Annotated in this window: 60 protein-coding genes and 1 pseudogene (2 of these 61 running past the window's edge); 30 read left to right on the top strand and 31 right to left on the bottom strand. The window is 39.8% G+C overall.

Annotation, left to right across the window (positions count from 1 at the left end; all coding sequences use genetic code 11):
* Together mrdA and RMZ95_RS08685 are read left to right on the top strand one after the other, a co-directional pair.
* Positions 1-311, top strand: the final stretch of a protein-coding gene (gene mrdA, locus RMZ95_RS08690) for a penicillin-binding protein 2 (protein ID WP_322685202.1). 1,528 nt of this gene lie to the left of the window's left edge; 311 of the gene's 1,839 nt are visible here — the last part of the coding sequence; its start codon lies off the left edge, out of view; it ends in the stop codon at positions 309-311.
* 17 nt (positions 312-328) lie between these two features.
* Positions 329-652, top strand: coding sequence for a hypothetical protein (locus tag RMZ95_RS08685; RefSeq protein WP_322685203.1), 324 nt, complete (start codon positions 329-331; stop codon positions 650-652).
* A gap of 56 nt (positions 653-708) precedes the next feature.
* Here RMZ95_RS08685 and RMZ95_RS08680 read toward each other — a convergent pair whose 3' ends face one another.
* Positions 709-1,512, bottom strand: coding sequence for a M15 family metallopeptidase (locus RMZ95_RS08680; protein WP_322685204.1), 804 nt, complete (start codon positions 1,510-1,512; stop codon positions 709-711).
* Positions 1,513-1,614: 102 nt separating this feature from the next.
* Between RMZ95_RS08680 and RMZ95_RS08675 the strand changes: the two genes are divergently transcribed.
* A complete protein-coding gene (locus RMZ95_RS08675; RefSeq protein WP_322685257.1) occupies positions 1,615-2,532 on the top strand; it encodes an AEC family transporter in 918 nt (305 codons plus the stop codon).
* Between the two features lie 31 nt (positions 2,533-2,563).
* Here RMZ95_RS08675 and tsaB read toward each other — a convergent pair whose 3' ends face one another.
* Complete coding sequence (tsaB, locus tag RMZ95_RS08670; RefSeq protein ID WP_322685205.1) at positions 2,564-3,220, bottom strand: tRNA (adenosine(37)-N6)-threonylcarbamoyltransferase complex dimerization subunit type 1 TsaB; 657 nt, start codon at positions 3,218-3,220, stop codon at positions 2,564-2,566.
* Between the two features lie 160 nt (positions 3,221-3,380).
* Positions 3,381-3,914 (bottom strand): 6-aminohexanoate hydrolase, encoded by a 534-nt coding sequence (locus RMZ95_RS08665; RefSeq protein WP_409882216.1) that lies wholly within the window; start codon positions 3,912-3,914, stop codon positions 3,381-3,383.
* An 11-nt stretch (positions 3,915-3,925) separates the two neighbouring features.
* Between RMZ95_RS08665 and RMZ95_RS08660 the strand changes: the two genes are divergently transcribed.
* On the top strand, positions 3,926-4,096 hold the full coding sequence (locus tag RMZ95_RS08660) for a hypothetical protein (protein WP_322672624.1): 171 nt from the start codon (positions 3,926-3,928) through the stop codon (positions 4,094-4,096).
* 32 nt (positions 4,097-4,128) lie between these two features.
* On the opposite strand, the gene RMZ95_RS08655 is transcribed toward RMZ95_RS08660, so the two are convergent.
* Positions 4,129-4,377, bottom strand: a complete 249-nt coding sequence (locus tag RMZ95_RS08655) for a Ycf34 family protein (RefSeq protein ID WP_118167283.1) — start codon at positions 4,375-4,377, stop codon at positions 4,129-4,131.
* A gap of 86 nt (positions 4,378-4,463) precedes the next feature.
* Between RMZ95_RS08655 and RMZ95_RS08650 the strand changes: the two genes are divergently transcribed.
* Complete coding sequence (locus RMZ95_RS08650; RefSeq protein ID WP_322685207.1) at positions 4,464-5,768, top strand: CCA tRNA nucleotidyltransferase; 1,305 nt, start codon at positions 4,464-4,466, stop codon at positions 5,766-5,768.
* Positions 5,769-6,268: 500 nt separating this feature from the next.
* Positions 6,269-6,652 carry a PleD family two-component system response regulator gene (locus RMZ95_RS08645; RefSeq protein WP_322685208.1) on the top strand — a complete coding sequence of 128 codons (384 nt, stop codon included), beginning with the start codon at positions 6,269-6,271 and terminating at the stop codon, positions 6,650-6,652.
* On the opposite strand, the gene RMZ95_RS08640 is transcribed toward RMZ95_RS08645, so the two are convergent.
* A complete protein-coding gene (locus tag RMZ95_RS08640; RefSeq protein ID WP_322685209.1) occupies positions 6,633-7,037 on the bottom strand; it encodes a DUF2294 domain-containing protein in 405 nt (134 codons plus the stop codon). The two genes, RMZ95_RS08645 and RMZ95_RS08640, sit on opposite strands and share 20 nt — an antisense overlap.
* A gap of 530 nt (positions 7,038-7,567) precedes the next feature.
* Complete coding sequence (locus tag RMZ95_RS08635) at positions 7,568-7,723, bottom strand: hypothetical protein (RefSeq protein WP_409882213.1); 156 nt, start codon at positions 7,721-7,723, stop codon at positions 7,568-7,570.
* 241 nt (positions 7,724-7,964) lie between these two features.
* On the opposite strand from RMZ95_RS08635, the gene RMZ95_RS08630 reads away from it, so the two are divergent.
* Both RMZ95_RS08630 and RMZ95_RS08625 read left to right on the top strand, forming a co-directional pair.
* Positions 7,965-8,447, top strand: a complete 483-nt coding sequence (locus RMZ95_RS08630; RefSeq protein ID WP_322672628.1) for a tetratricopeptide repeat protein — start codon at positions 7,965-7,967, stop codon at positions 8,445-8,447.
* Between the two features lie 550 nt (positions 8,448-8,997).
* A pseudogene (locus RMZ95_RS08625) lies at positions 8,998-9,231 on the top strand (hypothetical protein); the annotation flags it as partial.
* A gap of 25 nt (positions 9,232-9,256) precedes the next feature.
* Here the strand turns inward: RMZ95_RS08625 and RMZ95_RS08620 are convergent.
* Positions 9,257-9,478 carry an addiction module protein gene (locus tag RMZ95_RS08620; RefSeq protein WP_322685210.1) on the bottom strand — a complete coding sequence of 74 codons (222 nt, stop codon included), beginning with the start codon at positions 9,476-9,478 and terminating at the stop codon, positions 9,257-9,259.
* Between the two features lie 338 nt (positions 9,479-9,816).
* Between RMZ95_RS08620 and RMZ95_RS08615 the strand changes: the two genes are divergently transcribed.
* Positions 9,817-10,104: a hypothetical protein gene (locus RMZ95_RS08615; protein WP_322685211.1), complete on the top strand. Its 288-nt coding sequence runs from the start codon at positions 9,817-9,819 to the stop codon at positions 10,102-10,104.
* A gap of 21 nt (positions 10,105-10,125) precedes the next feature.
* Positions 10,126-10,680 (top strand): HNH endonuclease, encoded by a 555-nt coding sequence (locus RMZ95_RS08610; RefSeq protein ID WP_409882229.1) that lies wholly within the window; start codon positions 10,126-10,128, stop codon positions 10,678-10,680.
* Here the strand turns inward: RMZ95_RS08610 and RMZ95_RS08605 are convergent, their stop codons facing one another.
* From RMZ95_RS08605 to sufB, 7 genes are all read right to left on the bottom strand, one after another.
* Entirely contained in the window at positions 10,681-11,313 is a 633-nt protein-coding gene (locus RMZ95_RS08605; protein ID WP_322685258.1) for a Uma2 family endonuclease, read from the bottom strand.
* A 47-nt stretch (positions 11,314-11,360) separates the two neighbouring features.
* Positions 11,361-11,993, bottom strand: a complete 633-nt coding sequence (locus tag RMZ95_RS08600) for a Uma2 family endonuclease (RefSeq protein ID WP_322685212.1) — start codon at positions 11,991-11,993, stop codon at positions 11,361-11,363.
* A 1-nt stretch (position 11,994) separates the two neighbouring features.
* Entirely contained in the window at positions 11,995-12,603 is a 609-nt protein-coding gene (locus RMZ95_RS08595; protein ID WP_322685213.1) for a hypothetical protein, read from the bottom strand.
* 103 nt (positions 12,604-12,706) lie between these two features.
* Positions 12,707-13,969 (bottom strand): cysteine desulfurase, encoded by a 1,263-nt coding sequence (locus RMZ95_RS08590; RefSeq protein WP_322685214.1) that lies wholly within the window; start codon positions 13,967-13,969, stop codon positions 12,707-12,709.
* 39 nt (positions 13,970-14,008) lie between these two features.
* Complete coding sequence (gene sufD / locus RMZ95_RS08585; RefSeq protein ID WP_322685215.1) at positions 14,009-15,409, bottom strand: Fe-S cluster assembly protein SufD; 1,401 nt, start codon at positions 15,407-15,409, stop codon at positions 14,009-14,011.
* The gene (gene sufC, locus RMZ95_RS08580; RefSeq protein WP_322685216.1) at positions 15,409-16,197 is read right to left on the bottom strand and encodes a Fe-S cluster assembly ATPase SufC; all 789 of its coding nucleotides are present in this window, start codon (positions 16,195-16,197) and stop codon (positions 15,409-15,411) included. The genes sufD and sufC overlap by 1 nt, the downstream gene beginning before the upstream one ends.
* 89 nt (positions 16,198-16,286) lie before the next feature.
* The gene (gene sufB, locus RMZ95_RS08575) at positions 16,287-17,726 is read right to left on the bottom strand and encodes a Fe-S cluster assembly protein SufB (protein ID WP_322652385.1); all 1,440 of its coding nucleotides are present in this window, start codon (positions 17,724-17,726) and stop codon (positions 16,287-16,289) included.
* A 434-nt stretch (positions 17,727-18,160) separates the two neighbouring features.
* Here sufB and sufR point away from each other — a divergent pair, with 434 nt between their 5' ends.
* Entirely contained in the window at positions 18,161-18,844 is a 684-nt protein-coding gene (gene sufR / locus RMZ95_RS08570) for an iron-sulfur cluster biosynthesis transcriptional regulator SufR (protein WP_322685217.1), read from the top strand.
* Between the two features lie 87 nt (positions 18,845-18,931).
* The gene (locus tag RMZ95_RS08565) at positions 18,932-19,192 is read left to right on the top strand and encodes a hypothetical protein (protein ID WP_322672636.1); all 261 of its coding nucleotides are present in this window, start codon (positions 18,932-18,934) and stop codon (positions 19,190-19,192) included.
* 232 nt (positions 19,193-19,424) lie between these two features.
* Here RMZ95_RS08565 and RMZ95_RS08560 read toward each other — a convergent pair whose 3' ends face one another.
* Together RMZ95_RS08560 and RMZ95_RS08555 are read right to left on the bottom strand one after the other, a co-directional pair.
* Positions 19,425-20,057, bottom strand: a complete 633-nt coding sequence (locus RMZ95_RS08560) for a hypothetical protein (protein WP_322672637.1) — start codon at positions 20,055-20,057, stop codon at positions 19,425-19,427.
* 357 nt (positions 20,058-20,414) lie between these two features.
* On the bottom strand, positions 20,415-20,741 hold the full coding sequence (locus tag RMZ95_RS08555) for a YbjQ family protein (protein ID WP_109009512.1): 327 nt from the start codon (positions 20,739-20,741) through the stop codon (positions 20,415-20,417).
* Between the two features lie 649 nt (positions 20,742-21,390).
* Between RMZ95_RS08555 and RMZ95_RS08550 the strand changes: the two genes are divergently transcribed.
* Entirely contained in the window at positions 21,391-22,071 is a 681-nt protein-coding gene (locus RMZ95_RS08550) for a tetratricopeptide repeat protein (protein WP_322685218.1), read from the top strand.
* A gap of 2 nt (positions 22,072-22,073) precedes the next feature.
* On the opposite strand, the gene RMZ95_RS08545 is transcribed toward RMZ95_RS08550, so the two are convergent.
* The gene (locus tag RMZ95_RS08545; protein ID WP_322685219.1) at positions 22,074-22,976 is read right to left on the bottom strand and encodes an ABC transporter ATP-binding protein; all 903 of its coding nucleotides are present in this window, start codon (positions 22,974-22,976) and stop codon (positions 22,074-22,076) included.
* A gap of 252 nt (positions 22,977-23,228) precedes the next feature.
* Here RMZ95_RS08545 and RMZ95_RS08540 point away from each other — a divergent pair, with 252 nt between their 5' ends.
* The 3 genes from RMZ95_RS08540 to RMZ95_RS08530 all read left to right on the top strand — a co-directional run bounded on the left by RMZ95_RS08540 (position 23,229) and on the right by RMZ95_RS08530 (position 26,828).
* Positions 23,229-24,830, top strand: a complete 1,602-nt coding sequence (locus tag RMZ95_RS08540; RefSeq protein ID WP_322685220.1) for an alkaline phosphatase — start codon at positions 23,229-23,231, stop codon at positions 24,828-24,830.
* A 190-nt stretch (positions 24,831-25,020) separates the two neighbouring features.
* The gene (locus tag RMZ95_RS08535) at positions 25,021-26,298 is read left to right on the top strand and encodes an AAA family ATPase (protein WP_322685221.1); all 1,278 of its coding nucleotides are present in this window, start codon (positions 25,021-25,023) and stop codon (positions 26,296-26,298) included.
* Positions 26,299-26,306: 8 nt separating this feature from the next.
* Positions 26,307-26,828 carry a hypothetical protein gene (locus RMZ95_RS08530; protein ID WP_322685222.1) on the top strand — a complete coding sequence of 174 codons (522 nt, stop codon included), beginning with the start codon at positions 26,307-26,309 and terminating at the stop codon, positions 26,826-26,828.
* A gap of 54 nt (positions 26,829-26,882) precedes the next feature.
* Here RMZ95_RS08530 and RMZ95_RS08525 read toward each other — a convergent pair whose 3' ends face one another.
* Positions 26,883-28,241, bottom strand: coding sequence for a sensor histidine kinase (locus tag RMZ95_RS08525; RefSeq protein WP_322685259.1), 1,359 nt, complete (start codon positions 28,239-28,241; stop codon positions 26,883-26,885).
* A 514-nt stretch (positions 28,242-28,755) separates the two neighbouring features.
* Positions 28,756-29,358 carry a hypothetical protein gene (locus RMZ95_RS08520; protein ID WP_322685260.1) on the bottom strand — a complete coding sequence of 201 codons (603 nt, stop codon included), beginning with the start codon at positions 29,356-29,358 and terminating at the stop codon, positions 28,756-28,758.
* A 234-nt stretch (positions 29,359-29,592) separates the two neighbouring features.
* Between RMZ95_RS08520 and dacB the strand changes: the two genes are divergently transcribed.
* The gene (dacB, locus tag RMZ95_RS08515; protein ID WP_322685223.1) at positions 29,593-31,062 is read left to right on the top strand and encodes a D-alanyl-D-alanine carboxypeptidase/D-alanyl-D-alanine-endopeptidase; all 1,470 of its coding nucleotides are present in this window, start codon (positions 29,593-29,595) and stop codon (positions 31,060-31,062) included.
* Positions 31,063-31,091: 29 nt separating this feature from the next.
* On the top strand, positions 31,092-31,988 hold the full coding sequence (locus RMZ95_RS08510; protein WP_322685224.1) for an LD-carboxypeptidase: 897 nt from the start codon (positions 31,092-31,094) through the stop codon (positions 31,986-31,988).
* A 90-nt stretch (positions 31,989-32,078) separates the two neighbouring features.
* Here RMZ95_RS08510 and RMZ95_RS08505 read toward each other — a convergent pair whose 3' ends face one another.
* Positions 32,079-32,978 carry an FkbM family methyltransferase gene (locus tag RMZ95_RS08505; RefSeq protein WP_322685225.1) on the bottom strand — a complete coding sequence of 300 codons (900 nt, stop codon included), beginning with the start codon at positions 32,976-32,978 and terminating at the stop codon, positions 32,079-32,081.
* A gap of 95 nt (positions 32,979-33,073) precedes the next feature.
* Positions 33,074-34,351, bottom strand: coding sequence for a glycosyltransferase (locus RMZ95_RS08500; protein WP_322685226.1), 1,278 nt, complete (start codon positions 34,349-34,351; stop codon positions 33,074-33,076).
* 367 nt (positions 34,352-34,718) lie between these two features.
* Between RMZ95_RS08500 and RMZ95_RS08495 the strand changes: the two genes are divergently transcribed.
* Together RMZ95_RS08495 and RMZ95_RS08490 are read left to right on the top strand one after the other, a co-directional pair.
* On the top strand, positions 34,719-35,381 hold the full coding sequence (locus tag RMZ95_RS08495) for a glycosyltransferase family A protein (RefSeq protein ID WP_322685227.1): 663 nt from the start codon (positions 34,719-34,721) through the stop codon (positions 35,379-35,381).
* Positions 35,382-35,390: 9 nt separating this feature from the next.
* On the top strand, positions 35,391-36,704 hold the full coding sequence (locus RMZ95_RS08490; protein ID WP_322685228.1) for an ABC transporter substrate-binding protein: 1,314 nt from the start codon (positions 35,391-35,393) through the stop codon (positions 36,702-36,704).
* Here RMZ95_RS08490 and RMZ95_RS08485 read toward each other — a convergent pair.
* Together RMZ95_RS08485 and RMZ95_RS08480 are read right to left on the bottom strand one after the other, a co-directional pair.
* The gene (locus RMZ95_RS08485) at positions 36,701-36,973 is read right to left on the bottom strand and encodes a hypothetical protein (RefSeq protein WP_322685229.1); all 273 of its coding nucleotides are present in this window, start codon (positions 36,971-36,973) and stop codon (positions 36,701-36,703) included. The genes RMZ95_RS08490 and RMZ95_RS08485 overlap by 4 nt on opposite strands.
* A gap of 88 nt (positions 36,974-37,061) precedes the next feature.
* A complete protein-coding gene (locus tag RMZ95_RS08480; protein ID WP_322685230.1) occupies positions 37,062-37,799 on the bottom strand; it encodes a hypothetical protein in 738 nt (245 codons plus the stop codon).
* An 807-nt stretch (positions 37,800-38,606) separates the two neighbouring features.
* On the opposite strand from RMZ95_RS08480, the gene RMZ95_RS08475 reads away from it, so the two are divergent.
* The 3 genes from RMZ95_RS08475 (at position 38,607) to RMZ95_RS08465 (ending at position 41,873) form a co-directional block, all read left to right on the top strand.
* On the top strand, positions 38,607-39,290 hold the full coding sequence (locus RMZ95_RS08475; protein ID WP_322672653.1) for a PEP-CTERM sorting domain-containing protein: 684 nt from the start codon (positions 38,607-38,609) through the stop codon (positions 39,288-39,290).
* A gap of 365 nt (positions 39,291-39,655) precedes the next feature.
* Positions 39,656-40,717 carry a uroporphyrinogen decarboxylase gene (gene hemE, locus RMZ95_RS08470; protein WP_322672654.1) on the top strand — a complete coding sequence of 354 codons (1,062 nt, stop codon included), beginning with the start codon at positions 39,656-39,658 and terminating at the stop codon, positions 40,715-40,717.
* Between the two features lie 202 nt (positions 40,718-40,919).
* The gene (locus RMZ95_RS08465; RefSeq protein WP_322685231.1) at positions 40,920-41,873 is read left to right on the top strand and encodes an NAD(P)-dependent oxidoreductase; all 954 of its coding nucleotides are present in this window, start codon (positions 40,920-40,922) and stop codon (positions 41,871-41,873) included.
* Positions 41,874-41,881: 8 nt separating this feature from the next.
* Here the strand turns inward: RMZ95_RS08465 and RMZ95_RS08460 are convergent, their stop codons facing one another.
* A complete protein-coding gene (locus RMZ95_RS08460; RefSeq protein ID WP_322672656.1) occupies positions 41,882-42,595 on the bottom strand; it encodes a hypothetical protein in 714 nt (237 codons plus the stop codon).
* Between the two features lie 328 nt (positions 42,596-42,923).
* Here RMZ95_RS08460 and RMZ95_RS08455 point away from each other — a divergent pair, with 328 nt between their 5' ends.
* The 3 genes from RMZ95_RS08455 to RMZ95_RS08445 all read left to right on the top strand — a co-directional run bounded on the left by RMZ95_RS08455 (position 42,924) and on the right by RMZ95_RS08445 (position 45,389).
* On the top strand, positions 42,924-44,522 hold the full coding sequence (locus tag RMZ95_RS08455; RefSeq protein WP_322685232.1) for a B12-binding domain-containing radical SAM protein: 1,599 nt from the start codon (positions 42,924-42,926) through the stop codon (positions 44,520-44,522).
* 104 nt (positions 44,523-44,626) lie between these two features.
* On the top strand, positions 44,627-44,974 hold the full coding sequence (locus RMZ95_RS08450; protein ID WP_322672658.1) for a hypothetical protein: 348 nt from the start codon (positions 44,627-44,629) through the stop codon (positions 44,972-44,974).
* Between the two features lie 82 nt (positions 44,975-45,056).
* Entirely contained in the window at positions 45,057-45,389 is a 333-nt protein-coding gene (locus RMZ95_RS08445) for a hypothetical protein (RefSeq protein WP_322672659.1), read from the top strand.
* Positions 45,390-45,463: 74 nt separating this feature from the next.
* Here RMZ95_RS08445 and RMZ95_RS08440 read toward each other — a convergent pair whose 3' ends face one another.
* The 6 genes from RMZ95_RS08440 to RMZ95_RS08415 all read right to left on the bottom strand — a co-directional run bounded on the left by RMZ95_RS08440 (position 45,464) and on the right by RMZ95_RS08415 (position 49,803).
* Positions 45,464-46,306: a 2-isopropylmalate synthase gene (locus tag RMZ95_RS08440; protein ID WP_322685233.1), complete on the bottom strand. Its 843-nt coding sequence runs from the start codon at positions 46,304-46,306 to the stop codon at positions 45,464-45,466.
* A 39-nt stretch (positions 46,307-46,345) separates the two neighbouring features.
* The gene (locus RMZ95_RS08435) at positions 46,346-46,564 is read right to left on the bottom strand and encodes a type II toxin-antitoxin system RelE/ParE family toxin (protein ID WP_322685234.1); all 219 of its coding nucleotides are present in this window, start codon (positions 46,562-46,564) and stop codon (positions 46,346-46,348) included.
* A gap of 19 nt (positions 46,565-46,583) precedes the next feature.
* Positions 46,584-48,644 (bottom strand): ribonuclease R family protein, encoded by a 2,061-nt coding sequence (locus tag RMZ95_RS08430; protein ID WP_322685235.1) that lies wholly within the window; start codon positions 48,642-48,644, stop codon positions 46,584-46,586.
* Positions 48,645-48,789: 145 nt separating this feature from the next.
* The gene (gene rpsR, locus RMZ95_RS08425; protein ID WP_012411240.1) at positions 48,790-49,005 is read right to left on the bottom strand and encodes a 30S ribosomal protein S18; all 216 of its coding nucleotides are present in this window, start codon (positions 49,003-49,005) and stop codon (positions 48,790-48,792) included.
* Positions 49,006-49,007: 2 nt separating this feature from the next.
* Positions 49,008-49,202 carry a 50S ribosomal protein L33 gene (gene rpmG, locus RMZ95_RS08420; RefSeq protein WP_094351774.1) on the bottom strand — a complete coding sequence of 65 codons (195 nt, stop codon included), beginning with the start codon at positions 49,200-49,202 and terminating at the stop codon, positions 49,008-49,010.
* A gap of 43 nt (positions 49,203-49,245) precedes the next feature.
* On the bottom strand, positions 49,246-49,803 hold the full coding sequence (locus RMZ95_RS08415) for an RDD family protein (protein WP_322685236.1): 558 nt from the start codon (positions 49,801-49,803) through the stop codon (positions 49,246-49,248).
* A gap of 308 nt (positions 49,804-50,111) precedes the next feature.
* Between RMZ95_RS08415 and RMZ95_RS08410 the strand changes: the two genes are divergently transcribed.
* Positions 50,112-50,753, top strand: a complete 642-nt coding sequence (locus RMZ95_RS08410) for a PEP-CTERM sorting domain-containing protein (RefSeq protein WP_322685237.1) — start codon at positions 50,112-50,114, stop codon at positions 50,751-50,753.
* Positions 50,754-50,790: 37 nt separating this feature from the next.
* The gene (glp, locus tag RMZ95_RS08405; RefSeq protein WP_322685238.1) at positions 50,791-52,056 is read left to right on the top strand and encodes a gephyrin-like molybdotransferase Glp; all 1,266 of its coding nucleotides are present in this window, start codon (positions 50,791-50,793) and stop codon (positions 52,054-52,056) included.
* A 234-nt stretch (positions 52,057-52,290) separates the two neighbouring features.
* Here the strand turns inward: glp and RMZ95_RS08400 are convergent, their stop codons facing one another.
* On the bottom strand, positions 52,291-53,523 hold the full coding sequence (locus RMZ95_RS08400) for a cysteine desulfurase-like protein (RefSeq protein WP_322685239.1): 1,233 nt from the start codon (positions 53,521-53,523) through the stop codon (positions 52,291-52,293).
* A gap of 495 nt (positions 53,524-54,018) precedes the next feature.
* On the opposite strand from RMZ95_RS08400, the gene RMZ95_RS08395 reads away from it, so the two are divergent.
* Complete coding sequence (locus tag RMZ95_RS08395) at positions 54,019-54,240, top strand: DUF4327 family protein (protein WP_322685240.1); 222 nt, start codon at positions 54,019-54,021, stop codon at positions 54,238-54,240.
* A gap of 2,104 nt (positions 54,241-56,344) precedes the next feature.
* Positions 56,345-57,671, top strand: partial view of a PAS domain S-box protein gene (locus tag RMZ95_RS08390; RefSeq protein ID WP_322685241.1) — the 5' portion only. 2,573 nt of this gene lie beyond the right edge of the window; only the first 1,327 of its 3,900 coding nucleotides appear in the window; its start codon is at positions 56,345-56,347; the stop codon falls past the right edge of the window.

The raw sequence follows: 57,671 nt of genomic DNA, 5'->3' as shown, positions 1-57,671 counted from the left end.
GGAAAGTAGTAGCTGAAGGTACGGGTAAAGCTTTGAAGCAGCCAACAGTTCCCGCAGTGGCTGGTAAGAGTGGCACTGCTGAAGCGTGGAAAGGCCGTGTTAAGCAAAATCACGCTTGGTTTGGAGCGTATGCACCTGCTGAACAGCCAGAAGTTGCGATCGTAGCATTTGCTGAACATTCCGGTGGTGGTGGTGGTAGCATTGCTGCGCCCATGATCTTACAAATTATGGAGGAATACTTTCAGCGCAAGTATCCAGGTAAGTATCAAAAACCTCAGCCTGAGAACCCAGGAAATAGCAGACGAAATTAAACGTAGGGTATGGGGCATTGGGCATTGGGCATTGGGAATTAGGAAGAATTTCTGCCCCTCTGCTCCCCTGCTTTCCTGCTCCCTCATCTCCACATCGCCAAACAAAAATCATTGCAGGTTTAGGTTGGTGGGTATTTAATTATGGCGATCGCCGAGTAGTTGGTCATAATGGGTCAATTTTAGGATTTGCAAGTAACATTACCCGCTTTATTGATGACAAAATTACTGTAATGTTACTTTGCAATCTAGATAAAATTTCCCGACCAGATGCGATCGCTAAAGAAATCGCTGGATATTATTGTCCAGCCCTTAAGAAAGTAGTACTTCAGCCTCCATTATGAGAAACAGAGGTAATAATTACGAATTACGAATTACGAATTACGAATTATTTTGGCTCCTATTGTGATAACTTAGCGGGTTTCAAGTTTCTGGCTTTGTAGAACATTTCTAAACTATTGCGATCGCCTACAAAACGCCAGTGCCAAGGCTCATAACTTACACCTTGAGCATTATCTTTGGGAAATGACATTTCAAAGCCAAAACGCGCTGCATTAGCTTGCAGCCACCGATAAGCTTTGGTATTGTCAAAGTTAGTTTGAAGATTAGTTGCTGGTACCGATCCGTCTCCAACATCCACTGCATAACCCGTGTGATGTTCGCTATGACCAGGAGGGGCGCTGAGGGCGGCTCGTTCTGCTGGCGTTTGATTTCGCTGGGCACCGACAGCAAAAAACAACTGCTCTTGGTCTTTGACTGAGCGAAAGCCAGAAATTGGCACTACAATTACACCTGAACTCCGGGCTGCTGCTACCATCTCCTCAAATTTTTGGGCAGCAGTTTTTCGCATTCTAATGCCCCTATTTGCGGAGATGGTTACTAGTTCTGACTCAGGGGCTTCTGGGTATGGAAAATGCCCTAACACAGTATCGCTAGAATTATTAGATGTTGCGGTTGTCGCCGGAGCAGAAGTAGCTGGTAAAGGTTGAGAATCGGCGGTTTTTTTGGGTGCAGTCACGAAAAACCACAAACCGCTAATTAAAGATAGCAAGACAAATCCCGTTACTCCCCCAATCAAAATAATTCGGGGTTGCAACCAAATTTTAGGTGTTGCAACAGGGGTATCGCGTACAGCCACTGGAATATCATCACCAAAGTCATTCGATGAGTTTTGCGGTTTTCCAGAAAACCCTGCCTTATTCAAGGGTAAACTCCTGTTTTTGTGGAATAGCCATAACAGATTTTGCACTGGACAAAAGTAGACGTAACAGGTAGCATTTTACATCTGTGGTTCTTAGGCGCAATCTTGACAAACCTTTTAGAACTATACGTCAAGCTGGGAGGATTAGTCCTGGTAGGTTTTATCCTGGGACGCAAACTACCTGTAACAGTTCCTACACGTTTAGGACTGTTTCTTTTTTGGGTGGGAGTACCCATAAGCATAGTATCGTTTTTGCGTCAATCTAGTTTATCAGGGCAAATTTGGATTGCACCTGCGATCGCTTACCTAGCTATTTTACTAGGAGCATTTTTTGCTTGGTTAGGGATAAAAGGCCAAGCCTATTTTAAAAAGACTGTTTCCCAACCATCAACTCAGGCTAGCTTGATATTAGCCGCAATGTTGGGTAATACTGGTTATCTTGGTTTTCCCATTACCTTGGCAATGGTAGGCAAGCAATACTTTGCTTGGGCGTTATTTTACGATTTACTAGGTACATTCCCAGGAACTTATGCTCTGGGTGTGTTGCTAGCAGCTAGTTTTGGTGGTAGCGTCCAGAATCATTGGCAGATTACTAGGGCGATTTTAATTAATCCTGCTCTGTGGGGTTTCGGATTTGGCTTGCTGTTTCGGCAGGTGACAATTCCCACAGTTGCAGAATTCTGGTTAGAAAAATTTGCTTGGAGTAGTGTAGCTTTATCCCTGGTATTAATTGGAATGCGTCTGGCGTTGCTCAAATCTTGGCGTAGCTTACCACAAGTAGGGATAAGCTTAGGAATCAAAATGCTGCTAGTTCCTTTGATATTGGGTAGCATCTTACCCCTATTTGGATTAACTGGGGCGATCGCAAAGATAATCGTGCTACAAATGGCTATGCCTCCAGCTTTTGCCACACTGGTAATTGCTGAGACATTCAATCTCGATCGCGATCTGGCAGTTACAGCCTTAGCTGCTGGAGCTATAGTATTGCTGGTTACTCTCCCAATTTGGCTGTGGCTGTTTTGATTTGGGATTTATGCACTGCGATACATATCAGTTAAAGTTCTACAGGATGCTGCCCATAATATGGCAAAGCCTCTGACCAATGAGGACACTTGCCCTCTTGCCAATCGAGATTAGCTAATTCCAAAATACTTGTCACCGTTGCTGCTAACCCAGATTGGGCTTGAATTAGCTGATAATTAGTGTTCCAATTCGCTAAAGTTTCCTGCCATGCTTCTGGTGTCAACACTCTATCTGACAAACACACGTTTAGTTTAGAAGTATCTGGCTGAAACTGATAAATAGCAGCAAAAATTTGACCTCGTTGTGCTGGCATTTCCACAGCAATAGTTTTTGGATTTTGACTTTTGCTTGCTTGTGACCAAGCTACCGCAGCCAAAGTTGAAATCGCAAATACAGGAATATCTAACTGTTGCCCTAAAGTCCGAGCAGTAACAACGCCAATGCGAGTTCCCGTAAAGCCGCCGGGGCCTTTGGCAACTGCGATAAAAGACAAATCCTCCCAAGTTTGCGGTCTGATAAATTCAATTAAATATTGATGCACTAAGCTAGATAGATCGCGCCCCAGATTCCAAATTTGAAAGCGAGTTTCACCTGCAAAATTACTAATTGCCAAACCCAATTCGGGAGTGGTGGTGTGTAGTGCTAAAGCGTATTTATTTATTGCAAGGTTTTCTAGTTCCGTTGTCAAAGTTACTTAAAATATCTATTTTTATAGAGTTAACGTGATTTATTTAAGCATATAACATAGCGGTTCTTAATTGAAAAGCTACTGAGTAATAATCAGTCAAACAGTCTTGTTACAAGGTTTGTGAGAGCCAATGCTGTTGACTTTCTAATAGCGATCGCGGCTAGGATGGGGGATTTAGATTACCGCCTTGCTGTCTCAATAGATAATCCAAAACTCGGTCAATTCGCTCTAAGGCAGCACCTGTAGTCAGTTGAAACTCCTGAAACTGAGATTTTTGTTCCTCAAAATTGCGGTCAAGCTTTAGCATGAGTGCTTCTAATCGCTCAGTTCGTGCCTTTGTTTCCTCTATTTCACTGCCTGCCTTTGTAAATAGGCGTTGCGTGTGAGTGATAAAACTATCAACCCGATCGGAAAGTTGGTCAACCTTTGCCCCTACCCGATCAATACGTACCTCTAGTTGATCGAGGTGAGATTGAGTACGGTCTTGTTTTATGGTCAATTCATCAAGGTGAGATTGAGTACGGTCTTGTTTTATGGTCAATTCATCAAGGTGAGATTGAGTACGGTCTTGTTTTATGGTCAATTCATCAAGCCGCCTGTTTGCTGATTCTGCGTAGCTAGCAGTAGATACTAGCAATTGCTTAACAGTTTCGAGTTCATCTTCTACATGGTCTAGTCGCTGTGTGTTGGTCATGCTGTTTTCTCTTGGCTGACTTTTTTATCTTCTACGATCGCTTTCCTGACATCTCGTTTCTGTATCATGAATTCGCGATCGCTGATGGACAAAATCTCATTACAGCAGAAATCATGTATTTAACCATATATGTTGTAGGGGCGCAAAGTCTTGCGCCCCTACCGCGTGGTCTATTTAGCTGAAAATAGCTGTAACATACACCAATCATTTTCTATCAAGTCGGCACTAATTCACCAGGACGCAATTTCGACCACTTACCTGTTTCCCGTTTAAAGCTCAGACAACCAACAACATCCCATTCCATTTCAATCACATCATCTTTTGTCCGAATGTTGACATTGATAGAAGGTTCATTCGGATCAAAATTTGGTGTTTCAGTCAAGTGAGGCTGTTGGTGCTGCCCTTCTACGGCATGATAGGTAACACAGCTGTCTACATAGTGGCAGTTCACGCAAATACACATAATAGAACCAACTCCAGGGGCCTTTATTGTTAATCTAACTTAAGCCCAACTGTTATTCATGAGTTGCTGGGTTGATTTTTATTACAATGCACGAATCAATTCCTTCTACCCTCGCTCCCGAAAATTGGCCTTTTAGCTTGGAATTCTTGCCACAACCCGCTTACATGGTAGGTGGTGCTGTCCGAGATGCGATCCTGGGCAGAACTCGTGAATATCTGGATCTAGATTTTGTTATACCATTTAAGGCGGTAAAGGTAGCCAGAGCGATCGCTCATCATTACAAAGCTGGTTTTGTGTTACTCGATGCCGAACGACAAATTGCGCGTGTGGTTTTTCCCCACGCTACAGCTGACTTTGCCCAACAGGAAGGAAATAGTTTAGAAGTTGATTTGCACAGACGGGACTTTACGGTAAATGCGATCGCTTATAATCCCCATACACAAGAAATTATCGATCCTCTGCAAGGTTATCTAGACTTACAACAGGGCATTTTGCGAATGGTATCACCTGCGAACCTAGAAGATGACCCTTTGCGGTTAATGCGAGGTTATCGCCAAGCCGCCCAACTAGGTTTTACTATTGAGCCAGCTACCCAAGCCGCAATTCGTTCTTTGGCATCACATCTTAGCAAAGTTGCAGCCGAAAGAGTTAGGGTAGAAATTGGCTATCTATTGGCAAATTCTCAAGGTACTCCTTGGATTACAATGGCTTGGGAAGATGGTTTACTTGCCCCTTTCTTCAAAAATGCCACCCGTGAAAGCTTGCTCAAACTAGCAGCAGTTGACACAGCTGCCGCCTTACTCACAGAAAATTGGCAACAACTAGGCGTACAACTGCAAGAATATGTCCGCGATAGTATTAAAACTACTTGGCTAGGTATTGCCAAACTTGCTTGTCTCGTCAACCCAGATCCAGAATTAGCAGAAATAGAGCTACAGGAACTAACTTATAGTCGTGCCGAAATCCGAGGTGTAACTACTGCTTTGAAACTGTTACCGCAATTTCAAGTAGTTGATATGTCGTTGCGAGAACAATACTTTTTGTTTCATGATGCAGATATTGTGTTCCCGACTACGGTAGTGCTAGCTGTAGCAATTAATAATTTGCTAGAGGCAATATCTGGCGACAAGCCACTACAGACAGCAGTGGAAACTAAAGCAATGGGCTACCAAATCTTAGCACCTTTGATCGACCGCTACCTTAACCCTGATGATGCGATCGCTCATCCCACTCCTTTAGTAAGCGGGAAGGAGTTGATTACAACATTAGATATTCCAGCTTCGCCAATTATCGGTCAACTGCTAACTGAAATTGGCGTAGCACAAGCTGAAGGGAAACTTTCAACTCCAACAGAGGCGATCGCTTATGCACGTCAGTTCCTTGATGGTTAAATATACTTAATTAATTTGAGGCTCAAAGGTTGACTCAATCAAAGTTTCAAAATCTTGCTTCGATTATTGTTTTCCAAGAGTGACAAAACAGGGTTAAAATACCGATCTTTAGAGCTAATTTGTTAACTCAAGTAAAGAACTTGTTTAATAAAGGTTTCAGTAATTTCAGTCAATACAGCACTTATTCGCTGAAACTCAGACCTAGCAAGGATTTGAGTACTCTTCAGATTCTCTTTACGAATCAGCTCTTATGGTCAATCCTTGCAATTACATACATCAATTATGCTAATATTTGCTTGATGTTATGACTGCTTTACGATGTTATTTCCTAATTAGCACTGATGGACAACCGAATGAACCATATATTAAGCTATTGATTTTTATACTTTAGTTGGTCGTTCGTACATTCAATTAAACACTTGCTATAAACAAAGACTTTCAGGTTTTCCTGATGGGTGGAGTTTTGATGAATAGCTTTTCTTGGACAGGACTAACTGCTTATGAATGAACAGCCTTTAATTTTGGTTGTAGAACAGAGTTTACATGATTTAGAGCTACTTAATTCTCATCTAGGAATATTAAATTTTTCATGTATTTGTACTAAACAAGGGGTGAGGGCTGTGATGTTGGCACAAACTCATCAACCAAATTTAATTCTGCTAGATATGAAGCTATCTAATTTGAGTGCGAACCGAGTCATTGACAATCTCAAAGATGACTTAAAAACTGCTACCATTCCAATCATTGCAGTCACACCTATAACAACAGTACAAAACGAGCGCTTCACAATGCTCACAGCCTTTGATGATTGCATTACTAAACCCTATGATTTTAATCAATTAGAAGTGGTAATCAGTCGCCACATCAGTCAGCTAAATTCCTAATATTTATCTTGGGAATAGGTTCGGGATTACGAAGTTCGGGTAATTCTTTGAGAATTACAACAATCCCAGTACGACCTGTTATTAAATTTGTATTTGTCATCAGGTAAAGGACAGGTTGACCAATAATTTCTTCAATCAAATTTTTTAAATCTGGTTTAATTATTTTTTCTAAATATAATCGTACTTGTTCAGCTAAAGTATCATAACCTCCTTTCAGTAAAGTTTGTTCAGCTTGAGTAACCGAGTTTTCTATAGAAATTACGATTTCAGTATCGAAAAAATGACAAATGATTTGGCTAGGAGATTTTCCTAATCTATGATTATATAATTTGATGATTTGCTTTGATATTTCTGTTTCTAATTGTGCGATAGTCGGTTGTATCATTAGTACCTACTATGTAATATTTATCGTTTTAATCGAAAAATTAATTAAATTATCCAATATTATAGATGATTATGGAATAACTCAGAAAAATAATCACCATTTTATATAAAGTTACTGTATCAATGTGATGTATTTAGTATGTATTTATTTAAGAATATTGCCATATTTAATGAAGTAAAATTTGTTAACTTACGATTTGTGCAGTGTTAGGTTAATAACTGGATTTGAGCGTCATTCGATTGAGCTAATCAGCTTATTTTGTGTTATATAAGCTTAGGTGTAGCCCACCGTGCCTGTATCTCATAACCCAGTACTTAATTAGCGATGTTTATCCAAATGGTCATCAATGACAGAGGCATATAATATTACATCGGAATGTAATGTATATCACAAGACTCTCTATACCTTCCGGGGCAGCTAGTAAGCAGATAAATTTAGGTTCTATTAAAGAGTATATTAGCTACTAAGATAATTTGTGAAAAACTAATACAACATATTCGGCATTAATTTTTAGAAGCTCATCACATTCTTTACGGGCAAAGCAACTGTGATTGTGTAATTTCATAGCGCTTAGTAATTCCTGGTAAATACCAAACTGGCTCAACTGCGGCTTTGGTAATAACCAAATTACCGCCTGGTTTCATAATCTTGCCATCTACCTGCAAACAACCTTTATCTAACTGCATATTGCAGTTCTAGTATATTGATGTCGCCAAAGAAAGCTGCTAGCTACCTAAGTCAGTTTTTATTTTTATGACTCTAAATATCTAGTATGGTATTAGTCATATTGTTGAACACAATAAATCACACATAAATTTCATAATTAGCAATTAATCAAGATTAATTTAAAGATGACTTTAAAAATGATTTAATCGATGTATTTTGTGAGAAAGTTAATACAAAGGTATATTCACTGATCTCAAATTCATGGATTCTTTATTTATCAATTCCTTACTTGAAGAGTTGAAAAACCCGGATGCCACAGTGCGCGACAAGGCAACCAGAAAAATCTGGCGGATCTGGTTTCAGCAAAAGGGAATCTATGGGCTGGAAATAATTGACCGCAGTCAAAAGTTACTGGATGCAGGTGAAATTGCTGAAGCTGAAATAGCGCTGACAGCATTAATTAAAGACCAGCCAGATTTTGCCGAAGCTTGGAATCGTCGAGCTTTTCTCTATTACAGTATTGGCGATTATCAAAAATCTCTGGCTGATTGTCAGATGGTTGTACAGATAAATCCAATACATTTTGGGGCGCTTCATGGTATGGGCTTATGCTATGCAGCAATAGGAGAGTATAGTCAAGCTATCCGAGCTTTTCAACGTGCTTTAGAAATTCAGCCCTATTCCCTAGTGAATCAAAAGTTGATTCTAGAATGTACATTTAGATTCAGCTACAACGGCAGATAGGAGAGAGCATCATACTGTCTTACGAATCTGTTATCATCCTCATCAACAACAATTCATCGCCTTAGTCGCCATAGTTTTATTCAATACCCTTCTAGCTGAATTAATAGCAGCGTTATTGCTGCTTGTACTAACAGTAATCAACTGTCAACTAACAATTCTCGGTTGAATAAAGTTAACTTTAGTACAAACTAGATAGCACAAGCAGAACATGGTGGATTTTACCAAACGATGTCTACGACAGTCTACGCCTATGTCACTGGTCAAAGACTACAGTTTAAGATGTAACTATCAAGGAGGAGTGGTCTTTAGGCGCTCAGTGGTAATTAATTGTTGATGGGGATACGGTAGATTTCTTTATGAGTTATGGTATGAATGCGTGAATGCCATAGCCACAGTTATAGCAATTTTCAAGAAAGACCCCTGGTGTCTTATTGCACATCCCAACACAGCAATTCAAATTCTTACCGAGCTTATCTTTTGCTCTGTTAAGCTAAAGGTTTTTCTAACTATAGCAATCCTAAATGAGTTGTCAAAATCAAGAGACTAAGAGGATATAGAGGTTTTGTATTATGTTGTTTACAATCGCCAACGCCGGAGAAAACCAGCTTTAGAAGTTTATCGCTTTGTAAATAGTGAATATGTATTGCAACCAGGAAATTTCGTTTGATTATCAGAGATAGGTTTACCAATTGGTTATGAATGGGGAACCTATCAGGGAATTACGCGGGATTGGTTGTATTGGTATGACAAAGAAGGAGTCAAATATTTAACACCAGAAGAACGAGCGATCGCTTTGATTAACTAATAGTTCATTCAGATAAACCTAGTCTTTCCTTGACGGATTGCCAGGTTAAACCTTGGTTTGGGCTTTGGCGATGTATTTCTAAGCGTCTATCTAATTCTTGTTTTTGCTCATAGTTGAGAATAACTTCATCGGGTGTAGTCAGAATGCTGTCCCATAAGTCCTCGGCAAGCTGTATACGTTCAGATACACTTAGTTCGCAAATATCGACTTTTAATATGGGGTGCATGGTTTTTGTTAGTGTAGTTCCTTAGTTGCTTAATATAATACTATTTTAGATTATAAATTATTTATCTTATTCACAATAAAGTAAAGCATCAAGGTTACCTGATTTTAGAAATATTCTAGCAGCTAGTCCCAGTTTGCTCAGAGCCATCCTAGCTTGCTATATAAATATTTATTTTGCGTAAATTAGCATTGCCGCAATCATCTTTATATGCTATTAGAGATTTGACTGAGTTTTCAGATGTAAAATGTATCTCTCTTTATTTTTAGTTAGCTTTTGATTTGCTTAGGAATGCTACGTCGACACCTCAAGTTTTTTATAATTTTTGACTAATAGAGCAGATGATGAAAATTACTTCCAATAAAATTTTATATATAAATCTTTGTCCAGATAATAAATGGCGTAAGGATTGCATTTATACAGATAATACTATTCGTTTAGGACACATAGAAGTATCTCATCAACTTTGTCTTGAGTGTAAGTCAAAGAATAAATGGAGTGAAATTGAAGAAGAATTAAAGAAATATTTCACTAAAAATAAAGTGGTTAAACGTTGTAAGCAAATTAAAAATTTTTATGTATCTGATGAAAATACTTTATGGATAACTATTTTTGAAAAAAAGTTGTGATGGTGTTTTGCAAATACTGATATAACTGAACGAAGTGATAGCACAAAAGAACGTACTGTTATAAACAGATGGAGTTGTAATAATATTTTAGGTGAACCTTTAGAATTAGAATGTCTTAATGAAAAAATACAAAAAAGTTGCTTTCCTCCAGCTATTTATGAATTTAAACATCCTCAAGAAATACTAAAAGCAATTAATACAATAGAATACCAACAAATAGAAAATAATTTTCTTGAAGATTACCCCGAATTTAAGAATGAGATAGAAGAAGTTTTTATAAAAAGAATAAAAAGGGTTCAAAAAATAGTATCAACAACTAAAAATAAATACAATAATTGCTGCCAATTTGAAAATTGTGGATTTACATTTTTAGAAAACAATGGAGGTTTTTATTCGGAAGCACACCATTTAACTCTTTTATCTCAAGAAGGTTCACAAGACGAAAATAACGTTGTTATTTTATGTCCCAATCATCATAGAATGCTACATTATGCCCAAGTAGAAATTAAAGACAAAGAGAATAATAAACGTCTTGTAAAAATTAATGGGAAAAACTATTTTATAATTTATAAATAACTATACTATTTTATTTTTAACCCAAATACGAAAGGATTTGAGTAAAGCAATTTCCCCTAGACTTTTACTCTGCTCACTAAATCTGCTTATCTCACTCACTGATACTATTGGAAAGGCAATACTAAACTTACACTCGACATATTGCCCTTCTATCAACTGATAAAACTTTAAATTTTGTCCATCATATCTCCAAAGTTCAGTTACACCCAAGGCTGAATAAATACCCAATTTGTTAACTGAACTACTGGTAATATCAATCTCAATTGCTAAATCAGGCGGCGGCTCTGTTTCTAAATTTAGCGTTACTCTACCTCTAACTCTTGATTCATTTTGTATATAGTAGCAAGCATCTGGTTCTATTCCTCGCTTTGATATTTTCCGCTTCAGTGTTGTAGAACCCGCACTTATAATTTCTATTCCCAATTCTTCAGCTAAAACTAAAATGAAGCGACCAAATTGAATTTTAGGATTTTCGTGTTCAAAAAGTGGGGTCATAATTTCTAACACACCACAGTCATAAGCAAACCGAGAACCTCTATTTTCACCTGTATCTCTCAACAAGGCTTCAAAGGTTTCCCAGCTAATGTTCTGTAGCACTGTTCTTTGTTCACCAACCGTTGACTTGACAAGCATAGATTCAAAAAATAAGCCAGTAATTATATTTGTCAATTAAGTACACTTTACCCTATCTTGCCCTGCACCCAAGCACGGAAGGATTGCACCAAATCAATTTCATCCATAGTTTTACTTTGCTGGATAAATCTATTCATTTCATTAACAGAAATTAAAGGAAAAGCAATACTCGACTTAATTTCAATATATTCGCTTGCTACTAGTTGATAAAATTTTAAAACTTCTCCATTATATGTCCATAATTCTCCTACACCTAAAGCCGCATAAATATTAAGCTTATTAACAGAACTGCTAGTAATATCAATTTCAATTGCTAAATCCGGTGCTGGGTCTGTTGTTAAATCTAATTCTTGTTTACCTCTAATTGCTGGCTCATTTTGAATATAATAGCAAGTATCGGGTTCTATTCCCTTTGTTATTGATTTACGTTTCAATGTTGTAGAACCAGCACTTCTAATTTTAATTTTTAACTCCACTGCTAAAGCGAATATCAATCGGTCAAACTGAATTTTAGGATTTTCGTGTTCAAAAAGTGGAGTCATGATTTCTAAAACACCGCAGTCATAAGCAAACCGAGAACCTCTATCTTCACCTGTATCTCTCAGCAAGGCTTCAAAGGTTTCCCAGCTAACGTTTTGTAGCACTGTTCTTTGTTCAGCAGGCGTTGACTTGACAAGCATATTAAAATACTTCTTCTGTCAGGATGTTAGATAAAATCCCGATAATTTTACCTATGTCATTAATATAATACTCGCTCAAGTCAATTTCAATCACTTGCCCAATGAGCTTCAAAAACTTCCAGTTAGTTCCAGTGGTGACAGTTCCATAAATTGCCTGAATATTATTACCCTCACGTTCATTAAACAATTTAGCTGCTAACATCTCTGCTACACACTGACCTAATCCGGCATTGATATTTTCTTTTTTAGCTTCTACAATTGTGACAACTGGTGCATTCAGAATTAGTAACTCTGGTGAACGACTAATAATAAAATCGCAATTTCCATTTAAACCTTGTGCTGAATCAACAGTAAAGTCGATACCAGAAAATAAACTTATTTGATTATTTAAATATTTTCTTACAGCAATTAGAATAGGCGCAATAATCATCTCTGAACGGGATTTTTCAGTATTACTAGCAAGAGCTAAAGGTATATTTTCCCGCAATACTTCTGCAAGTAATGGTGGACACTCTACTTCTTGTACAGATGGAAATATATCAATTTTATCAGAAATAGTTAAACCAAAAGTTTTTCTAACTCTGTCTAAAGTAAAGTCACTGTATGACACTTTACTTGCTCCTGTAAATAATCCAGATAATTAAATTGTGCCAACTATTAGCAAGATATGTTGCTGATATTTGGCACAATCACTATCTGAATATTTTGTAACTTTAAGCAAGTAAACCTGCAAAAAATTCCAGGGTTTCTTTCAGTGCTTTGATGAAAATATCAATTTCTTCGCAGGTGTTGTAGAAAGATAGACTTGCTCGTGCGGTTGCAGCAAGACCTAAGTAACGGTGTAATGGTTGTGTGCAGTGATGTCCAGAACGGATGGCAACGCCTTCTTGATCTAATAATGTAGATAAGTCGTTGGCGTGGACTTCCCCGGCTGTAAACGACGCAAGAGCGGCTCTCCCTTCACCTTTAGCATTTGGTTTGGGGCCGTAAATTCTAATTTGGGGAATTTGCTCTAATTGTTGGAACAAATAAGCGGTTAATTCTGCTTCGTAGGCGTGGATTTTATCCATGCCGATAGTGCTAAGATAATCGATCGCAGCACCAAGTGCGATCGCTTCTCCAATTGCAGGTGTACCGGCTTCAAATTTATGTGGTAATTCTGCATAAGTTGAATGGTCTAAGTACACCTCTGCAATCATCTCGCCACCACCAAAAAATGGTGGCATTGATTCTAACAATTCCAACTTGCCATACAGAAATCCTATCCCGGTTGGAGCGCACATTTTATGACCGGAAGCTACCAACCAATCACAATCTATCTTCTGCACATCTACAGGATAGTGGGGAACACTTTGGCAAGCATCAACTAAGAATTTAGCACCGTATTGGTGAGCGATCGCAGCAATTTCTTCTACTGGATTAATGCAACCCAAAGTATTAGAAATATGCACCACCGACACCAGCTTAGTTTTCTCAGAAATCAGCTTTTTAAACTGCTCCAAATCAAAAGTTTCTTCTGGTGTTAATTCGACAAACTTCAGTACTGCACCCGTTTTTTGTGCGACCAATTGCCAAGGCACAATATTACTGTGGTGTTCCATCACCGATAGAATAATTTCATCCCCAGGCTGCAAATTATTCATTCCCCAACTGTAAGCTACTAGGTTAATCGCCTCACTTGCATTGCGGGTGTAGACGATTTCCTGACGGGATGCAGCATTGATGAATTTGGCAACTTTATCTCTAGCACCTTCATAAGCATCAGTAGCTTTAGCACTTAGAGAATGGGCACCTCGATGTACGTTAGCATTATATTGCTCGTAATAATCCCGCAGGGTATTTAATACGAATAAAGGCTTTTGCGAAGTCGCAGCATTATCGAGATAAACCAGGGGTTTCTCGTTGACTTCCTGATGCAATATCGGGAAGTCAGCGCGAACTTTATCAGCAAGGGTTTTGGTAGGAGTAAAAGTCATTGGTAGATTAGTTATTAGTCATTAGTCATTTGTCATTTGTCATTCGTCATTCGTCAGAGACTTAAGATTATTGACTGTGTTTAACAAGATTTCTCGTAGAGAAGGAACTGGTATTTTGTTGATGATTTCGGCAGCAAAGGCGTTGATTAACAACTTACGAGCATCGTTTTCATTAATTCCCCGGCTTTGGAGATAGAATATTTCGTCATCTTCCAATTGGCTAACGGTAGCACCGTGAGCGCATTTGACATTATCGGCAGTAATTTCCAGTTGGGGTTTGGTATCAACTCTGGCTTTCGATGATAGTAGCAAATTGCGATTCAACTGGGATGCATTTGTTAACTGCGCTGGTTTGGGTACAAAAACTTTACCATTGAACACCGCATGAGCGCGATCGCCTACAATACATTTATGCAATTGGTCACTTGTACCGTGAGGATAGTTGAGTGCGATCGCACTGTGAGTATCAGACAACTGCTTACCATAAATTATCGTCAACCCATTGAGAGTAGTTTGTGTCTGCTCACCAGTTTGCAAAATTTCTAAATTGTGCCGCGACAACTTTGCACCTAAAGTTATGGCATGACAAGTATATCGACTATCACGAGCTTGTGCGATCGCAGTTTTCCCAATATGAAAAGCCTCTGCACCTTCTTGCTCAACTCTAGTGTGACTTACTTCCGCATTGTCACCAACCCAAATTTCCGTAACCGCGTTAGTAAAATAGACTCCTTCTTGCTTGGCGCTCTTGGCGTCTTCTCTACGAGACGCTGCGCGATGGCGGTTCGTATACTCTTCAACCAACGTCACCTGCGAACCACTTTCCGCCACCACCAAACAACGCGGCTGCGAAATCGTCGCAGCCTCCCCCGCAACCGAAATAAACACCAAATGAATTGGCGTTTCAACTACCACATTCTTCTTCACCCACACCACAGCTGCATCAGTTATCCCAGCCGTATTGAGAGCAGTAAAAACTTCTTGCGCTCCTTCAGCTTGAGCTAAATACTGCCGTACCCCTTCCTGCTCAACCGCAGACAAACCAGCCAAATTACTCACCACAATTCCAGATGGGAAATCTGAAACTGCGGATAACTCCGGCGCAAAAATGCCATTCACAAATACCAAACGGCTATTAGCCGCTTCTGGCAAAATATCAAATTCTAAAGACGCAAAATTTCCCGCCTCTACATTAAATTGCACCTTTCGTAGAGATGACAAATCAGTAAATCGCCATTCTTCCTCGCGGGTAGTCGGGATAGTCGAATGGCGTACCCAATTAGCAGCACTTTGGCGTAATTCCTGCAACCAACCTTCTGTTTTCGTTGCTGTTACTTGATTTAACAACTCAGTCAGATAATCATCTCTATCTAACAAAGTCGATGTCAAGCTGACTACATTTGAATTAGGTATTGGACTAGGAGATACTTGAATACTCATTACACACCCACCTCAGCAGCAAATTCTTCCAGCACCCAGTCATAACCGCGAGACTCTAATTCTAGTGCCAGTTCCTTACCGCCACTCGTGATAATTCGCCCCTGTGCCATCACATGCACAAAATCAGGCACAATATAATCGAGTAATCGTTGGTAGTGAGTAATCAAAATTGTAGAATTTTCTGGAGTTGCCAGTTGATTTACCCCATTCGCCACAATTCTGAGCGCGTCAATATCCAGACCTGAATCAGTTTCATCCAAAATTCCTAACTTTGGTTCCAGCAACGCCATTTGCAGAATTTCATTCCGCTTCTTCTCACCACCAGAAAACCCTTCATTCAAACTCCGACTGAGAAAGCTGGAATTCATCTTCACCACATCCAGCTTTTCCTCAATCAAATCGTCAAAATCAAAAGCGTCTATTTCCTCTAAACCTTGCGCCTTCCGCCGGGAATTGTACGCCACCCGCAAGAAATCCAAATTGCTCACACCTGGAATTTCTAACGGATACTGAAACGCCAAAAATACACCACTTCTTGCGCGTTCTTCCGGTTCCAATTCCAGCAGATTTTGCCCCTGGAAAATCACTTCACCGCCAGTCACCTCATACGCCGGATGCCCAGCCAACACCTTAGAAAAGGTACTTTTACCAGAACCATTTGGCCCCATGATCGCATGAATTTCACCCGATCGCACCTCCAGATTCACACCCTTCAAAATTGGTGTCCCATCAACATTAGCCGTCAGATTCCGTACCGACAGCACAACTTCACTATTTTCAATAATCATCTTCTCTCCCTTCTCTGCGCCTCTGCGGTTCGTTATTCCAAAAGATAAACACAGAACGCCGATGTCCCTGTGTTTATCCTTGCTTCCATTTATCCAACACTGCCTTCCAACTTCAAACTCAACAACTTATCAGCTTCCACAGCAAACTCCATCGGTAGCTGATTAAAAACATCCTTACAGAAGCCGCTAACCATCATCGAAATGGCATCTTCTGCTGAAATACCCCGTTGAGCAAAGTAGAAAAGTTGATCTTCCCCAATCTTAGAAGTAGAAGCTTCATGCTCCACCTTCCCAGTATTATTTTGCACTTGGATATAAGGGAAAGTATTAGCATGAGCATTATCCCCAATCAGCATCGAGTCGCACTGGGAATAATTTCTCGCGCCTTTAGCCGTCGGATTAACTTTCACTAAACCCCGATAGCTATTACTAGAATTACCTGCGGAGATTCCTTTAGAAATAATTGTACTGCGGGTATTTTTACCTACGTGAATCATCTTTGTACCCGTATCAGCTTGCTGCATATTATTTGTCAGCGCCACCGAGTAAAACTCACCCACAGAGTTATCACCCACCAAAACACAGCTAGGATATTTCCAAGTAATTGCCGAACCTGTTTCTACTTGAGTCCAGGAAATCTTGGAATTAACGCCCTGACACAAACCGCGTTTGGTGACAAAGTTGTAAATACCGCCTTTACCATTGGCATCTCCAGCGTACCAATTTTGGACGGTGGAATATTTAATTTCCGCGTTATCCAGAGCGACAAGTTCCACAACGGCGGCGTGCAACTGGTTGCTGTCATACATTGGTGCGGTGCAACCTTCAAGGTAAGAAACATAACTACCTTCTTCAGCGACAATCAAAGTCCGCTCAAATTGTCCCGTGTCACCAGAGTTGATGCGGAAGTAGGTAGACAGTTCCATTGGGCATTTCACGCCTTTAGGAATGTATACGAAGGAACCATCGCTAAATACGGCGGCATTTAAAGCGGCAAAGTAGTTGTCAGCTACAGGAACAACGCTACCCAAGTATTTTTGGATCAGTTCTGGGTGTTCTTGCAACGCTTCCGAAATCGAGCAGAAAATAACCCCGTCTTCCGCTAGCTTTTCTTTAAATGTAGTGGCGACAGAGACGCTATCGAAAATCGCATCAACGGCGACGTTTGCCAGTCGCTTCTGTTCAGATAGGGAAATGCCTAACTTCTCGAAAGTTTCTAAAAGGGTTGGATCGACTTCATCCAAACTGTTGAGCTTTTCTTTCTTGCGTTTTGGCGCTGAGTAATAAATGATATCCTGATAATTTATTGGCGGGTACTTGACATTCGGCCAAGTTGGTTCCGTCATTTTTTGCCACTGGCGATAAGCTCTGAGGCGAAAGTCCAGCATGAATTGCGGCTCGTTCTTCTTAGAGGAGATCAAGCGGATAACGTCCTCGTCTAGTCCACGCGGAATAGTGTCGGCCTCAATATCGGTGACAAAGCCGTACTTGTAGGGTTGGTTGACTAAGGTTTTGACAGTGGCACTCATCAGTAATAATCTCTCGTGTTCGGAACTTGAATCTCTCTATAGGGATGGGAGACGGTTTTCTTTAGCCGATTCCCATCTACCGTTACGGAATGGTTACACGGCTGCTAGAATAGTGGTGGAGAGTAAAACAACAGCTATGTTGTTTAATCTATCTTCATTTTACGCTAAATTAACAACAACAATGTTGTCAAAGTCAAACAATTTTGGATTTTAGATTTGCAATTTTAGATTGAAAGAGACCACAAAGGTGCTTGGCTCAAGGATTTTAGATTGACGATCGCGTAGCGGGCTATATACCAGAAAACTTTTTTAATCCAAAATCGTTCGACTGAGCGAAGTCGAAGTCCAAAATCCAAAATCCAAAATCGGCACGGTCAAATTTTCAAAGAAATTAATTTTTGGGGCGTTCGCTGAACGTCTCGCACTACATGAAGATGGCGACTACCCACCAGTCCTCAACCAAGCAAGATATCCTAGAGTATCTGCACAAACACGAAAAAGCAACGGCTTTGGAGCTAGCTGAAGTTTTAGACGTTACCCCTCAAGCTATTCGTCGCCATCTCAAAGATTTGGAGACGGAGGAGCTAGTTTTGTATTCGACATCAGTGCAGGCGGCGGGGATGGGGCGTCCGCAGCATCTTTATCAACTGAGTCGTCAAGGACGCGATCGCTTGCATCGAACAATGAGCGATCGCTTTGGTGATGCAAGCGGAAATTTTGCGGTTTCGCTGCTAGACACCTTAGCCGAAACGGTAGGACACGATCAATTTAAGTCGATTTTAGAGAAACAGTGGCAGCGCAAAGCTAAAGAATACCGCGATCGCGTTGGTAACGGTTCGCTGCGAGAACGTGTAGCCAACTTAGTAAAGTTGAGAAAAGCGGAAGGCTTCATGGCAGAGTATCACCCGGTTGATGTGAATGACTGCCTTGAGAGCGATCGCTTTATCTTAATGGAGCATAACTGCGCCATTTCCAACGTTGCCGAGTCTTTCCCCAGCATCTGTGGTCACGAATTAGAAATGTTTGCAGCCGTCTTACCAGATTGTAACGTAGAGCGCACCCACTGGATTATTGATGGCGAACATCGTTGTGGTTATTTAGTACAAATTCGTCATTAGTCATTAGTCCTTTGTCATTTGTCATTTGTCATTTTTTTAATAACTAATACCTAACTAACTTTGAGATAGCATTTCATTTTTTCATTTATGGATGTATCACCACAGCAACCATCAACACAATTTTTAACCCTGGAAGAGTCAGCAAAAGTAGATGCGGCGTTGTTGTCTTCCCCAGAAAAGTTTTTAACAAGATTGACAATTTCATCACTGAAGCTTTTGAAGCATATTGCCCAAGAGTACGGTGTTGCTATTGAAGATTTGACAGCGCAGCAAGTAATTGCCTGGTTTGAAAAAGATGGAAAAATTCGTCGTGAGCAGGGAATTGAAGGTTCATATCTGAAATGGTGATCTGCGGTAGTAAAGTTTGCATTTTATGTTCAGTTAAGAAAATTGTAGGTTGGGTAGAACGAAGTAAAACTCAACAAAGTTAAGGAAATGTTGGGTTTCGTTCCTCAATCCAACCTACGTATAAGTTGAGTTTTAGGTTTAACAACTGTATTGTGCTATAAACAAAAAGCACCTTTTTAAAGGTGCTTTTTGTTTATAAATAACATTTGATTTTTCAAACAATTATTTAAGTTTAAGTATTGTAAGTGTTAGTCCGAGGACTACGAGCGCCAGTTACGGCTCCAATCATTGAGGCTATTAAACCCAACAAAGAACCAAACACAAACCACCACAATCCCGAACGTAAATTAGCTGCCGTTTCACGAGCTTGTTGGGCACTTATGTTTGCTTGTGGTACATTAACACCACCTTGCTGTTGTACCTGGTTTATGACTTCTCCTGCGTTAGAAGCAGCAACACCAAAAGCACCAGATACTCCACTTGCTAAAAGCCATGAGCTAACTGCCAAAGTCGTTGCCCAAAGAATTGCACCGTTCAGAAGCGCTGTATTGCGGTTCATGGGCCCACAAGCACGGGCTGTAACCCAACCACCAGTAAATAGGGAAATTAGTAAAGCGATAGTTGACCAAAGCCCCGCATTACCCGCAGCGTTAGGGGCAATTGTTCTGGGCGCACCTGAACCTTCAACTGTGCCTGCTGCAAACGCACCAATGATAGCGCTCAAAATTAATTGGGTAGCTAAGGAAACCAACAAACCAGAGATAATCGGCCCCCAGCGAACAAGATCGTGATATTCGGCTACTCGGCCCGCTACCGCAGGCTCAGTATGAATAGCGTCATTACCTGTCCGATTTACGTATGACATAGCTTATGTTCTCCAGTGCTGTTTCAGCAAACTTGCTGCTTAGGTATATTCATGTTTATGCTTAAAATTAAATAACTAAACGAGCTGTTTTAATCTCTATCGATAGAAAGATTTAATAGGTGTATCTTTAGTGAGAAAAATAGATTTGCTTTCACAATTTTTAATATAATTTAGTAATTATTTATGCATTAAGAATTTTTTCTAAATTTTCAAATAAAAATTATTAACTTAAAATGCAAATATTAGCTAGCTATCATCTATTAGATAGCTATCATAGAGCAGCTTTAGCTATGTATGAACTAGACTTAATCTAATTAAAACTTTGTAATGATTGTCAAAAATAAAAATCATCAAAAACTAACGCATCTTCACAGCAGTGCCTGTGGCAGTAATCAGCAAAAGCACTCCTGACTGGTCAATATTTATTGTGCCGGTATCAATTTCAATCCCGATTACAGCATTTGCTCCTAAACGTTGTGCGCGTTGTTCTAATTCTTCTAGTGCCTTGCGTTGACCCTGCTCAAATAAACGCTCGTAGCTACCAGTGCGTCCACCGATAATATCTCGAATACCAGCCAAAAAATCCCGCAAGAAATTGCTACCGTAGACGACTTCTGCTGTCACAATGCCTAAATATGATTCAATCACGGCTCCTTGAATGACATCAGTGGTAGTTATAATCATAAATTAACCTCCTATATGGGATATATCTTAATATTTATTATTAAAGTATTTTGAGAAATACTTTAATAATTGTAACTATTCTTACAGAAGACAAGTGTGATAAACATCCTCTCATACAATTTTAGATTGCACTTTGGGGTTAGTGTTGTCCTAAACAGGTTAATCCTACATTTGACAGTTTAAATTTATCTTATCTTTGAATGACCAAAAAAGGATGTAAATGCCTAAATTAAAACTTCTCAAAGGGTAGTATCAAGGATTAAAAATGTCAGAAAATTGGATACAGAGTCAGCAAGCTTTTAAATGAAATAAAAATAGGAATAAATGTCAAAGCCTATAAGCTTGCTGTATCAGAATTTAGGATTAAGTCAAATTCCTGGTGAGTTGTTCTGGGTAATACGTATAACTACTGATTAAAAAATGTGTAGTTTTGCTATAGTACTGGTTTATATGTAGGGTATCTTCACCTGCTTTCGATCGCTTGCACTTCATCCTTCAGTAAAAACTCTGTTATGTAGTGCTAAATGTAAACGAAAAGAAAATGAACTATTAACATCTGAATCACTACGAATAAATACAGTTTTCAAAAACCCATATTTTTGTTTTAATGTACAAGAAAAAAGTCCTCTAAAATTTCAGGAAATTTACTGTGTACAAACCAACATCATTCGTGTTTAGTGTGGTGTTACTAGGATGTTTTGCTTTCACCATACCTTCAGTAGCTCAAGCTCAGGTATTAGTGGCGCAAGCCAAAAACCCAGAATTAAAGCAATTACTGGAGGAAGGACGGAGGTTAGTCAATGCTGGGGATTATGGTGGTGCGATCGCTGTTTATCAGCAAGCAGCTAGTTTAGATCCGAAGAATGCTAAAATCCATTCAGGTATTGGGTATTTATACGCTCAACAGGGAAATTACCAGGCAGCATTAACAGCTTATCGTAAAGCGATTGGTATCAACCCTAACAATAGTGATTTTTACTACGCTGTAGGTTACATCAAAGCCAATTTGGGCGACACGCGTGGGGCAAAGGAAGGTTATCGTCGTGCCATACAACTGAACCGTAACAACGTCAACGCCTATTTAGGATTGGCTGTAACCCAATCGCGTATGGGAGACTATAATGCTGCTACCTGGGCATACCAACAAGCAATCGACTTGGATAAAAACAACGCCCAGACTTATGAGTTGATGGGTTCGATGTATAAACAGCGACGACAAGCCAAACAAGCAAACAGCTTGCTTCAGAAAGCCCGTGACTTGTACAAACGACGCAATGACTCAGATGGCGTAGAAAGGGTAGAAGCCATGCTGCGGCAGTTAGGAGGATGAGGTTAATCTAACTGGCGTCCCGTTAATTCCACAAAAATATCTTCTAGATTAGAGGGACGCACCATCATTCCAGTTTTATCTGGCTGTTCATTCAAATAGATATTTGCTGCTTCCAAGGATGGGAAAAACAGATATTCCCAATTACGAGCGCTATCACTTCCCACATTAGATACACCTAATTGTTTCATCACCAAACCTTCACCGTGAGCAGAGCGCAGTTGTTGTAAAGTTCCCAAAGAAATCAGCTTACCGCTATCCATAATACCGATGCGTCCTGGCTTGGTAGAACCAAAGGCATCGCATAAAAATTCGACCTCATCCATATAATGGGTCGTCAGTAGCATCGTCATCCCTTGTTTATTTAAATCCCGAATAATTTCCCAGAGGCGTCGCCTAGTCTGAGGGTCTAGTCCTACCGTTGGTTCATCTAAAAACAAAATTTGCGGTTGATGCAATAAGGCTCTCGCAATCTGCAACCGTCGTTTCATACCCCCAGACAGGGTTTTTACCAAATCATCACGTTTTTCTGCTAGCTCAACATACTCTAGCCATTGATTAATCAATTTTTGTCGCTGCGGGTTACTAATGTGATGTAGTCTCCCGTGCAGTTCCATATTTTCCCAGACGGTTAAATCGTTATCCACACTGACTTGTTGCAAGACAACGCCAATACTCTGTTTTGCCAACGTTGCTTGGCGTGTCACATCATATCCACCTACTTCTATCCATCCTTGGGACGGTTTCGTGAGTGTAGTCAGCATCCGAATTGTGGTTGATTTACCCGCACCGTTCGGGCCAAGTAAAGCAAATATCTCCCCCGCTTCAATTTGGAATGATAGGTCATTGACTACAGGTACATTGTTGTAAAACTTGTAGACATTTTCTAGAAAGACAGCAGCAGTCACGTCGCTTCGCTCCGAATTAAAAATTAAAAATTAATCAATTGATAAATAAATTTAGTTGCTCTGTATCCTTTTCTGTTCGATCATGGATAAATTTGCTTACAGTAGTTCTTAAATCAAGACTACCACTCAGATTACATCAAACTAAATATATTTTATTAACCCTTAGATAACTCAATCTTTACTTGTTGACATAACAAGGTGTGGTAAACACTTATCCTGTAATACTTTAGTTTAAGGTTGCTGTTATTTAGTATGGAATCTCATCACCCATTGAAGCTAAATCGGCGTCAGTTTTTGCTACATTCAGCTATCACTGCTGGTGGAATTATTTCCACAAATTTTGTAGCTAAATCACCAGTTTTTGGCGAAGCACCTGCAATTATCACCTCTGATAGAATGCGTCCTGGCATACCTTATGGTGTAGCAAGTGGAGATATATCTAACGATAGCATCGTGATTTGGAGTCGGAGCGATCGCCCTGCCAAAATGATTGTAGAATATTCTACCAGCGAATCTTTTCGCAATGTGCAGCGACTTGTGGGGCCTAATGCTTTAAAGAATAGCGACTTTACAGCACGACTTTATCTGAAGAATCTACCACCAGACCAAAAATTATTTTATCGGGTGATTTTCCAAGATTTAGATTATCAACGTACTTGCAGCGCTCCTTTTTATGGTACTTTCCGAACACCCCCCAAATCTGGGCGAGATGTATTCTTTGTGTGGGGTGGCGACACCGCCGGTCAAGGATGGGGAATTAATCCTGAGTTTGGTGGAATGAAAATTTACGAAACTATGCGCCAACTTCATCCCGACTTTTTCATTCATTCTGGCGATAATATTTATGCTGATGGGCCTATCCAATCAGAAGTAACTTTAGACGACGGCACAATTTGGAAAAACATCACTACACCAGAAAAATCAAAAGTAGCAGAAACTCTCACAGAATATCGTGGTAACTATATCTACAATTTGCTAGATAAAAATATCAAGCGTTTCAATGCTGAAGTTCCCATATTGGCACAGTGGGACGACCACGAAACAAGAAACAATTGGTATCCTGGGCAAATTATCCTCAACGATGACCGTTATACAGTTAAGGATGTTAACTTGTTAGCCGAAAGGGCAAGACAAGCATTTTTAGAATATCTGCCTATTGGATATGAAAGCAATAATCCAGATAAAGCGAAAATTTATCGCTCTTTCAACTATGGCCCATTGTTAGACATTTTCATGCTGGATGAGCGCACCTACCGGGGGCCAAATTCCCCCAATAATCAGCCAGTACCAAGTAAAAAAACAGACTTTTTGAGCAAAACCCAAGTGGAATGGTTGAAAAGGCAACTGCTGTCATCAAAAGCAACATGGAAAGTGATTGCTAGTGATATGCCTTTGGGACTGATAGTTAAAGACGGTAGCACTGATTTTGAAGCTTGGGCAAATGGAAATGACCCAGCTTTAGGAAGAGAATTAGAACTTGCCGATTTACTACGATTTATCAAAAACAAAAATATCCAGAATGTTGTTTGGTTAACTGCTGATGTACATTACGCAGCAGCCCACTATTATAACCCCGCTAAAGCTCAGTTTACCGACTTTAAGCCTTTTTGGGAGTTTGTTGCTGGGCCGCTTAACTCTGGCACATTTGGGCCAAACGAGTTAGAAAATACTTTTGGCCCACAATTAATATTTCAAAGTCTTCCTCCAGGTACAAAAGCAAATCGACCGCCAAGTGAAGGTTTGCAATTCTTTGGAGGAGTCAAAATTAATGGAAATACAAAGGTAATGACGGTAACATTGCGTAACTTGGCTGGAAAGACTGTTTACAGTGTAGATTTACCGCCAGAAAAATAAATCGCCAAAATCACAATGAGATGTAGCCAGTTAGATAGAGTAATTACGCAATTTTTTACTTTGTCTGCTGGCTTTGCTGTTTTTTGGGTGGGATGTTGAAGGATGAAAAATTTGTGCGATGCCTGCGGTGGGCTTTGCCAACGCCACTGTTAGGAGCTAAATTTAAGTAAGTAGAGTTTTGGAGTTGATCGTGCTTAAGCAACTCATTTTAGAAAACTGGAAAAGTTTCCGTTATGCCGAGCTTCCACTTGACCCATTGACTGTTCTGATTGGTACAAATGCGAGTGGTAAATCTAATGTAGTTGAAGCTTTGGAGTTTTTACAAAGAATCGCTAGAGGTGAGAATATTGAAGCAGCTTTAGCCGGAGATAAAATACTTTCATCTATTCGTGGTGGTGTAGAGTGGGCTGCATTTAAACCAGAAAAAGGATTTACATTAAAAGCGTTGGTTGCAGGCGAAGATGAACAAACTGATTATTTATATGTTATAAAAATTCAAACGATACCTGAAACTAGAGTTATAGAAGAATATATCGAACCTCAAATATTAAGTAAAAGCTTTGCAAATAATTATTCAAATAAAATTAGCACTAAAAGTTTACATTTTCAAACTAGAAGTGGATTAAAAGAATTGAACCCTCCTATTAATATAGATGAAATGGTAAACTTTAGAAAATATTTAGACATAAACAATATTTCTACAGATATATCCATTTCAAATGAAGAATTTCCAAGCATATACAATGAATATATAACTTTAAATAAAAAAATTAAAGATTGTGTAATTTCTAAGTTAGAAAACATATTAATTCTCAATCCCGTACCTTCAAAAATGCGTGATTACTCCCGCCTATCTGACGATTTTGAAAGTGATGCATCTAATATTGCGGGTGTGCTAGCAACATTACCTGATGAACGGAAAACAGAAGTAGAATCAACGCTATCTAACTACGTCAAAGATTTACCAGAACGTGATATTCAAAAAGTATGGGCAGAAAAAGTGGGTAGATTTGGCACTGATGCAATGCTCTATTGTCAAGAAAAATGGAAACCTGATCAAGATCCAACGCCGATTGATGCTCGAACTATGTCTGATGGAACTTTACGTTTTCTAGCAATTATCACAGCACTACTTACTCGGCCAGAAGGTAGTCAAATAGTAATTGAAGAAATAGATAACGGGCTTCATCCCTCGCGTGCAGGATTGTTGGTAAGAATACTGCGAGAGATTGGTCAGAAAAGAAAAATTGATATATTACTTACCACTCATAACCCAGCTTTACTTGATGCTTTAGGCCCAGAGATAGTTCCTTTTGTGGTTGTCGCACACCGCGATAAAGAAACTGGAGAAAGTAAGCTTACTCTTTTAGAAGATATTGATAATTTTTCTAAGCTCTTTGCATCATATTCTTTGGGTGATATGACAACTAAGGGTGCAATTGAAAGAAGCCTTTCTCATAATGAATAACTACTAATATGATAAAGGTGCTACTAATCGATACATCGCTTTTATGCGTTTGGTTACAAGTTCCAGGTAGAGAAACTGCTGGTAATAATGAATGGAATTTTGAGCGCGTAAATCAGAAAATTCAGGCAGAAATCGCCAATTCAACAACACTGGTACTTCCTTTAGCGAGTGTTATAGAAACAGGTAATCACATTGCACAAGCTAAAATAAAGACGATAAATAAGTTTCCAACAGCTCAAAAATTTGCAGAAATCATAACTTATGCTGCTGATGAAACGACACCTTGGGCGGCTTTTAGTGAGCAGATTGTGCTTTGGGAGGCAGCAGCACTAAAAAGTTTAGCGGCTCAATTTCCCATTCAGGCTGTGCAAGAGACTTCTATGGGTGATGCTAGTATTGTCATCTTGGGTTGGCACTATCACCAAAAGGGTTTCCATGTAGAATTTTTAACTGATGATGACAAGTTAAAATCTCAAGAACCACCGCCACCGCAGCCACCTACACGGCGAAGCAGTCGAACAAAAAGGTAAAATATTCTTGAGCGATTAGTATTTACCCAAAATAGAGATTTTTTAACTAACTTGTCAGGAATTAAGTTCGACAGGAATTGTAATAATAAACTCGGTTCCTTCTTTTATGTTAGATATACATTGCAGTTGACCACAATGTTTTTCTACAACAATTTGATAGCTGATAGATAGCCCTAACCCAGTGCCTTTACCGACGGGTTTTGTGGTGAAGAAGGGGTCAAATAATCGCTTTTGTATATCCTTGGGAATTCCAGTACCATTATCGGCAATGCGAATAACTACTTGCCGATTGTCTGTGACTTCAGTACGAATACGAATTAAAGGTGATTTTAGAGTTGAATCAGCTGATTCAAAACTCTCAAATATAGCATCAATTGCATTTGATAGAATATTCATAAATACTTGATTGATTAACCCAGCATAGCATTCTACTAGAGGGAGATTTCCATATTCTTTATCAATAGTAATTATCTGACCTGTTTGCTGATTTATAAGACGGCTTTGTAATATTATTAGAGTACTATCAATCCCTTCATGAATATCAACTATCTTTTTATCAGATTCATCGAGGCGAGAGAAATTGCGTAATGAAAGAACTATCTCTTGGATACGCTCAGTACCAAACTTCATAGAATCAAGAAGCTTGAGGAAATCAGCAGTTAAAAATTCTAGTTCCATTTCTGCGATCGCAGCTTTAATTTCTGCTACTGGTGCAGGATAATGGTGTTGGTATAAGCTAATTAATTGTAGTAAATTTTGAGTGTAGTTGAGTGCATAAACAATGTTGCCAGCGATAAAGTTCACAGGGTTATTGATTTCGTGTGCAATGCCAGCAACAAGTTGTCCTAAAGCAGCCATTTTTTCATTTTGAATTAATCGCGCATAGTTATTCTTCAGGGTACGAAAACCTACTTTAGCAATTCTAGATTGTTCTTCTACTTTCTCTAATTGAGCTAATGTTAAAATATGAATTTGGGAATAAGCTAAAAGTAAATGATGGAAATCGAGTAGCTTAAAACTACCTAACTGAGTTTCTATTAAAATCGGTTCATATACAAATTGAGGTTCTCGCTGCAAAGCTAGCTTATTTGCTTCTACAATGAGCGTATCCTCAGAAATTATACACACATCTGGCTGAAGAAAGTTAATCAGATTGATCGCAGGTCGTTTAGAAAATAGTGGAAAACTATAGGGACGACTCATGTGTTCAAAAAATCTTTGTCGAGAAATCATCCCCAGATAATCATGATTTTTCACCAGAATAATACCTGGTAGTAAAGGCTCTTGCTTAAAGAGTGTATTCAAATCATTTGCTGGACTATCTGCTTCGACGTAAACAGACCAAAGTGGTAATTCTTGCAAAGTAGACTCTAATTGCAAGTTCAAATTATTAGCATTTGTCATGCTATGCATTGCCAACATAGTTTAATTCCTTAACCTTGAGTTAACATTTCTGATAACACCCCGAATCAGCATTGCGATAATTGCAAAGTTAATCAAACTTATATTTCCCTGATTACTGCTGAAAATTACAGTTATGCTGCAAAACTGCTGATGTTAGTGCATCCGGTTCTTTTCTATGCTGGAGAATTGATACTAATTAGAATCTTTTGTTACCTACTCGCTAACCTTGTGACGTTAAAATTATTATTTATTTAAACTTATTTTGGAATACGCTTTTAGCAAGAGTTAATAAAGGAACTTCAAACACAGTTATAAACTACACTAAAACTGCATCAATAGCAGTCAGCGAAATTGCTCTTGGAGTGAAAGAGAAAGTAATTAAAAAGGGTTTTAAAAATTTGGTTATCTTTCAGACTGCTGCTTACAGTTACAGGCTACTGTTTAGAGAAGTAAAGCATTATCTTGTACAATCAACGACAAATAGCTCCCCTAGATGGGGAGTTATTTGATATCAGTTAGTTAGCTAAGATGAAATTGGTACATTTTTAAATGCGGCTGTATCTGGCACAAAAATGTCTAAATTATTGATACCATCGGGAACTCTTAGCCAGATATAAGCATCTGCGGAGGCTTGTGGACGTACTTGGAACAAAGAAACGCTTCCTGTTGAGCGATTAAGAGCAACTCCTTTGTAGGTTACGCTAGTGTCAGGATTGCGGGCTGTTGTACTAGCCACCGAGATAATATCGCTACCAACAACTCCGTCTGTGGCAAGGCGACGAATCCGCATTTGCAGATTTACCACATCACGGTTTCCAGTTTCTGGATCTTTAATTCGTTTTGCTGAAAGTAACTCAACTTCTGCCTTTTTGCCAAAAGCAGGCTGCACAAATTGGCCAGGGCTAATAATTGCTGAAGTTGTAGCACTAGCTGGCGATGGTGAGACTGTTGCTTGTGGAGAAATTGTAGCTGTAGGACTTGGGACTTGAGTGGGAATGGTGTTACTGGCTGTACTAGTAGCATTTAGTGTTTGCCGTAACGTAAAAACTTCATAAGCTACATAGCCGCTACATCCCAAAGCCAAAGTAGAGAGTAATACAGCTACACCAGATAAAAATGTACTCACACCATTGCCTCGATTTCGTATTTCTGTATATGCAGGTTGACTTGGGTTTCGATTTTGTAGTCCCATAAATTATGTTAGTGCGTAGGCGCAGCCCGTCGTAGACATCGCCTATGTATGAAACATGTGAACATCTTCCCTATACTAATTAAGTAACTTTACTGAGCCAATTCTTCTCTCTCCGGAAAGAAATTGTTTGCAAAGTAAAAATATCTGTCTTTGGGATAAGGAAAATTGGTGAGACTTAAGACTTTAAATCAACCACTGGGTGTTTTATTAATATTTTTGACTAGCCAGATAGGATTGAGTTCTATTGCGAAAGCACAAACCCCAGTTGCACCAACAACTACCACAAAATCAATTTGCTCTAGCCAACTGGCAACAGCGATAGATGCTGTAATCAATCGTCCCTTATTTAGTCGGGGACGCTGGGGAATTTTGATACAACCTCTGTCAACGGGGCCAACTCTTTACAGTCGAGATGCTCAAAAATATTTTACTCCTGCATCTAACCTCAAATTGCTGACGACAGCAGCCGCCTTGCAGGAATTGGGTGCTAATTTTCGGATTCGCACCTCTATTTATCAGAATGGCAATGGTGTTTTACGTGTTGTCGGCAGGGGAGATCCTAGTTTAAGTGATGCTGAACTGCAAAAATTGGCACAGCAGTTAAAACAGAAAGGTATTACTCAAATTCAGCAGTTAAGTGCTGATGATAGTTATATTCAAGGTGATATTGTTAACCCCACCTGGCAATGGGAAGATGTGCAGTCAAGTGATGGCGTACCAGTCAGCAGCTTTATTCTGAATAAAAATATTTTTAGCTTTAAACTTGTACCACAGGCTGTAGGTAAATCTTTGCAAGTGCTGTGGCTCGATCCTGGCGAAGCAAAACAGTGGCAGATAATTAATCAGTCAGTAACCGTTCCTCAAAATCAACCGAGCTATGTCAATGTTACCCGCGAATTATCAGGAACAGTATTACGAATTCAAGGACAACTGACAACGAATTCTGAAGAATCTTTAATAGATTTCCCTGTAGTTGACCCTAATTATTACTTCTTACGACGTTTTCGTACTGTCTTAGCAACAGAAAAAATTAACTTGGGACAAACATTAGTAGTAAATGGTGGTGTGAATCAAAGGGAAATAGCATTTGTAGAGTCGCCACCTTTAGCTGAATTATTAGCAGAAACTAATTTAAATAGTAATAATCTTTATGCGGAAGCATTGCTGAGAGCATTAGCTGTGAAAAAGACTAGACTGAAAAATCAGACTAGTGCTGATGTCGGTTTAGAAGTTGTCAAAGCAAGTTTAACTAAATTGGGGGTCGATCCAGCTAATTATATTTTGGTCGATGGTTCAGGTTTATCACGTCGTGACTTAGTGACACCAGAAGCTTTTGTCCAAACTCTGCGGGGAATGGCAAAAACCCCAACAGCGTATATATATCGCGCATCTTTACCAGTGGCTGGTAAAAGTGGAACTCTGAAAGGCCGCTTTCAAGGTACACCTGCTGAGGGCATTGTGCAAGCAAAAACAGGTACGTTAACGGGTGTAGTTTCTCTATCTGGATATATGAATGCACCGAAATATGAGCCGCTAGTTTTTAGTATTATCGTCAATCAGTCAAATCAGTCTGCAACAGTTATACGGCAGGCAATTGATGAGGTTGTTGTGTTGTTAACACAGTTGCAGCATTGTTAATATTATACTTTTCACTCCTAACTTGTTTCATGCCAGCCAAAATCTTACCACCGCCCTTAAAACCTGGAGACTTACTACGAGTAATTGCCCCTAGTGGTGCTTTGCGAGAATTTGAGGAATTTAAACAGAGTCTAGAAATTTGGCGATCGCGCGGCTACCAACTAGAAATCAGTCCCCAGATAGATGACAAATGGGGTTATCTAGCTGGAACAGACGAAACCCGTCGTCAACAGCTAGCAGCAGCATGGCAAGATCCTGATTGTCGTGGTATTCTCTGTGCCAGAGGTGGTTTTGGCAGCACCCGCATCTTAGAAAATTGGAATTGGCCAAACTCAGGACTTCCCAAGTGGCTCATAGGCTTTTCTGATATCACAGCTTTATTATGGAGTCTTTATACAGCAGGAATTTCTGGCGTTCATGGCCCTGTAATGACAACTTTGGCAGATGAGTCAGATTGGTCTATTAAACGATTATTTGATTGGGTAGAAGCTAGTTCTTTTACCCCTCTCAAAGGTTGCGGTTGGGGTGGTGGTGTAGTGAATGGTACTTTATTACCAGGGAATCTGACGGTGGCTACTCACCTTTTAGGTACACCAATCTTGCCACATCTGGATGGTGTAATTCTGGCGTTGGAGGATGTTACCGAAGCACCTTATCGCATCGATAGGATGCTGACGCAGTGGCGTTTGAGCGGTACTTTGTCTCAAGTCTGCGGTATTGCTTTAGGCAGTTTTACTCGCTGTGAAGCGCCACCAACTATATCTAGTTTTAGTGTAGAAGAAGTATTGCGCGATCGCTTGGGCGATTTAGGGATTCCCATTGTCTCCGATTTGCCTTTTGGCCACGATAATCCCAATGCAGCCTTACCAGTGGGAGTAGAGGTAACTTTAGATGGGGATGCCGGAATATTAGCTATTAACCAATAAACACAGAGACATCTCTGCTACTTACTCTTTCCGTTTTTCTTCCTGATTATACTTTCCCCATAGCAACAAAAGAGAGATCAATAGCGGAAGCTAGACCTTTCCAGCATCGACACTGGAATGACGTGCATGAGTATCATACCAGCCGGGAACGGTCGCCTTTGTCAACAGCTTCAAGAAGCTATGAGTTAACGCTCGTATCGTAGAAGATCCTTGAAACTTCCATTGATTCATTATTCCGTCATCACCTATCAGATAGTATCCGAGGAAAATAACACGGTATTGGCGGAGAATTTCACGTTTCGACTTCCATCTACCGCCAAGTTCTGAGCCAAATAATCCTGACGATCCGAACTCAAAAGGCTGATCTACGTAGCTGCCTTCTTTTGCTGGATAAGGCGGAGATTGAGAGTAAGGTATAGCTGACTGTTCTACGGCCTGAAAGGAGTCGTAGCCCAGTTCAACAAGTGCATCGATTTCACGCTTAATATTCGTGAAGCGAGTTTTGTCTGATTCGATAGAGATATAGTCTGGCCTCTCTCGAAATAGCTTCAGCACATTCACACAAACCATATCAACACCTTCAATGTCAATTTTCATATAGTATGGGATGCCATGCTGTTGCAGTATGCTTGCAAAATCAATTACGTTGACTTCGAGCAGCTTGCTTGAAGTACGAAGTCGGGCATTGCGTTCAGCCCAATCAACACAAATAGTTCCCCAAACAGAGTCATCGAGATTTTTATAGAATTGGACTTTTTGCCCTGTCTCTATCGAATTTAGGTTCGTTATAGCACCTTCTACGACTGTTACTTGTCCGCGATCGATGTATTCCTTAAGTCGGTTTCGACAAAGCCGTGCTAGGTCAGGGTCTGCCTCAAATGCTGTCACGCGGAATCCTTTTTGCAGGTAGAATATGGTGTCTTCTCCCTTGTGCATCCCAATGTCATAGATCAGGTCTTTGCACTTTGGCGTATCGTAAAGTTTGTTCATTGACATTCCTCGCTTCTTGGGTGTGTGGCTAAGTATTTATCTTGTGTTTTGCGGTTAAGTGAGGAGATTAATTGCATTTTTTACTCATACTGAACCTAATTAATCACCGGCTTATTTGTCGATATTGCCTGCTCAATAATATCAACGGCACGGGGAACTCCTCCTGCTTGGCCAATTGCAGTTTTTAACCTCAGGGCATTTTGTTTGTAAGATTCTTGCGTCAGTACTTTTTGAATCACCTTACGTAACTTAGTAGTACTCAAGCGTGATAATGGAATAAATTCACCCACACCAGTCCAAGCAATACGTGTTGCTACTCCGGGATGGTCATTGGCTATGGGAATAGCAACTGAAGGTACACCATTAGATAGTGATTCCAACACAGTATTCACTCCAGCATGGCTAATAGTCAGGCTAGCTTTTTGCAGCAATTCTAGTTGTGGCGCATATTTGACAACCAAGGGTTCTCCTGGCAAGTTGGGTAGTGCATCGGGTTCAAGTCCACCACCAAGAGAAATAACCAGTTGGGCATCTAAACCAATATAAGCCTCAGCAATGTGATAGAAAATATGCCGTAGTCGATTTTGTAACGTCCCCAATGAAGCATAAATTAGGGGTTGACCATTCAACTTATCAAAAGGAAAATCCACTGGTTTCCTGCCTGACGAGTCTGAGTGAGGGCCTGTAAAGTGAAGTAAATTAGACAATTCGCGTCTTGGGTATTCAAACTCTGCGGGTTGTTGACTAATAATCGCTAACTTGGAAAGAGAATAATAGTCATTGATATGAGAGCAAGGAGGCAAATTCCACTGACGGCGATATTGGGAGATTATATCTCGAATGGATTTCGAGAACGCCATTAAAACAGCATAACCAGCACGGTTACGTAGCTGCGCCCAAGAGTGTGGGTTATATTTCCAGGTTGTGAAGAATGGAGGAATAGAATCTTCAAAACCGTTTACTAATGCAGAGCAAACTGTAACAAATGGGATGTGAAGAAAGTCTGCTAAAGTGCTTCCTCCAAATATACATTCATCGAATATTAGCGCTTCAATACCAGCTTCTTTAATAACTAGTGGCGCATCTTGCAGAAATAAAGCTGTTGTTTTTAGAGATAAATTGATAGTGTAATGCAATGCTGCTAACCCATTGAGTTCTCCTAACCGCTCATGTAATTTTGCCATTGATCCCGTAGGATATTCAAAAGCAGATATAGAGCGAAATTCTAAGCCAGCAGCCTTGGCATTAGATTCAGCATCAGGCATCCCCAAAACTGTGACGCGATGACCACGCTTTAATAGTTCACGCCCTAAAGCTGTCATTGTGTTGAGGTGTCCAGTTGCGGTAGGGCAGATAGTACCGAAATGAGTCATTATAATCTACAAGCTCCATAAATTATATTTCTGGTATATTTCTGGGCTAACCACGCCACCAGCACTTCTGACTCTGAAATGGAAAAATTCTTGTAGATGTTGCTTAAAGCTCAATGAATTTTGCATATAGCTGCCTAAAAAAGACAAGGTAACTAATGTTACCATAAGCACTTTTGTCTAAACTAGATTAAACTTCATTATGATACTATGCAAACGATGTTATTCTACTCAAATAGAGCTTTACCTTTGCAGCTATGACTTTTGAAAATTATTATCAGCTTGTATTTACTATTTATGGGTAGTTTTTCATGCTTGAAAACCAAAAATCTAAAGTATAATTTTTTACGCAAAATACTTAAATTTAATTATGTTTAGTGTAATTTTTGACTTAATTCCAGAAATATCAATTGTCATATGTACTTACAATAGAGATAAATACTTAAATAATGGAATTAATAGTGTTATAAATCAAACTTTCAAAGATTGGGAACTCATCATTGTTGATGATGGTAGCCAAGACAATACTTTTGAAGTTGTCAATAATTATGTGCAAAAATTCAATAATATTAGGTACTTGAAACATCAAAATAAAAAACAATGTTACGCTAAAAATGCCGGAATTCAGGCATCATTTGGCAAATATATCACATTCCTCGACAGCGATGATACTTACCAACCAAATCATCTGGAGTCACGCATTGAATATATGAAACTCCATCCAGAAGTTGATTTGATTCAAGGCGGGTTTGCCACTGAAGAAGAAATTTGGGTAGCTGATTATTATCAACCTGATAAAAAAATTAATCTTCGAGAATGCGTTTTGGGGCCAACTTTTTTGGGGAAGAGACACGTATTTTTTGAATTGCAGGGATTTAAGCACATGGCTTATGGAGAGGATACAGACCTGTGGGAACGGGCAGAAAAAATCTTCAGGACTCAACAAATAACAGAACCACAAACCTATCTTTATACCAGAGCCGAAACTAGTGTCAGTAAAGCTTTTTCAGAAAATGTTACTTCGCCTAGCTAACTCTTTGGTATGAACATTAATATTCACCCATCTCAAATCAGAAAATTTTTTCGCTATTTCCTCAGTTCTGCTTGGCAGTTTTTATTGATGATAATTCTGCTGAGTGGATGTCTCATATTTTTATCTAGTTGTCAGGGTCAAATACAAAATAACGATAAAGTCATTCATTTGACACTATGGCAATCAATTAATCCTCCTGCCAATCGAGATGTTTTTCAGAAACTGGTAGATAAATTTAATCACACTCATGCTGATATCCAAGTAGAATCTATTTACGCCGAAGGACTGCCGAAAGTGTTAACGGCAGTTGTGGGTAATGCGCCTCCAGATATTCTGTTATTCAGCCCGCAAAGTACAGGTCAGTTTGTAGAATTAGGCGCAATTCGACCTTTAGAAGATTGGCTAGAAAAATTGCCTTTGAAGTCAGAAATTATCCCCAATCTACTTGAAGAATCTAGATTAGATGGTCACATTTGGTCAGTTCCCCTGTACACCAGCAATATCGGCATTTTTTATCGACCGAAGCTTTTCCAAGCTGCGGGAATCACAGAAACACCTAAGACTTGGAAAGAATTAAGGTTAGTTGCTAAAAAGTTGACTATTGACCGCAATGGCGACCATCGACCCGAACAGTACGGAATATTACTACCTTTAGGAAAGGGAGAATGGACTGTTTTTAGTTGGTTCCCCTTTTTATTAAGTGCTGGGGGTGAGGTAGTAACAAATAACCGTCCGAACTTGACGAATCAAGGAGCTATTAGTGCTTTAAAATTCTGGCAAGATTTAATGAAAGATGGTTCAGCAATGCTTTCTTCTCCAGAACGGGGTTATGAAGAGGATGCCTTTATAGCGGGTCGCGTTGCTATGCAAATTACTGGCCCTTGGACTTATATTACGAAATCTAATGTTGATTACGACGCATTTCCCATACCTACAAATGTTGGTCGAGCTACGGTGACAGGTGGCGGAAATCTTTATGTGATGAAGACTACACCAGCCAGAGAGCAAGCTGCACTCAAGTTTTTAGAATATGTTTTGAGTGAAGAATTCCAAAAAGAATGGAGTATCGGTACCGGTTTTTTACCAGTTAATCTTAAAGCTGCACAAAGTGAAGCTTATCAGCAATTCCTCAACCAAAAATCTTGGTTAAAAGTGTTTATGGAACAAATTTCTCTGGCTGGCGCTCGACCGATTATTGCCAGATATAGCCGTCTTTCTGACAGTCTTGGTCGAGCTATCGAAGCTACATTGCTGGGTGAATCTCCCGACAAAGCTCTGAAAATAGCACAAGAGCGTTTAGAAACTATTTGGGATAACAATTAAATGAGTTGTTCGCTAATATTAATGGGGTACTCAATGTTTAGTTGAGTTTGCGTTTGGTTGCAAATTTCCAACAAAATAGGAGCAATTAAAACTTCACGTTTTGCAGCTTCCCTGATAGGATTTACGCGCATGATATTGCGTCGTAAGTAACGCTGTAAAAATTCTAAATAGTCAATAAAGAACTGAATATTGTGGTAGTTGTAGCGATGCGCGTTCGTAACTACATCCCAGTTCCGCCAAGATATCTGCTGGAGTATATGGTAATTCAAAATACTTACTAAATGTATAACTTTGACCGGGTTGGAGAATGCGCGGGCGAGTCATAAATATTAAGGTTATAGAATATATCGATAAAAGTCAGGAAGAAACTCCAGTTTTGGGATGTAAATTTCTTTTTAATGTACACAAACCAATTGCTGGTATGGCTCCTAAAATCGCTGCTGTCAGTCCTTGTCCACTCCAATATAGTATGGGAGTACGGTAGGTTTCTGGAATCAAATTTTGCACAATAAAAAGCAACCAAACCAAAATAGTAATCCAGAAAAAAGAGATTGAGGGTAAAAAATTCCACCACCAAATGCCTGCTGTATATCGCCTCAACACCAGCCATTGGCAAATCCCTAGCCAAATTCCAGAAATTATATATGCGATCGCAGACAAAAATCCAAAAATCAAAGTATCTTCAGAAGATGATGAGGCAATGGTTGAAATGTAGTTAATCCAGGCTGTAGAAACGCCGTTGGCAATTAGCCAACCGACACTAGTAGCAAATAGCCACTGCCAACCCGGTAAATATCGGTAAAGCACAAGAGCTTGGTCAGCAGCGAAAATCACGGCAAATACAACGTTACTAAGACTTCTAACCAAAATGCTCCATGTTTGTGGTTGATTAGCAACGTTAGATGAGAGACTTTGGAGAATAATTTTCTCTAAAGCGATACTGGCAACGCCACCGACAACCCATCCAATGAGGGTCATTACGGTAAACTGAATAAAGAACCTCTGTCGCTGCGATCGCGGAATCAAATACTTTCCTGGATTAGGCTCATTATTAGCAGATGCAACACGATCGGAACTGTTAGAGTCAGTTTGCATAAGAAGTTAGGGGAGTGAGGGAAAAGGGAGATCGCAAAGATAGGGAAGCAGGGGGAGAATTAACTAATGCCCTGTTTGGCCAATCCTCAATTAAATATTGATTCTTGTTTTACTCTATTTCTCAATCACAGTCTTTATTTTCCATTCCCCACTCGCCACTCCCCACTTCCCCAAGGCGAGAATCTTATGTCAATAATAACGGTCTATTCTCAATAGAATCTCATTAACCTATTCTTACTGCTAAAGATTTAGGGGTAGCTCACAATACGGTTCGGATAAGCTCTTGAGACCGGGGAGGCTGGCGTTGCAGAGGAGGAAAAAAGTTAATTCTTCCTCCCCTGCCTCTCTTCTCCCCCTGCCTCAAAAGCTTACCTCAACAGATAAATTTGTTAACCGAACCGTATTGGGGTAGCCCATCGTAGACATCGCTTTGAGCCTGAGAAACTAAACCAAATGATAAATAGTGATTTTTTGTTAGTTCTTAACCTTGTTTGCGATCGAGAGTAATTTAGATGTGTTTGTACTGCCTACTACAATTGCACAATAACCTTCACTTAATCTTTAAAAATATTTTAGTATATACACCGTATCTTTTGCGAGTTATAAAAATCAAAATAGGATTACAAAGTATCAAGCTCAACTTATATATCCGAGCTTGTTTTACCCAACAGAAGTCATATATAAAGGCCTAATAATCTTTGTGATTTTTTCTAATTTGTTGGAGTAATGAAACCAGTTTTTCATAGCTAGGTTTCAAGAAAAGTTCAATTTTAATTATCTTCGTCTTTTTCAAGGTTTATTACTAGAATGTTGAAAAAAATTTCCTTGGCTTTACTCGGAATGACTGCTGTAGTCATGAGTGCGAATCCAGCTAGTGCGGTAACTCTGCAAGTCAATAGTGGCCCGTTTTCTAGCTACGCTGATGCCAAAACTGTCACCTTTGACGACGGCACAGCAAACGATCCTAATGGATTTGTTACTTACTCTAATATTACTAGTAACATTGTTCAAGGTAGCGTATCTAGTCAATACGCCTCACCTTATGGGGATAACACCAAATTTCTAACAATTGCTCCAGTAGGTAGTAATGTTGCAGGCGACAGTGGTTTGGTCAATATTAAGTTCAAAGAAGCTGTTAATTACTTCGGTTTTTATGCAGGTTCATTAGATGATTATAACTTTGTTGACATTTACAAAGGCGATCAGTTATTAAAGACTTTTAGTGGTGCAGATGTGCCAACTGCTATAGCTAATGGTAGTTGGACTAGCTCTCAAGCTAATATGTTTATCAATCTTGTAGCTGATACAGGAGAAACATTTGACCGAGTTGTGATGCGCTCAAATGGCGTTGCCTTTGAAACAGATAACCACGCCTATAGACTAGCCAGCGTTCCTGAACCTAATGCAATATTAGGTGTGTTAGCAATAGGTGCTTGTGGTATGATGTCGGTCTTCAAACGCTCACAAAAGAAAGTGGCACTGAAAGGATAAATTTATCCAGATTCCTGTTGAAAAACCTTAAGGATGTGTCTCTATCTATATATGGCATAGAGACACATTTTTATTTGTTATGCAGTTTTCCTCATCCGTTCCCTCGATCCAGAAGTGAAAAATGTATTTCTACTTAGGACTCAAAGCAATAATTTCATGGGATAAGCCAAAAAAAAACAATAAATTGTAGCGCTTGCTGGCATTAATACTGTAGTCAAGCCAACCGAGCGCTTATATCCAATAATCAAAATATTATAAAATATTACTATTATGCCCTGCTATTCACCTTTTCCTGAAAACCTGCTGGAAAAGCGTAATCCCAGAATGATAAGCTAAACAGTGGCATAAATAGGATGAAGTAATAAATGGGTGTTTATTCAACGACTCCTCATCTCTTACGGGCTGCTCGTGGTGAAGTAGTAGATCGTCCCCCTGTATGGATGATGCGACAAGCGGGACGATATATGAAAGCATATCGAGACTTAAGAGAAAAGTATCCTTCGTTTCGCGATCGCTCCGAAATTCCAGATGTAGCAATTGAAGTTTCCTTGCAACCCTGGAGAGCTTTCCAACCAGACGGAGTAATTTTATTTTCTGATATTGTCACCCCATTACCTGGTTTGGGCATTGACATGGATATTGCCGAAGGTAAAGGGCCAATCATTCACTCGCCCCTCCGCACTCAAGAACAAATTGAACGTCTGCATCCTTTAGAACCAGAAGCAGCTCTACCATTTATCAAGACAATATTGCAAGCGCTACGTTCGGAAGTAGGCGACAAATCAACGGTGTTAGGCTTTGTGGGTGCGCCGTGGACATTAGCAGCTTATGCAGTTGAAGGAAAAGGTTCTAAAACCTACTCCATCATCAAAAACATGGCATTTTCAGACCCGGTGATACTGCATCAATTATTAGCTAAATTAGCAGATGCGATCGCCATCTATGCCCGCTACCAAATTGACTCTGGCGCTCAAGTTGTGCAAATGTTCGATTCTTGGGCGGGTCAATTGAGTCCTCAAGATTATGATACTTTTGCTCTGCCCTATCAGCAGCGAGTTTTCCAGCAAGTCAAGCAAACCCATCCCGATACACCTTTGATTTTGCTAGTTAGCGGTAGTGCGGGTGTGTTGGAAAGAATGGGACAATCTGGCGCTGATATTGTCAGTGTAGACTGGGCAGTGGATATGGCAGATGCAAGAGCCAGATTGGGTAAGCAAATGAAAGTTCAAGGAAATCTTGACCCAGGCGTGTTATTCGGCTCTAAACAGTTTATTCGCGATCGCATCCTCGATACGGTTCGCAAAGCCGGTAATTGGGGTCATATTCTCAATCTTGGTCACGGTGTTTTACCAGAAACTCCAGAAGAAAATGTCGCTTTCTTTTTTGAAACTGCAAAGGAATTGAATCTTGCAGGAGTTAAGGGTTAGGAGTTATGAGTTATGAGTTATGAGTTATGAGTTATGAGTTATGAGTTATGAGTTGCAAGTTATGAGTTGCGAGGTACAAAGTTATCTTTTATTCTTAACTCCTCACTTCTTACTCCTAACTTTATAAATAACTCCTGATAGGGAACTTTTAACTTAATTCTTAACTCTTAACTCCTAACTCCTAACTTATTAAAATCTTATTATGAGCCAGAAACGGATTTTAGTGACTGGTGCAAGTGGTTGTGTAGGTCATTATTTAACAGAAGCCTTAATTAAAGAAACAAATCACGAACTGTATCTATTAGTTAGGAACCCAAGCAAACTGCAAGTTGATACCAAGGCACGTTCAGGTATCAACGTTTTACAAGGTGATATGCAAAATATTCGCCAGTTTGCCGATTTGCTATCCACAATTGATACAGCCGTACTCACAGCCACAGCTTGGGGTGGCGAGCAAACATTTGATATTAATGTCGTCAAGACTATAGAGTTACTCGAACTGCTAGATCCAGAACGTTGTCAACAGGTAATTTATTTTTCGACAGCTAGCGTTTTGGATCGCTACAATCAACCATTAAAAGAAGCCGGGGAAATTGGGACAGATTATATCCGTTCTAAATATGAGTGCTTAGAGAAAAAAGAAAAATTAGCGATCGCACCCAAAATTACCACAGTTTTTCCCACTGTAGTATTTGGCGGTGATGCGAATAAACCTGATTCTGCTGTCACATCTGGTATTGCAGAAGTGACAAAATATATCAATTTGATTCGCTTTTTAGAAGCAGATGGCAGTTTTCACTTTATCCACGGACGAGACATTGCCACTGTTGTGCGATATCTGATCGATCGTCCTGCTAAAGATAATCAACCACGTAGGCTTGTTTTAGGTCAAGCACCATTAACTGCTAATCAAGCAGTGGAAGAAGTTTGTGCTTATCTGGGCAAAAAGATTTACTTTCGCATTCCCATATCTATAGCATTGGCTAATTTGATTATTGTTCTGTTCCGCATTCGCATGGCCGCTTGGGATCGGTTTTGTATGAACTATCGACATTTTACTTATGAAAAATTCATCAATCCCGATAGTTTCGGCTTGCCAAATTATTGTGCAACCATGAGTGATGTTTTGAAAATTAGCGGTGTTAAACGTGTATGAAATATCTATTATTTGCTAATGATAGCGGTCATTTCTTGCGAAGATAAGCCGACACAAGCTGCCAATTCTTCCAATGTCAATCGTTCGCGTGTGTTTGCTTCTAACAAAGACGTTGCAGCTGCAACGTAATCAGGATTAGCAAGATGATTGACATTCTTAGGAAAACTTGTTTGGGAATAAAGATTGGCAATGTCAGAACTTCCAGTAATTTTTTGTATTTGATAAGTGGCAATTAAAGCTGCTTGACGGGCTTGGAGATAGGCAACATAATATTGCACGATAGCTAATCTTTTTTGCTGTCTAGCTTCCTTCCAACGAGCTTGCAAAACAGGAAGCTGCCCAAAAGTACTAATGAATTTAATCGGGTCAACTGTAACGGTTAAGGAAAAACTGTTTGAGCGCTCAGATGGGGAATCCGGTGATGTTGAGATCGTACTTAGAGCCGGAGATAATTCGATAGCTAAGACATCTCTAAAAGCATTCAATCCCATTGCAGCTTTTGTTTCCAGCACTTGGGCTGAGTTGCGTTCAGCAATAGCTACTAATCGATCGATGATTTTGAGATCCTGCTGTGTAATCTCAGTTTGAAGGAGATTACGTTGATTACTAGAACTAGATTTATCTTCGGATGCAACCACAGGAAATGTAGTACTGACAAATGTAACGGCAAGGAGAATCCTGAAACTTTGTGCAAAAGCTTTTGAGAGCCATTGTGCGATCATCTGATTGATTTATTCGGAAGCCTACACTTGTTTTCTAATTTGCTTCTCTTTTCACGATACAGCTAAATGACAATAATTCTTATATATGTGGGAGTCTTTTTAAGGAAATCCTAGTAAACTGTGGCGAAAGTTTACCTACCTTTAACCAGTTGCTCAGAGCAACTTGTCTGGTTAATTGAGATGGTGGTTGGATTTACGCTGTGCTGTACTAGTCGTCCATTTGAGTTAAAAATATGAATGGTAAAATAAAACAACTTTAATAAAAAGTCAATAACTCTTTATTTTCGTTAGAGTGGGATAACAATCAAAGTGTGAGGATTGATACTACATGCGAATCTTGTTAGTGTATCCAATATTTCCCAAAACCTTTTGGTCTTATGAAAAAATCCTAGAGTTAGTCGATCGCAAGGTTTTATTACCACCTCTGGGTTTAGTAACAGTAGCCGCGATTTTGCCCCAAGAATGGGAATTCAAGCTGGTCGATCGCAACATCCGTGCAGCAACAGAAGCAGAATGGGCATGGGCAGATATAGTAATCCTCTCTGCGATGATTGTCCAGAAGCAAGATTTACTTGAACAAATCCAGGAAGCAAAAAAACGTGGCAAGTTAGTCGCAGTTGGCGGCCCCTACCCCACCTCTGTACCTCACGAAGTTGAAAATGTTGGCGCAGATTTTCTGATTCTGGATGAAGGGGAAATCACGCTGCCCATGTTTATTGAGGCAATAAAAAGGGGAGACACATCTGGCACTTTCCGCGCCACAGAAAAGCCTGATGTCACCAGCACACCAATACCCCGCTTTGACTTATTAGAATTGAATGCTTACGACATGATGTCGGTGCAATTTTCGCGCGGGTGTCCCTTCCAGTGCGAATTTTGCGACATTATTGTTCTCTACGGGCGCAAACCACGCACCAAAACCCCAGCCCAACTTTTAGCAGAGTTAGATTACCTCTATGAATTGGGTTGGCGGCGGGGTGTGTTCATGGTGGATGACAACTTTATTGGCAACAAGCGAAATGTAAAGTTGTTGCTGAAAGAGTTAAAAGTCTGGATGGCAGAACACAAATATCCCTTCCGATTTGATACGGAAGCTTCAGTTGACTTAGCACAAGATCCAGAAATGTTGGAGTTGATGGTTGAGTGCGGTTTCTCGGCGGTGTTTTTGGGAATCGAAACACCGGATGAGGATAGTTTGCAAATGACTAAGAAGTTTCAAAATACTCGTAGTTCTCTAACTGAGGCAGTGCAAACTATTACTAAAGCGGGATTGCGCCCAATGGCTGGGTTTATTATCGGGTTTGATGGCGAAAAAGCAGGCGCAGGCGATCGCATCGTCCGTTTTGCGGAACAAGCAGCAATTCCCTCAACTACCTTTGCCATGTTGCAAGCGTTACCTAACACTGCACTTTGGCATCGCCTGAAAAAAGAAGGAAGATTACGGGAAAATCAAGATGGCAACATCAACCAAACAACATTAATGAACTTCCTGCCTACCCGTCCCCTGGAAGAACTAGCCAGAGAATATATTGAGGCATTCTGTACTTTATACGACCCAGTACAATATTTGGATCGTACCTATCGCTGCTTCTTGATGATGGGCTTGCCGAGTTGGAAAGCGCCAGCGAAAATGCCAGAGTGGGTAGTTATAAAAGCGTTGCTGATTGTGATTTGGCGACAAGGAATCAAACGGGAAACCCGTTGGAAATTCTGGCATCATTTATTTAGCATTCTCAAACGTAACCCTGGAGTTATTGAACATTACATCGCCGTTTGTGCCCACAACGAGCATTTTCTAGAGTATCGCCAAATTGTCCGCGATCAAATTGAAAGTCAGCTAGCTGAATATTTAGCACAAGGTGTAGAAAAACCTTATGTGCTAGTGAAGGAAAAAGCTGAGGAAAAAGCTGAAGCAGTAGTTAGTTAAATGTAGTAACGGTTAATAGGTAAAAGTGAAAAAATTACTTATTAGCCGTTATTAAAACCAGTATGCTATTCAAAGTATGATAGTCATAAATTGACACTTACTGAATGGCAAAAACACCAATCGCACTCTATCGGCAAGGTAATGCTAATTCTCCTAGAATGGAGAATGTTAGACCTAATAAAGATATTGCCACCTATAATAAAGATGGTCAAGTCTGGGTCATGACTACTTTACCAGACGGGACATCGCCCGGAGGAGTATCAACATTTACCACTCAAGGATATGGCAAAAACTGGTGGAAATTAGAATCCAATACTGAAATTCCAGAGCAAATAGAATTGGTAAATGACCACGATAACCACTGGTTATGGAAACCTTCTAGAGCGATGTTGATAGATGAATACAAAGCAGCCTTGAAATTGGTAGATGAATTATTTTATAAAATAAGTTAATGCTAACAAAATTATAAATTTTTTATTTTGAATTTAGTTGAATTTTTTGTGACATAAAGCTATTTTATGTAGGTAAATTACAATGAATCTGTCGTTTAAGGACATAAAGTTTATCATTGAAGCCATCGATGGCCTGATTGAGAAATATCAAGAACGACTCAATCAAATCGAAGATATCGATGAGGACGAAGCTTCCGATCTTGGTAATGATACTATGTTTTTAGAGTCACTTCGTAGAAAACTAGTGAATAGTTTGAATAACAGTACTAATACCAATATCTTGGTAGGTAATGAAGTTGTCCAACCATCATCTCATGCTATAAGACAAGCTTCAAGAGGAGCAGAGGCAGTAGACCCAGGTAATGAAGTTGTCCAACCATCATCTCATCCTATGCCAGAAAAGCCGCGATCATAGCAAAGATAAACATCAATAATTCTTAATTCAGTCAAGTGGTGCATTAGCCTTTGGCGTAACACACCCTATAAAAACTATTTTGCTTTTGCAATCCCAGTTATTTCAAAAATTAGCTCTGCTGCTTTACTGATTAACGAAGTGTTAATTTCAAGTTGATACTTGTCTTGTTTTAAAACCTCTGTTACAACTTTCGCTAAATCTGCATTACCTTTCCTCGCACCCAAACCATTAATTGCACATTCAATTTGCCTCGCGCCGCAACTTAAAGCAATGAGTGAATTATCTATCGACATGCCCAAATCATCATGACAGTGTACTGAAACTACAACTTCGTTAATATTGGGCACTCGATTAAAAATCATTTGCAGAAGTTGCAAAAACTCTTCTGGCGATGCCAAACCTAAGCTATCAGGAATACTAACAGTAGTAGCACCACTATTGATTGCAGTTTCAATAGATTTACACAAAAAATCTGGCTCACTTCTGGGGGCATCAAAAGCGCTCCATTCTACATCATCACAGTAATTGCGTGCGAGAGAAACACTCTCTTTGATTGTTGCTAATACTTCTTCTTTGGTTAATTTAGACTGGTTTTTAATATTTACTGGAGTATAAGTGTGAATTCTGCCTCTGATTGCTGGTTTAATTGCTTCAGCAAGAGTGATTATTTCATTTGAATTTGAACTAGCTAGCCCACAAATAATAGAATTTTTAATTATTTTAGAAATATTAAAGACTTCATCAAAATCTTTTTGAGAACTTCCTGGATAACCAACTTCAATAATATCTACTCCCATTTCTTCGAGTAATTGGGAGATAATAATTTTTTGTTGCAAATTCATCTTTACACCAGGCGTCAATTCTCCATCACGCATGGTGGTATCAAAAATAATTACTTTGTGATTATTTTCTGACATATTGGCTAGAGATAGCGATCGCTTACATCAAATGCAATATTAAGGAATATCCTCACTTAAGAAAACTGTCTCTAAATCGCGATAACCACTGACAATACGTACAACTTCCACACCGCCATCAATAGGGCGATAAAATATTAAATAATCTTCTACTGGAAAACTCCGTAACCCGCGGGCAAAATTATCGAAACTTTGCCCGATATTAGGAAAATCAGCCGATGATAATACTAGGCGATTATTACTAATGACAAATGACAAATGACAAATGACAAATTAGTTAATTCGCCGCTGTCTGAGCTTCTTGATAAATTATTTCTTGAAACTGGATTATATCTTTTTGTGGATCGGCGTGGCTAACTTTCACCACTATCTGTTCGCCCAACTTCACAGAACGTTTGAAAGCCATTGGCAACTGCAAGCCCAAATCTTCTAATAAAATTAGGGCTAAGTTGCTGTCTTCTCGCAACCACATCAACACTGTCACATCCCAAGTTTCCTCTGGATGACGGCGTAAATACTCTAAAGCATAATATCTATTAGTTTGTCGTTCCACCATCGTCACCTCTTGGGTGATGCTGCTGACAGTCATCATCACTTCTTTAAGTTGATCTGCGGAAAATGGCAGAACTTCACCCCGCAAATGGGCTTTAATTTGAAAGTGGGTGAGTAAGTCACTGTAGCGGCGGATGGGAGAGGTTGCTTGAGTGTAAGTATCCAAGCCCAAACCGGCATGACGCAAAGGTGTAATGCTCATTTCACTCTTGGGCATACAACGGCGCATGGCGCAAGCGCGAACGAATCCGGCTGGAAGTAGCAGCAATTCCTCATCTGGAGGTAATTCTGGTTGCGGTTGACCGCGAAAGGGCAAAGGTATGTTATGAGTTTTACCATAACGAGCGGCAACTTCACCGGCAACAATCATCATTTCTGCTACCAGTTGCCGTGATGGGGAATCGTCCAAAATATCAATGTGGATTTCCTCGCCTTTGACTTTGATCGTCGCTTCGGGCATAGTGATGCTAATTGCTCCTTGAGCGTAACGCCAAGCTTTGCGTTTTTGTGCCCAAGTTGCGATCGCAGCAATTTCTGGTTCTGCTTGTACCCGTAATTGCAGCATTTCATCTACATCTTCGTAGGTGAGGCGATAAGTCGGCTTAATTAAGCTGGTATGAATGCTGTAATCTTCTACTCCCCCAGTTGTACCTAAAATAATCCCGAAACTCAGGGCGCAACAAACCTTTCCCTGGATCAGACTCATTGGCCCAGTTGCCAATACCTCTGGGAACATGGGAATCATTCCCGTCGGTAAATAGACTGTACTACCGCGCTTTCTGGCTTCCAAATCTAATTCATCTTCCGGTACTAACCATCTAGTAGGATCGGCAATATGCACCCACAGGCGTTCCCGTCCATCGGGTAGTACTTCCCAACTTAGACCATCGTCGATCTCTGTGGTAGTTTCATCATCAATGGTGTAAACCTTCAGGTGAGTCAGATCAAGGCGGTTTGTATCTGAGTCTATCGGCGGGAAATCCAAACGCTGTTGCGCCACTTCTAATACCTTATGAGGAAATTGAATCGGAATTGAAGAACGCCGCAGGAACAAGTTTTCATTAGGACTCCAGCAACCCAAATCAACTAATAGTTGAAAGGCTCCTTGGGGTGTCGTGGGCCGTCCCAGCATGGTCATAGTTTCTAATACTGGAGCGCTGGGCGGATAAGCGCGAGCCAACGAGTCATAATTAACCCCCGTCCGCACGGTGTCAGCTATTAGCGCTGCATATTTTTCTAGTCCTTCTAAACGCTGGCGATCGTGGCGCTGCCATTCTACTGCTTCACCTTTGAGCGCCTGCTCTACACGAGTTAAAAATTCCTGCTGTCCTTTAGCTTTTAGTGCCTCTACTTCCAGTTGGTGCTTGCGTTCTGCCACTTGAGCAGCAGTTCTCGGCTCGTAAGCGTCTCCTTTTTGCTTGAAATAAAGTTTGTCGTCTGATAACAAGCAATAGGCGGCGTAACAAGCAGGCGCGGCTGATTCTGAAAATAGCAGATTCGCCATTTGGTCTGGGGTAACTGTTTCCCCATCTTCAACCAGTAATTCCCAAGCCACTTCTAAACTAGATGGGTCTAAATAAGGCTCGATCTGCTGCAAAAAGCTGGCAATTTCAGAAGCCTTGTAAGTCTCTTTGGTAACTGTATAGGTTATTTGTCTAGGCGCGAGGCTGTGGGATTGACCGCGTTCGTCTACCACAAACCAGCGGGTTTTACCGTCTGGACGTTCTACGATGCCCAGACGGCGATCGCCTTGAACCCTAAATTCAACTAGCGTCCCCTTCTCCACAACTCTCGCACTCTAATTTGGTGAACAGTTTAAATAGTTAGGAGTGAGTAGTTAAGAGTGAGCAGTGAGGAGTGAAAAGTTAATTGATAACTCATAACTCATAACTCATAACTCATAACTCATAACTTCTGACTCATCACTCTTTTTAGCCTTCTGCATTGATAAATGGCAACAAAGCCACAATCCGCGAACGTTTAATTGCTAATGTCAACTCTCGCTGTTGCTGAGACGTAAGCCCAGTAATCCGACGTGGCAGTATCTTTCCCCGCTCGGTGACAAACTTACGCAATAAATCAACATCTTTATAATCAATTGGTTCTCCTGGCTTGATCGGAGAAAGGCGACGACGGAAATAACTCATCTCTACTTAATTTCCTTGTGAACGGTATGTTTGTTGCAGTGGGTGCAGAACTTTTTCAGTTCTAGCCTGTTGGTGGTGTTGCGGCGATTCTTGGTACTGGTATAACGGTTAACACCAGCAGAACGCTTATCTGAATTTGTCCGGCACTCAGTACACTCTAGTGTGATAATAATGCGGGCACCTTTACTCTTAGCCATAATCTTACAAACAGTGAAGCCTGAAGAGAATTAACACAAATGACTATCTTCTCACATTCCGCCGTATATTTTCAACTAATCTTTTAATTTTTATATCGAGCGAGTAGCCACGACGCGACGAAACAATGAAAGTTCCACAATAGCGATCGTGTAAAGCCTGCCGCATCTGGGTATCAGAGAAAGCAGTCCCACAATCAATTGCTAGGGGAATTACTAGCAGTATAGCAGTGGGATTGGCTCTAATATTGCTCAGGGCAATTGACACTAACAAAGCACCCAAGCCGATAATCGCCTCTCGCTTCACTAGTGAGAGCAAATCGGGAATTCTGCCCACTACTTCCCCATCTTCGACTTCCAATACCTTTAAATCGAACGCCCAACGCCCTAAACTTTGCCCTTGATTGTTGTATACCACCACTACTCGCAAAACCAGCCAAAGTATTACAAAAACTAAGATTTCAAGAAATTGAATCCCGATATCGCCGCCTCCCAGCAGGGAACTGACTAACCAGACACCAAGGAAATCAAGTCCCAATGCCATACCTCGCCGCCCAATCTCAGCTTTGGGATAGTGTTTTTGGGGAAGTCGTTCGATAGTCATACAAAATAAGTATTTTATTTAGGGGTTGGGAAGTAGCGATCGCTCCTGTTTTTAATATTAAGATGATGACTTGGCTAGTTGCTGCGCTGTCAAAGAACAAAAACCAGCTAACAAAAATTTGTACAACTACCAACTGCACGACTCAAAAATAGGATTAAGTACTTAAGTTAACTTTAATACTTTATTGTACTTAGTTGGCATATCATAGAGTAGCCGCTATAGGTCATGGATGCAACATACAGTAGGGTTGTACATCTATATTGTATTGTTGTAGAAACTTCATTTTAATTAATTTGGAAGTTGTATTTATGACACATCTGTTTACTAAAACAGCTATTAGTCTGGTGACGACTACTACTTTAGCGTTAGCGATCGCCATAACCACCAACAACCTGGCTCATGCTGCTGAGTTTAACTTTAACTGGAAAGGAGACACAGGTTATTCAGCGAAAGGTTCATTTAACTACGATACAACAACTGCTCCCAGCATCATTTCTGAAGCTGGTTTGGGAGCTACGAAGAACTTGCAATCTCTCTCAATTTCCTTTTTTGATCCCTTGAGTAATCTGATAAATAGTTTCACTCCAGTGCTTGGTGGGGTATCTAACTACGGCTTTTTAAGATTCAACTTTGATAGCATTACCGAGCAAATCTTTGGCCCTTTTGATGTTGGCAAGGATGATGAGTTTCCTGGCGACACATGGCTTAATAATAATCTCGCGCTTATAGATGAAGGTTTTAGTGATGAGGTTCTAACAAAAGAATTTGGTTTTAATAATAGAGATGCAGCAGGCACAAAGCAAATCCTAGATTTAAGCAACAATTCGGTTCAGGTATCCAAAGTTCCCGAAGGAAGCATAATTATCGGTTTACTAGCAGTGTGTAGTTTAGGATTTACTCTCAAGCAGAAATCAATCCAAAATCCAAAATCTAAAATTGGTCAGTGTTAGTTTACAGGGATAAAGAAAAAAGTCGGAGGCGATCGCTATGTTATCAGTCAGCGATGCACAAGCAATTATTTTAAATTTGGTGCAGCCGTTGGATCGTCAACGGGATACAGAAGTTGTAGATTTATTGACAGCAGATAGTCGCATTTTGGCAACTCCTGTCACCAGTCCGCTAGATTTTCCCCATTGGGATAATTCGGCAATGGATGGCTACGCAGTCCGCTACGAAGATGTACAGGACTCTAACGCCGAACAACCAGCTATTTTAGAAATTGTTGAAGAAATTCCGGCTGGGTATCAGCCCAAGTCTACGATTCAACCAGGGCAAACCGCACGAATTTTTACAGGTGCGGTAATCCCAGCAGGTGCGGATACTGTAGTCATGCAAGAGAAAACACGCCGCGAGGAAAACCGCGTATTTATACTGGATGCACCAAAATCGCAAGAATTTGTTAGACACAAAGCATCTTTTTATCAAGCTGGAACAGAACTACTACCAGCAGGAATTAAGTTAAATGCCTCAGAAATTGCCGTATTGGCAGCAGCACAGTGTCCGCAATTAACTGTTTACCGCCGTCCACGTGTGGCAATTTTTTCCACTGGTGATGAGCTGGTGACAGCTGATAAACCGTTGCAATCGGGGCAAATTGTGGATTCTAATCAGTATGCACTGGCAGCATTGGTGAGACAAAGTGGCGCAGAACCGTTAATTTTAGGCATTGTGAAAGACGATCCAGTTGCTTTGGAGAAAGTTATTACTCACGCTGTGGCGATCGCTGATATAGTTCTTTCTTCTGGTGGCGTCTCAGTGGGAGATTATGACTATGTTGACAAAATTCTAGAGTCACTAAAAGCAAAAATCCACATTTGGGCTGTGCAAATTAGTCCAGGAAAACCCCTGACTGTCGCCACTTTCCCCAGTAGAGACGCGATTAATCGTGTCTCTACCCACTCAACACTATACTTTGGTTTACCAGGAAACCCTGCTGCTGTGTTGGTGACATTTTGGCGATTTGTGCTACCAGCAATCAAGAAACTTTCGGGAATAACTGAAAGTTGGGAACCAGTATTTTTGAAAGTGCGATCGCATGATGAATTGCGATCGAACGGCAAACGTGAAACTTACCTTTGGGGTAAATTGCATTTAATTGATGGAGTTTATGAATTTCACAAAGCTGGTGGTAGTCACAGTTCCGGCAATTTAATTAATTTAGCTCAAACCAATGCCTTAGCTGTTCTCCCAGTGGGTAAAACATTGATTTCGCCACAAGAAGAAGTGCAAGTTTTGCAGCTTAGTAATTCGTAATTCGTAATTCGTAATTCGTAATTAAAAACAGTTGCATAAAGGGATTTAAACACTATGTGAAAGAAAACCACGTATAGACAAGCGCGTAGCATCTTTGTAGGAGAGGGAGAATTCAACTTCAATTGCTTGGCTTTAAGACAAGTAGGGAGAGCAGGAGATGAAAAAAAGGTTTAACCCAAGCATCTTGAATTAAACCCAATAATTACGAATTACGAATTACGAATTACGAATTAGTTAAAATATCTGCTCCAAAGCCTCAATCAAGCTGTTAACTTCTTCAAGGGTGTTGTAATGCACCATACTCACTCGGACTATTCCACCTTGAGACGCTAAACCCAGGTATTCAATCAGCCGTTTAGCATAAAAGTCTCCGTAGCGAATCCCAATATAATGTTGGTCAACTTTTGCCGGAATAGTTGAGCTATTTATTCCATCAACGACAAAAGATATAGTTGGTACACGGGTTTGGCGGTCAGCCTTTGCTTGACCAATCACTCGCACATTCGGCTTACTGTTGAGGTAATTTAGGAGGCGATCGCTAATATGTTCTTCATGTATGCTAATTAAATCAAATGCTTGCACCATTTGATTTCTCAAATCAGGTGCAGTTTCATTCCCATAGTGCAGTTGTGCTAATTCACTTAAATAATCACATAAACCTAACATTCCATAACTTAATTCAAAATTGACATTCCCTAATTGAAATTTATAAGGTATATCTGTCTGGTCAATAAAATAATGGTTCAGACCAGGCAATCTTAATAAATGTTCTTCTTTGCCATAAAGTAAGGCATGGTGCGGCCCATAGACTTTATAAAAACTCAAAGTATAGAAATCAACATCTAAATCTTGGACATCAACTAATCTGTGAGGTGCATAAGCTACACCATCTACACAAATCATAGCGTTGCGATCGTGTACAAATGCAGCAATTTCTTTGATCGGGTTGATGGTTCCCAGAACATTAGAAGCATGAGTCAAGGCTACCAGTTTTGTGCGCTGACTCATCAATGGTTCTAAATCTGCTAAATGAAGTTCTAAAGTATCTGGGCGAACTTTCCACACTTTAACTTTTATTCCTTGTTTTTCAAGAGCGACCCAAGCACCAATATTAGCCTCATGATCGCAATTAGTAACAATTACTTCATCACCAGATGTGAAGGTTTTACCCAGACAAATTGAAAGAACTTTCAACATCATTGTAGTCGATGGCCCCATGACTACTTCTTTATAAGAATTGGCATTAATGAAAGTAGCCATTTCCCTAGTTGCTAAAGCCAATCGTTCTCCAGCCAGTTGAGAGATTCCATAAGAAGCTCCCAACTGGACATCAGAACTTAAGAGAAATTCGCTAATTCTATCTACTACTTTTTTCAGGGTTTGTGACCCACCAGCATTATCAAAAAAAGTCCACTCCCCAGCTAGAGCCGGAAAATATTGACGAACTTTATCAAGATTCAGGAGCATAATATAAGTTTTCTAGAGAATGTTCTTTACCCTAGCCTACCTTCTGACAAGTCGCCCAGAGAACATCTACATTAGACTTCTTGCATAAATCAAAAATAAAGAACCCCACCCCGCATTTGAGTAAAGCAAACGCTCCCCTATGCTTTGGGGAGAAGTTGGGAGTGAGGTGTTAGACTTTTGCAAGAGACTCCACCTGCTTTCATAACGGGAAGGTTAAGAGCGAACAAGTCAGTCGGGACGACCAACGTAGTGACAACCCTTATAAATGGGAAAGTGGTTGGGTGTTTGTGTATCTCATGTTAGCGTAGCCTCTGCCTCCAACACACTGTTCGCGATCGCACGAGAAGTTGAAATCTCCTGTATTTAATTTCCAGCAACTATTAATGTCTTGATTCTTCACAATTCTCGCCAATTTTATTTGATAAGTTTAAGGGAGAGTCAAAGCAACTATTGTTTTGAGTCTTAATTCCTTGATTGAAAATAAAGGAACGACTTATGAATACTACGGTAAAATATGACATCCAAGTTATCAAACAAGAAGCACTTAAACTTGTTCAAAAGAGACTTGTTAACCGTCAACAGCCAATTTATACTCTCTGTAAATATATTCCTCATCGTGACTGGATTAATTTTGAACTTGAGTTAGAAAAAAATGAATTTTTACTCAGAGATAGAATTATCGATTTACTGAATCATGAATCTTGGGAAGATGATTGAGGCTACATAAGGCTAAACCCTATTAGCTGCATCCCATAAAATCAAAATTACAAATTCATTTTTCAACATGAAAAACTCCCAAATTAATCGGGGGCTATAAGCAAGAGATTATTAAAGTAAGCAATAAATCTTGATGGATAGCTTTGCTTTGAAAAGATAAGAGAACCATTGCTAGCGTCATAATTCTCTGTTAAATAAGTTGGCACAATAAAAACAAACTGTGTGAAGAAAAGTAAACAAGATTTAAACCCTTTTTCTACCTTCTTTATCTCAACAATAATTATTTACACCGAGCTACGGTGTACACACAAGTTTTTGAGAGTTGTCCTACAAACTTATACCAATTTGAAAAATGATTGCGACAGATGGAAAACTGAAACACTTATCTAATGGATGTTTCACAATCTAAAATCTAAAATCGTTCGACTGAGCGTAGCCGAAGTCTAAAATCCAAAATGGTATTACCATTGTCCTCTCGTTTGCCTACTCTGCATAGGAATGGTTAATTAGGGGTTGCTACCTCCAGTCAGACATAGCTTAACCTCAGAAGCAACCTCACCTCTTTGGCTGTGGGTTTGAGAAATTTTTCTGTTTTCTTTCTATAAATGTGTCAATTAATACCTAAAAAATAGGCTATAGTCTCACATTCTTGAGCAATTAATTACTGAAATCAAGAAAAGCAATTAGACTAATCGGTTTCAGTAAATTGGATTAGGTAGATAACTCTTCTAGCCCAATCCATTCGGTAATCGATTGCCATTGGCTTGCGTAAACAATAGTACTTCTACGTTTTTCTTTCTGAGGCTTTCTAGGTAGTTTTCCCATGACAACATCAGCGAACGAACTGGATTCGTTCCGATTATGCCTATTATAAATAGGCATTTCCTGCCAGCAGTGACGACAAAACCAGTAAGTCTCTGCACCGCGTACATGTTCTAAAAGTAAACTTGAGCAGCAAGGACAGTAATTCATATTTTTCTCAAATCCTGTTCATAAAAGTGTTATTGCGATTCAGGGCAGCTATTTGAGAAGCCCGTAGATATTAAAAAGAAACTGTCTATATTTTGACTATAGTCTTTAAATATGAGGAAGTTGTGAGGATAGTCAAAATACTTAATGTTTTAGAAAAAGTTATACACAATTGTTAAGTAATACTTTCAGGCTAATTTAGCGGTTTTTTCACAAGTTCCTCAAATTATCTTCGTATAAATTCTTATAACTATAAATGTGGGGCTTCAGAGCGGCGTTACTGCTAGCGTGCCACCTACTTATGAATAGAATAAAGAATAAACCAGTCAAATTCTTTTCCCTTCTGATTTATTGGCAGTTGATGCTGAGTTCGCAAAGTTCCAGTAGGGAAGATTACAAGTTGGGTATTGCTCGCTCAATGCAGTGGCTCTTGAAGTTGCGAAACTTTCCCACATGACTGTCTCCTCTATGTTAAAGTGTTCCAAAAAATAAACGATCCAAAACCTGTCATTGTGAGCGTAACGTAGTGAAGCGAAGCAATCTCAAGTACTTTGCGATTGCTTCATTCTGCTTTGCTCCTGCAATGACAATTGGGCATTTTTTTAATTGGAGTACTTTTAGGGAAACCGTCTCCGGCAATGGCTCATTTTTTGTATTGTTTATTAAAAGTATTGCTGGAGTTTATTAAGAAAGCCGAAATTCTGAACCTCTGTCAATGTTTGAGATCAAGGGTTTAATATTTGCACTCATCAATTAATTTCAAATATTTCACAGTAATAAGACTATCAAAACTATCAATTAAGGTAATATCTTAAGATAGCAAATCATCTATCTATAAATTTGACAATAGAATGAGTTTGACGACTCTAAAATTTTATTTACTTTCTAATTTAGTTACTAACTTGTATTGTATGTATCAGGCATTCTAATAGTTAAAGCCTGTATTTATCAATACAATTAATTTATAGTTGCTTTATAGTTAATTTATGATTACATTTAGCCGCCTGCTAGTTGCTTGATAATTATTACGCCACAATAATTTCTGATGTTCAACAGCTGACTTCTTTTGCTTGTTGTTGACTTCTGCTAATTTGTCCTGAATATCAAAAAGCTTATTAGGATTGATAAATTAACTATGCAATTTAACGATCGACTGATTAACTTACCTAGTTTAAATCATGTTATAAATTATTCACCATTAAAGATTAACCCTGATAGTTTTGTAATCGAAGCTATTTTATTGATGAGTCAACAAGGATGTATTAATTATGCATCTAGCAACTTAAATTATTCGCTGAACTTAACTCTTGGGAATCAACCAATATCCGGTTGTGTCTTGGTTATGGATGGAGGAAAATTATTAGGCATTTTTACTGAAAAAGATGTAGTTAGACTTATAGCTTCGAGAATAGATTTATCTGGGGTGACAATGGCTGAAGTGATGACGCAGCCAGTAATTACCCTTAGACAATCAGATTCTCAGGATATTTTCATCGCTTTATCTTTATTGCGTGAGTATCAGACTGGCTATTTGCCCGTTTTAGACGATCGCGGACAATTGGTAGGAGTGATTAACGAGACTAGCTTGCTACAAGCCTTTGACTTGGTAAAAATGGTAGGGGTCGTTGAAGGCTTGCAGCAATATTTACAAAAACCCAGAGATGAATTTAGCCAGGTTAATCAGTACACAGAGATACAGCAAGTGTGCTGCCAGACTCAAAATAACTTAAAGCTATGGGTTGAGGCACAATCGGCTGAAATTATGCAAGTTAATCAGGAGCTTCAGCAAGCCCTCGAAGAACTCCAGGTTATGGAAGAAGAACTGCGCGAACAAAATGAAGAGTTGGCCGTTGCCCGCGAGCTAGTAGAATTGGAGCGTCAACGTTACCAGAATTTGTTTGAGTTCGCTCCAGATGCTTATTTGGTAACTGATACAGCAGGTATTATCCAAGAGGCTAACCGAGCAGCAGCAATCTTGCTGGCTGTACGCCAAAAATATTTGGTAAACAAACCATTAATTTTATTTATTCCTTACCAAGACCGCCAAACTTTTAACACTCGACTAATTAATAAACAGCAGGAACAGAAGTGGGAAGCTTACTTAAAACCACGGGGAGGTAGAGCTTTTCCGGCTAGTATTAAAGCCGCCGCCATGTACGATTCAAAGGGTAAGCAAGTTGGCTGGCGCTGGTTATTCAGCGATATTAGCGAACGCCACCAGGCAAAGGAATCACTGCGCCAAGCTTACGAGGAATTAGAACAACGAGTGGCAAAACGGACAGCAGAACTTGTGATGTCCAATGTGCTGTTGCAGCAAGAAATTGCCGTTAGCGAAGCTGCCCGAAGGGATCGCCAACGCGCAGAAGTTGCATTACACCAGAGTGAAAATCTCTATCGCCAACTCGTGGAAAGCCAAACTGACATAATTATCCGCATTGATTTGCAAGGGCAGATTACCTTTG

Source organism: Nostoc sp. DedQUE07, assembly GCF_034530975.2.
In the GTDB taxonomy this organism is placed as follows: Bacteria; Cyanobacteriota; Cyanobacteriia; order Cyanobacteriales; family Nostocaceae; genus Nostoc.
This window is presented reverse-complemented; position numbering and strand designations above follow the sequence as displayed.

Bases quoted from the DNA above. Each gene is read 5' to 3' on its own strand.
- RMZ95_RS08560 (WP_322672637.1), bottom strand. From the start codon at position 20,057: ATGTCATACGTAAATCGGACAGGTAATGACGCTATTCATACTGAGCCT.
- RMZ95_RS08605 (WP_322685258.1), bottom strand. From the start codon at position 11,313: ATGCTTGTCAAGTCAACGGTTGGTGAACAAAGAACAGTGCTACAGAAC.
- RMZ95_RS08440 (WP_322685233.1), bottom strand. From the start codon at position 46,306: ATGTCAGAAAATAATCACAAAGTAATTATTTTTGATACCACCATGCGT.
- RMZ95_RS08505 (WP_322685225.1), bottom strand. From the start codon at position 32,978: ATGAACAAACTTTACGATACGCCAAAGTGCAAAGACCTGATCTATGAC.
- RMZ95_RS08480 (WP_322685230.1), bottom strand. From the start codon at position 37,799: ATGCAAACTGACTCTAACAGTTCCGATCGTGTTGCATCTGCTAATAAT.
- RMZ95_RS08395 (WP_322685240.1), top strand. From the start codon at position 54,019: ATGAATACTACGGTAAAATATGACATCCAAGTTATCAAACAAGAAGCA.
- RMZ95_RS08450 (WP_322672658.1), top strand. From the start codon at position 44,627: ATGGCAAAAACACCAATCGCACTCTATCGGCAAGGTAATGCTAATTCT.
- RMZ95_RS08565 (WP_322672636.1), top strand. From the start codon at position 18,932: ATGGATGTATCACCACAGCAACCATCAACACAATTTTTAACCCTGGAA.
- RMZ95_RS08640 (WP_322685209.1), bottom strand. From the start codon at position 7,037: ATGATACAACCGACTATCGCACAATTAGAAACAGAAATATCAAAGCAA.
- RMZ95_RS08590 (WP_322685214.1), bottom strand. From the start codon at position 13,969: ATGACTTTTACTCCTACCAAAACCCTTGCTGATAAAGTTCGCGCTGAC.
- RMZ95_RS08530 (WP_322685222.1), top strand. From the start codon at position 26,307: ATGATAAAGGTGCTACTAATCGATACATCGCTTTTATGCGTTTGGTTA.
- RMZ95_RS08460 (WP_322672656.1), bottom strand. From the start codon at position 42,595: ATGATCGCACAATGGCTCTCAAAAGCTTTTGCACAAAGTTTCAGGATT.
- RMZ95_RS08630 (WP_322672628.1), top strand. From the start codon at position 7,965: ATGGATTCTTTATTTATCAATTCCTTACTTGAAGAGTTGAAAAACCCG.
- sufD (WP_322685215.1), bottom strand. From the start codon at position 15,409: ATGAGTATTCAAGTATCTCCTAGTCCAATACCTAATTCAAATGTAGTC.
- RMZ95_RS08620 (WP_322685210.1), bottom strand. From the start codon at position 9,478: ATGCACCCCATATTAAAAGTCGATATTTGCGAACTAAGTGTATCTGAA.
- RMZ95_RS08650 (WP_322685207.1), top strand. From the start codon at position 4,464: ATGCACGAATCAATTCCTTCTACCCTCGCTCCCGAAAATTGGCCTTTT.
- RMZ95_RS08655 (WP_118167283.1), bottom strand. From the start codon at position 4,377: ATGTGTATTTGCGTGAACTGCCACTATGTAGACAGCTGTGTTACCTAT.
- RMZ95_RS08540 (WP_322685220.1), top strand. From the start codon at position 23,229: ATGGAATCTCATCACCCATTGAAGCTAAATCGGCGTCAGTTTTTGCTA.
- RMZ95_RS08615 (WP_322685211.1), top strand. From the start codon at position 9,817: ATGATGAAAATTACTTCCAATAAAATTTTATATATAAATCTTTGTCCA.
- RMZ95_RS08665 (WP_409882216.1), bottom strand. From the start codon at position 3,914: ATGACCAACACACAGCGACTAGACCATGTAGAAGATGAACTCGAAACT.
- RMZ95_RS08600 (WP_322685212.1), bottom strand. From the start codon at position 11,993: ATGCTTGTCAAGTCAACGCCTGCTGAACAAAGAACAGTGCTACAAAAC.
- rpmG (WP_094351774.1), bottom strand. From the start codon at position 49,202: ATGGCTAAGAGTAAAGGTGCCCGCATTATTATCACACTAGAGTGTACT.
- RMZ95_RS08410 (WP_322685237.1), top strand. From the start codon at position 50,112: ATGACACATCTGTTTACTAAAACAGCTATTAGTCTGGTGACGACTACT.
- RMZ95_RS08495 (WP_322685227.1), top strand. From the start codon at position 34,719: ATGTTTAGTGTAATTTTTGACTTAATTCCAGAAATATCAATTGTCATA.
- RMZ95_RS08645 (WP_322685208.1), top strand. From the start codon at position 6,269: ATGAATGAACAGCCTTTAATTTTGGTTGTAGAACAGAGTTTACATGAT.
- RMZ95_RS08525 (WP_322685259.1), bottom strand. From the start codon at position 28,241: ATGCATAGCATGACAAATGCTAATAATTTGAACTTGCAATTAGAGTCT.
- RMZ95_RS08400 (WP_322685239.1), bottom strand. From the start codon at position 53,523: ATGCTCCTGAATCTTGATAAAGTTCGTCAATATTTTCCGGCTCTAGCT.
- RMZ95_RS08455 (WP_322685232.1), top strand. From the start codon at position 42,924: ATGCGAATCTTGTTAGTGTATCCAATATTTCCCAAAACCTTTTGGTCT.
- RMZ95_RS08500 (WP_322685226.1), bottom strand. From the start codon at position 34,351: ATGACTCATTTCGGTACTATCTGCCCTACCGCAACTGGACACCTCAAC.
- hemE (WP_322672654.1), top strand. From the start codon at position 39,656: ATGGGTGTTTATTCAACGACTCCTCATCTCTTACGGGCTGCTCGTGGT.
- RMZ95_RS08465 (WP_322685231.1), top strand. From the start codon at position 40,920: ATGAGCCAGAAACGGATTTTAGTGACTGGTGCAAGTGGTTGTGTAGGT.
- RMZ95_RS08445 (WP_322672659.1), top strand. From the start codon at position 45,057: ATGAATCTGTCGTTTAAGGACATAAAGTTTATCATTGAAGCCATCGAT.
- RMZ95_RS08510 (WP_322685224.1), top strand. From the start codon at position 31,092: ATGCCAGCCAAAATCTTACCACCGCCCTTAAAACCTGGAGACTTACTA.
- RMZ95_RS08490 (WP_322685228.1), top strand. From the start codon at position 35,391: ATGAACATTAATATTCACCCATCTCAAATCAGAAAATTTTTTCGCTAT.
- rpsR (WP_012411240.1), bottom strand. From the start codon at position 49,005: ATGAGTTATTTCCGTCGTCGCCTTTCTCCGATCAAGCCAGGAGAACCA.
- sufC (WP_322685216.1), bottom strand. From the start codon at position 16,197: ATGATTATTGAAAATAGTGAAGTTGTGCTGTCGGTACGGAATCTGACG.
- sufR (WP_322685217.1), top strand. From the start codon at position 18,161: ATGGCGACTACCCACCAGTCCTCAACCAAGCAAGATATCCTAGAGTAT.
- RMZ95_RS08475 (WP_322672653.1), top strand. From the start codon at position 38,607: ATGTTGAAAAAAATTTCCTTGGCTTTACTCGGAATGACTGCTGTAGTC.
- RMZ95_RS08635 (WP_409882213.1), bottom strand. From the start codon at position 7,723: ATGCAGTTAGATAAAGGTTGTTTGCAGGTAGATGGCAAGATTATGAAA.
- glp (WP_322685238.1), top strand. From the start codon at position 50,791: ATGTTATCAGTCAGCGATGCACAAGCAATTATTTTAAATTTGGTGCAG.
- sufB (WP_322652385.1), bottom strand. From the start codon at position 17,726: ATGAGTGCCACTGTCAAAACCTTAGTCAACCAACCCTACAAGTACGGC.
- RMZ95_RS08555 (WP_109009512.1), bottom strand. From the start codon at position 20,741: ATGATTATAACTACCACTGATGTCATTCAAGGAGCCGTGATTGAATCA.
- RMZ95_RS08415 (WP_322685236.1), bottom strand. From the start codon at position 49,803: ATGACTATCGAACGACTTCCCCAAAAACACTATCCCAAAGCTGAGATT.